Genomic DNA, 55,471 nt, shown 5'->3' with positions numbered 1-55,471 from the left:
GTCCCGGGAGCCGGCTCGGCCAGTCCGATCGCCTCGCTGCGTCCCAGGCTCCCGGCGACGAAGGCGTACCGTTCGCCCAGCAGCGCACCGACGATGTGGCCCGCGCTGGTCCACTCGCAGTGCAGGTCGCCCAGCGTCCAGGAGCTGGGGTTGCGCTGCGCGTGCAGGTTGTGGGTGAAGAGCAGGGTCGGTCCGCGCCGCTCCTCGATCTCGCGGATGTCGAGGAGGTTCTGTGCCATCAGGGCGTCGCGCACACCGCTCAGGGCGCCGACCCGGGCGCCCTGGCTGAGCCCCGGCACCGCCGACTGCGCGTGGTAGCGCAGCAGGCCGATCCCGGCGGCCAGCCGGGTGCGGGCCGCGTACCATTCGGCGAGCGAGGTCGAGGCGATCAATCGCGGTGCCCGCATGTGGAGTTGGAGGAGGAGATCGTCGGCGATGCAGCGCAGCCGCACGGCGTCGGCGGTACCGCCCGGCGACCGGGCCGGGTCCATCACCGACTCCTCCCGGCTCCAGCGCTCGTCCTCGTCCGCCACCGCGGCGAGATTGAGGCCGAGGTCGAGGTCGAGGTCGAGGCCCAGGTAGTCGCGGGCGCCTTGGAGGTAGGAGCGCGGGCTGGGGGCGCTGGTGGTCTCGGTCGGGATGTCGAAGCCGTGGAAGGCCAGCCGCTCACCGGGCGGCCGCTCCCGGTTGAACTCCCGCATCCAGGCGACGAGTCGACGGTTGGGCGCGAGGCCTCCAAAACCGTGGGTGAAGCCCTCCGCCATCACCGACTCGAAGGTGCCGACCCCTTCCCTGACGTAGGCGTCCACCGCGAACGCGGCCACCCGGTCGGTCTCCAGGGCGATCGACCGGAAGCCCCGGTCGACGGCCAGCCTGGCGAACAGCTCGTTGCGGACCCACCCGAAGGCCGGTTCCTGGTGCGTCGGCTCGCCCAGGCCCAGCAGCTCACACTCCGGGGTGACGAAGTCATCCATGTCCTGGTTCATGGACCTCAAGCGTATCCTTGAACGAACGGTTGAGACTTTGCCCCATTCTCACCACCCAGTCTCCGCCGAAAGCCTCAAACACCCCTGGACGAGAGGCGACAGCGGACCGGATCGGGAGACGACCATGCGCCCTGCCGACCTCGCGCGCGAGCACGGCATCTCCACCCAGGCGATCCGCAACTACGAGCGCGACGGCTGCCTCCCGCCCGCCGAACGCACGCCGACCGGTTACCGGATCTACACCGAGTCGCACGCGGCCGCCCTGCGCGCCTACCTCGCCCTCGTCACCGCGTACGGGCACGCGACCGCCGGCTCGGTCATGACCGCCCTCCACGCCGACCGGCTGGACGAAGCCCTCACCGAACTCGACCGGGGCCACGCCCAGTTGCTGCGCGACCGGGAGACCCTCGCCGCCGTCCGCGCAGCCGTCGGCCACCTCGCCGGGGGCGTCACCGGGACCGGCCTGCCCGCCTTGCCCGGCGCCCGGACGGTCGGCGAGGTCGCGCACCGGCTCGGCGTCACCCCCGCGACCCTGCGCACGTGGGAGGCCGCGGGCATCCTCGCTCCCGCCCGGGACCGCACCACCGGACACCGCCGCTACCTGCCGGCCGATGTCCGCGACGCCGAACTCGCCCACCTGCTCCGCCGGGGCGGCTACCTGCTGGACCACATCGCCACCGTGCTGCGGCAGATCCGCACGGCGGGCGGCACCGGCGAACTGGCCGGCACCCTCGACGGGTGGCAGCGGCGCCTCACCGCCCGGGGCCTGGCGATGCTCGCCGCCTCGGCCCGCCTGGACGGCTACCTGGTGCTGCGTCCCGCGAGCCCCGCGGGCCTTGCACACCTCACGGGCCCCATCGACCCAAAGGGCCCGATGGGCCCGATGGGCCCGACAGGCCCCACTGGCCCCGGGAAGCCTGCCGGCAAAGCGACTTGACGGCAGGAACCACCCGCGGCGCCGCCGAGCGGCCACCGGGGTCCGCCGCCGCCTCCCGGCCGCACCTCTGCGCTCACACCGCCCCGGGGTGAGCGCCCCGGGGTGAGCGCCCCGGCTCAGCCGACCCTGGTGAGGCGGGCGGCGGCGCGGGCGGCGGGACCGTCGGTGAGCGTGCCCGGCTGGTCCTGCTCCGGCCGTTCGGGGGCGGCCAGCAGGATGGAGCGCTGGAGCCGCCGCAGCGCGGCCGACGGCTCCATGCCCAACTCCCGTACCAGGGTGTTGCGCAGGCGCTGGTACGCCTCCAGTGCCTCGCCCCGGCGACCGGACCGGTGCAGGGCGATCATGTACTGGCCGTGCAGGCTCTCGTGGGTGCGGTAGCGGTCGACCAGGACGGTGAGTTCGGCGAGCAGCACCCGGTGCCGGCCGAGCCGCAGGTCGGCCTCGATCCGCTGGTCCAGCGCACAGAGCCTGGTCTCCTCCAATCGCCTGGCCTCCAGGGCGAGTTGGCCGCCGACTGGGACGTCCGCGAAGGCCTGGCCGCGCCACAGCGCAAGCGCCTCGCCCAACTGGCGGGCGGCGAGCGGGAAGTCACCGGCGTCCATGGCCCGGTAGCCCTGCCCCGCGAGCCGGTCGAACTCCTGGAGGTCGACCAGTCCACCACCACTGTTCAACATGTAGCCGCCGGCCGAGGTGACCAGGACGTCCTTCGCGCAGGAGGCTCCCGGGCCGCCGCCCCCCTGGGCGAGCGCCCGGTCGATGAGGTCACGCAGTTGCAGCACATAGGTCTGTACGGTGGTACGGGCGCTGCGCGGCGGACGGCCGGACCACAGCTCCTCGGCGAGCACGCCCGCCGGTACGACCTGGTCGGCACGTAAGGCCAGCAGGGCGAGCACCTGTCGCGGTTTCGGCGCCGACGGCACCACTGACACCCCGCACAGTCGGACCCCCAAGGCCCCCAGCATCCGGATCTCCACGAGAACCACCCCACATCCAGACGGATCGACGGCCCCGACGGCCGCCGGCCGGGCGGGTGCTCCGCTGCTCACCGTCCGCGCAGGTCCGCTGGAAGGTCGGTCGAGCACCCGACCCCTATCCAAAAACAGGACAGACGGTTTGTCAATACAAAACCGAACGCGCTGTTTGTTTTTGCGCGGAGCAATCCGGAAGGGAACGGCACGACCGCCCGACTCAGGACGAGGCGACCTCATCCGCGCCGACCCCGCCCACCTCGCTCCCGCCCTCGTCAGCCCGGTCCGCGCGCGCCCTCCGGGCCGCCGCCAGCTCGGCGACCACCCGGCCGCCCCGGTCGACTCCCAGGTCGAGCGTGGCCAGCACCCCCGGCACCGCGATGCTCGGCATCAGGTGCTGATACAGCACGGCCACCCGGCGCTCCAGATCCGCCCGGCCGGACATCTTCTGGGACTGGATCTGCACGCCCGTCCAGGCCCCGGTGACCAGCCACGCCGTCTCGGCGGGCACCACCTGGGGCAGCAGTTCACCGCGGCGGCCGGCCATCTCCAGCACGCTCTCGGACCGCTGGATCCAGCCGGGCGCCGCACCGCCGCTGAAGTCGCCGAACACGTCCTGGCCGAGCGAGAGCCGCGCACCGGCACTCAACACCGGGTCCCGCGGCATGAGATGGGCGACCACCATGCCGAGGTCCACGAACTCCTGCAGCCTGCAGTGCCGTTCGGGGATCTCATCCCTCCCGAACTGCTCCTCCACGATTCCCTGGGCGAGCTCCCGCTTGGACGCGAAGTGGAAGTACACCGCGCCGCGGGTCACCCCGGCCCGGGCCACGACCTCGCCGATCGTCGCCCCCTCGTACCCGTACTCGTCGAAGACCGACGCCGCCGCCTCCAGAATCAGCCGACGCGTTCGGATCGCCCGCTCCTGCCTCGCCACCGCAACCACCCCACCCGAAACGCCCCGGCAAACAAAACCAAACACCCCGTATCTTACCCGCCACCCCCCGCCTCGATCCTGGGTCGGAGGTCACATAGCGTCGTTCTCAAGCGGACTAAAACCGCATGGACGGTATGGAAAGCCCGGGTGGCCACCACCCTTCCTCCGACCCGCGCAACCGGAGCTACCGTTCTCACTTTCGGTCGATACGCCAACGAAGCACCCTTCAATAGCAATGAACCTGCCAAATCAGCCCGTCAGCGTTCCCCCAGCTCAAGAAGGTTTGAGACCTGAACGCGATCCCCGGGTGGCGGCCGGCGCTCACCCGGAACGGCCATCCGGCCGCCTTCAGCCGACGACGAACCTTTGTTCTGGCTCCTTGAAAACCAAACCGGTAGGTACGTATCTTACGAGCCCTGAGCAGCCCATCCCGCCCATCACGGCCCTTTCGGAGCGCTCCCCATGACTCTGCTTGCCTTCCGCACGCCTGCCTCCGCCCCCGCCATCGACGCGGACTCCGGGACACTTGCCGGGGCAGCCCCCGGCCCGGCCCCGATCGCAGCCCCGGCACCCCGCCTGACCAGCACCGTTGCCAAGGAGTACGTCCACCGGGCCTGCCACGCCGAGGTCTTCCTCACCGGCAGCGAGCAGCTGAACGACACCACCTTCGCCGTCACCGCGCAGTGGCCGCGGGCGCACACCTTCTTCAGCACACCCGACGGCACCGGGCACGACCCGCTCCAGGCTGCTGAAACGATCCGCCAAGCCGGGATCTACCTCGCCCACACCCGCTTCGGCATACCGCTCGACCACAAGTTCATGATGTGGAACCTGGACTACACCACCCTCCCCAACCAGCTGCTGATCGGCGCGGCGCCGACCGACCTCACACTGGAGGTCCAGCTCCTCGCCCAGCCGCGCCGCATCCGCACCACGGTCGACTTCACGCTCGAAACCGTCGTCCGCCGGGGCCCGCACCTGGCCGCCACCGGATGCGCCCGCTTCACCACCATCCCGGACTCCACCTACCAGCGGCTGCGCCGGGGACGCCACGATGCCGGGCTCCCGTCGGCGTCCGCCGTGACCTCCGAGCCGCTCCCGCCGGCCCGGGTCGGCCGGCTCCGCCCGTGCGACGTCGTGCTGACCCCGGCGGACGCCCCCGGCAGCTGGCACCTCACCCCCGACTTCTGGCACCCGATCCTCTTCGACCACGCCAACGACCACATCCCCGGCATGGTGCTGCTGGAAGCGGCCCGGCAGGCGGCCAACGCGCTGAGCAGCCCGGTCACCGTCACGCCGACCGCCGCGGCCACCACCTTCCACCAGTACGCCGAGCACGACGCGCCCACCATGATCACCGCCCGGCAGACACCCGGCGAGGACCAGGACGCCCTCACCACCACCGTGACCGGCCACCAGCACGGCCAGCCGATCTTCACCACCGTGCTCACCGGCCACCCGGACCACCGCTGACGCGACAAGGCCACCGCACCGAGCGGGCAGCCGGTGCGGCCCGAGCGGCCCACGCGCCCCGAAGCGCCGGCCCTCGCCCGCCGCCGTGCCCGAACGGCCCGCCCCGACCCTCCCGGTCCGGCGGGCCGTTCCCGTGCGGGCGCGCCGGACCCGTGCGTGCGGTCCGTTCCCGTAAGGGCGGGCCGGTCCCGTGCAGGCGGGAGGTCAGCGTGCGGGCGGGAGGTCCCTGTGCCGACGGCGTACCACCGGGAAGACGCCCGACTCGGACCGGTTCCCACCGAACCCGCCACGGCCGGAACGCACCGACCCCGGGCTGGCACCGAGGCGAACACCTGCGCGAGGATGTCAGCCCTGGACCCGCCGCCCACAGGAGCGCGCCGTGAGCGAAGTCTCTTCGCAGAAGAACGAGTTGATCAGGCTGACCGACCGCCCCGGCACCGACGACACCCACGGCTGCGACGGACGGACAGGCGGCCGCAGCGTCCGGGTGCGGGTGCTCGGACGGCACGCGCCGGGCTCCCCGCTCGGACACGACTGGCTGGACTGCGAGATCACCGTCACCGCCGACTCGGTGCGCGGGCACTTCGTCACGCTGGTGACCGAACGGCATCTCGGCCACTGGGAAAGAGCCTTGGAGCGACTCGAGCGCGGATCCGCGGTCCGGTGGCTGGACGAGGAACACGGACCGGAGCTGCGGATCGAACCCGGTCGGCCGGGCGGCCTCTGGGTGACCGTCTCCGACACGGAGGAGTCGGGCGTCATGCTCCGGGTCGCCCTCTCCCCCGCGCCGGGTTGGCTGGACCAGCAGCGCGCGATGCTCAAGGGGGTCCGGGACGCCTATCCGACCGAGGTGGCCGAACTCTCCCCGGGCCTGCGACCCTGGCGCGGCGAGCCCACCGGGAACTCCCGGGACAGCTGAACGACCGTCATCACCCCTGCTGCGGTGGTGTTCCCAGCCGGCTGAGTGAGCGGTCGGGAAGCGTGAGGAGGAAGAGCAGGGCCGCGCCGCCGAGCATGAACAGCGCGAGGTGGTGCAGACCGCCCGTGGTGGCTCCGTGCGGGAAGAAGGCGGCGGTCGCGGCCGAAGCCGCCATGGCGCCGAGGTACATGAAGGTGCGCAGCAGTCCGGCCGCCGAGGCGATGGCGGCCTGGTCCGCCTGGTGGTAGAGGGCGGTCTGGGTGCCGAGCCCGATCAGTCCCTGCGAGACGCCCGCCAGGACGCCGACGGCGACCAGCAGCACACCCGGGCTGGCCGCGTGCACCAGCAGCAGGGCGGCGCAGGCGGCGACCTGGCAGCCGGACCCGACCAGCAGCTTGCCGCGCACAGCAGGGCGGCGGCCGGTCGCGCCGGCGACCGTGAGGGCGGTCAGCGAGAGCGGCAGGAGGACCAGACCGGTGGCGGTGGCCGACAGGCCGCGCCCCTCTTCCAACCACTGGGTGTAGCCGTAGAGGAAGGCGTAGATGGCGGTGCAGCCGAGGAGTTGACGCAGATAAGTGGCGATCAGCGGTCGGTTTCCGGCGAGCGCCCGAAGGTCGATGAAGGGCGTACGGGCCCGCCGCTCGCGGACCGCGAAGCCCGCCGCCGCCAGCGCGGCGAGCAGCGGCAGGTACCAGCGCGCGGGGTCGGGCTTCATCAGGAAGAGCATCAGGGCGAGCAGGAGCACCGCGAAGAGCGCGATCCCGGCGTGGTCCAGCCGGTCGGAGCGGCCGGTGCCGTCGGGGCTGCCGGTGCCGGCGGGGCTGCCGGTGGGCTCGGACCGTCCGGACCGTCCGGACCGCCCGGGTCGACCAAGTCGGCCGGGTCGGCCGTGGCGTCCCTCGGCGACGGGCAGGCGGACCGTGCCGAGCACCAGGCAGGCCAGCGACAGCGGGACGTTGACGGCGAAGACCGTCCGCCAGCCGCCCATGCCGATCAGCAGGCCACCGAGGGTGGGGCCGACCACCGCGACGGTCTGGTTGGCGACTGCCAGCACCGTCAGCACCCCGGTGGGGCTGGACTGTCCCGTCCGCTCGGCCTCGCTGCGGGTCAGGTGCATCGCGGCGGGGTACGCCGCGGAGGTGCCCAGCCCGAGCAGCACCCGCGCGGCGATCAGCAGCCCGAGCGACGGGGCCAGCGCGCCGAGCAGACCGGCGGTCCCGACCAGGGCCGTCCCGGTGAGGTAGAGCCGACGCGGACCGTAGGTGTCGACCAGCCGCCCGATCACCGGCTGGCCAACGGCGGTGGCCAGGTAGAGCGCGGTGACCAGCCAGGCGGTCTCGGCGGGCGGCGCACCGAAGGCGGCGCCCACCGGGACCAGGGCCACGGCGATCATCGAGGAGTTGATCGGGTTGAGCACCGAACCGAGCACCATCGGTGCGATCAGTCGGCGGTCGAACCCGCCGTCCGGCGCGGGCCGGTGCCGGCCCGTCCGGAACATCGCCAGTCGGACACCCGGACCCGGTCTCACTGGTTCAGCCGGTCCATCAGAGCCAACGCCTCCAGCACGGTGGCACGCTCGGCCTCGGTGTAGCGGTCGGCCATGGCCTGGGTCAGCCACCCCTGACGGGCCTGTCGGCGGTCCGCGACGTAGGCCAGTCCGGCTTCGGTGAGGCTGACCACCTGGCGGCGGCCGTCCTCCGGGTCGGGGCGGCGTCCTACCAGGCCCTGTTGTTCGAGCGCGGCGACGGTGGCGGCCATCGACTGCGGGCGGACCCGCTCGGCGGCTGCCAGCGCACTGGCCGAGGCCGGCCCGTCGTTGATCAGCCGGCTGAGTACGGCGGTCTGGGAGGGGGTCAGGTCACTGGTGCTGCCGCTGGCCTCCCGGAGCGTGCGGCGCAACCGGCTGTAGACGGCGCGCAGTTCACGAGCGGCCAGCGCGGCGGTGTCGGGAACGGCGGGGTGCACGGAATCTGCGGTGGTCGCGGTCGTCACGGCGGTTGCGGCGGTTGCGGCAGCGGTGTCACGCGCGGTGGCACGGGCGGTTCGCTTCTCGGTCACGGCTCCACGGTAATTTCATCAGTCTGAACTGTCCAGTCTGAACTGAAGATCTTCCGAGCCGCGCCCCGGGTCGTGCCCCGGTCCGTACCCCCGGTCCGCGACGGCCCCGGATAATGGCGGCATGATCGACAAGCAGCTCCGCGTCGTCCTCGCCGAGGACTCGGTGATCCTCCGGGACGGCATGGTCGAACTCCTCACCGCCCGTGGGTGCGTGGTGGCCGCCACCGCCGGGACGGCGTCCGAGCTGATCGCCGCCGTCACCGAGCACCGGCCCGACGTGGCCGTGGTGGACATCCGGATGCCGCCCAGCCACACCGACGAGGGCATCCGGGCCGCGATCGAGATCCGAGCCGCCCTGCCCGAGGTCGGCATCCTGGTGTTCTCCCAGCACGTCGAGACCGCCTGGGCGGCCCGGCTGCTGGCCGACGGCGCCGCCGGCATCGGCTATCTGCTCAAGGAACGGGTGGCCCGGACCTCGGAGTTCGTGGACGCCCTGCACCGGGTCGCCGACGGCGGCACGGCCCTCGACCCGGAGATCGTCGACGGCCTGATGCACGGCGGGCGGCGCAGCCGGGTGGGCGCCCTCACCCCGCGCGAGCGGGAGGTGCTGGAGCTGATGGCCCAGGGGCACTCCAATCGTTCGATCGCCTCGCTGCCGGTGGTGTCGGAGCGGGCGGTGGAGAAGCACGTGGCGGCGGTGTTCGCCAAGTTCGAGCTGCCCGCGAGCGACTCCGACAACCGACGGGTCAAGGCCGTGCTCACCCATCTCGCGGAGAGCGGCAGCCGAGCCGGCGGCTGAGCCCACCCCGGCGCTCCCGGTCGTCGGCCTCCCGTCAGAGCCGGCTGGGCAGTTCTGCGCCGACCAGCGTCGGTCCGCCGGGCGGGCTGTCCACCCACAGCAGCCCGTCCACCGCCGCGAGCCGTTCGGCCAGGCCCGCCAGTCCGGTGCCGGCACCGATCGCGGCGCCGCCGTGCCCGTCGTCGCGCACGGTCAGCCGGACCCTGCCGTCGGCCGCGCTCACGCTCAGCTCCGCCGACCGGGCCCCGCCGTGCTTGGCCACATTGGTCAGCAGTTCGGCCACGCAGAAGTAGACGGCCCGCTCGATCTTGTGATCCGGGCGCTCCCGCAGGTCCAGTCGGACCTCGACCGGCACCGGCGAGGTGGCGGTCAGCCCCGGCAGCGCCTCGGCCAGCCCGCCGTCCAGCGCCACCGGGTGGATGCCCCTGGTCAGCCGGCGCAGGCCGGTGATGGTGGCGTCGGTCCGCTCACGGGCCCGGCCGACCAGGGTGCGCAGCCGCCCGAGGTCAAGGCCGCCCGGGCCGGTGGACCGCGCCTCGGCAGGAGCGCCGCCCGCCGGGGCGTCGCCGACCGGGGCGTGGCCGACCGGGGGCCCGGCCGCCAGCACGTCGTCGGCCAGTGACAGGGTGATGGCGAGCGCGACCAGCTGCGCCTGGGTGCCGTCGTGCAGATCGCGTTCCAGGCGCCGCAGCCGGTCGGTGCTCTCGGCCGGCAGGGTGGCCCGGGCGTGCTCCAGCTGGCGCACCCGCTCCTGGGAACGCGCTGGTCCGAGCAGCGCGCGGGCCAGCGTACGGTTCGTCCCGCTGAGTATCCGCAGTGCCGCGGGCACCACGGCCAGTACCGCGAGGCCGGCCGGGACCGAGACCAGGTCCAGCAGGCCGATCGACCTCGGACCCGGCTCCATCATCCGTGCCCAGAGCGGGAAGCCCACCAGCCAGACGCTGCCGAGCGGCAGGGCGACCACCGCCAGGAAGCCGAACACGCCCAGCGGCAGCCGCAGGAGGAGGTAGAGCAGCGTCCGCCAGGCCACCGGGTCGGTCAGCGCCACCCGACCCCGGGCGAACACCCCGGACGGGCGCGGCAGCGGCGGCGGAGCGGGCACCGTCTCCCCGAGCAGTCGCCCGACCAGCCACCGGTGCGGACCGCCGAGCCCGCGCGCCCCGAGCAACGCGGCCACCACGAAGGGCAGGCCCAGCACGGTGAGCGAGAGCAACACCCCCGCGTAGAGGACCGCGACGGCGTAGACCAGACAACCGAGCCGCGTAGCCGCGCAGGTTGGCCTCCGCCAGCCAGCCCGCCCGCGGGGCGACTGCCCGTGCCGGGGCACCGAGCACCGCTGCCAGGGCCCGCGCCGCCACCGGCCCCAGCAGGCCGACCGCGACCAGCAGCACCAGCGAACCCAGCAGCGACGCCTGCCCCGCCTTGTCCAACTCCCCGGCCGGCCGGCTCGCCGCCAGCCGGAGCAGCAGCCCACCGCACGCGAGCACCGCCGCCCCGGCGAGCAGCCGGGGCACGCCCGTCCGCCGTGGCCCGCCCGCGCCCTCGGTCAGCGCGAGCGCCGGGGCCGGCCGGGTGATCCGGTGGGCCGCGACGGCGGTGGCCGCCAGGCCGACCAGCAGCGCCACCAAGAGCGCGACCAGCGCCGGCACCGGCGCGCCGGGTATGTGCAGCCCGGGTGCGGCCATCCCGCGTCGCTGGAGCGCGGCGAGGAAGGCACGGGCGGCGAGCAGGCCCACCAGTGCGCCGGGCGTGGCCACCAGCAGGGTGGTCGCCACCACCTGCGCGCGCACCACCCGCCGCACCTGACGGGGCGTCGCGGCGACCGTGCGCAGCAGCGCCAGGTCGCGGTGCTGCTGGCGCAGGGTGAAGCCGAGCGCGTTGACCACGACGAACAGCGCGACCAGGACGGCGATCTCGCCGAACGCCCCGGCGATCGGCAGCAGGCCCGGCCCGGACACCGCCGCCCGCGCCACCGCCGCCGGCGCCGTGACCTGCGCGGCGACCAGCGACCCGAACAGCGTCACGGCCGCCACGGCCAGGAACAGTGCCGTCCCCAGTCCGGCGAAGGCGGCCGGGCGACGGCGGATCTGCCCCGCCGAGAGGGCCGGCACGGGACCGCTCAGCCCACTCACCCCTCTCATCACGCTCACCCGCCCAACCGGCTGAGCCGCTCGCCGACCTGCGCGGCCGTCGGAGCCGTCAGCTCGTCCACCAGCAGGCCGTCCGCCAGCAGCAGCACCCGGTCCGCGTACCCGGCGGCGGCCGGGTCGTGGGTGACCATCACGCAGGTCTGCCCGTCGGCGTCGACGCCCGCGCGCAGCAGGCCGAGGATCTCCTGCCCGGTGGCCCGGTCCAGCGCGCCGGTCGGCTCGTCGGCGAACAGCACCTCCGGCCGGGAGACCAGCGCACGGGCTATCGCCACCCGCTGCTGCTGGCCGCCCGACAACTGCCCGGGCCGGTGCCGCTCCCGCCCGTCCAGCCCCACCCGGGCCAGCGCCTCCCGCACCCTGGCCCGCTCCGGGGGCCGCCCGGCCAGCCGCCCGGGCAGCTCGACGTTCTGCGCGACCGTCATCGCGGGCATCAGGTTGAAGGCCTGGAACACGAAGCCCACCCGGGTGCGGCGCAGCTCCGCCAGTCGCCGCTCGGGCAGCCCCGACACCTCCGTGTCGCCCCACCGCACGGTGCCCCTGGTCGGACGGTCCATCCCGGCCAGGCAGTGCAGCAGGGTGGTCTTGCCGGAACCCGACGGGCCCATCACCGCCGTGAACGTCCCCGGGGCGAAGCCCACCGAGACCCCGCGCAGCGCCCGTACGGCCGCCGCACCGCGCCCGTACCCCCGGTGCAGCCCGGCCGCGCTCAGGGCCGCGCCCGTCACCCCGTCGTGCGCCGCCGTGGCGGCGGCTGTCGTCATCCCGTTCATGCCCTCCATCGTGGGCGTCCGGGGCCGGGAGATCGATTGTGCTGGCACCCGAATCCGGGGTTCGGAAAACCGAACCCCGCAGGTGGTGCTACGTCTCCTCGGGCCGGCCGTGGAGCCACCGGTCCCGCACCGCTCGCGTCCATGGTCGGGTTCGCACTCCGGTCCACCCGGTGGCCCGAGCACGCGGTCGCGACCGGCCCCGGTCAGCGGGGCACCAAGGTGGCCCGGCACCTCGCCGCGCACCCTCGGTCCGGGTGATCGGCGTGGCGCGGCCCGACGGCCTCCTCCTCAGGGTGTTGCGCGGCCGCCCAGCGCTTCGAGGAGCGCGGCGCGCAGCAGCGGCGTCGTGCCGTCGGGCCGTGGCCGGTCGGGGTCGGCACCCCACCGCACCAGGATCCCGGCGACCTCGTGGTCGAAGCCGGCCACGGCCGTCCACAGCAGGGGCAGCCCCTCCGGGCCGACGGCGTCCGGGTCCGCGCCCGCACCGAGCGCCGCCCACACCTCGTCGGCGTCCCGTGCCCGTACCGCCGCGACCAGTCGCTCGTCCGCCCTCATCCGGTCCCTCCCCCTCGGTGCACAGCGGCACCCTGGCCTCGCCGCCACCGGGAGCATCCACCCCTTTCTCCGCCCCGCCTCCCCGTCCGGCCTCCCGACGCGGAATCATGACCCGGTGACCATCGACCTGCTGCCCGGCCACGGCGTCCGGCTGCCCGCCCCGCTGCCCGAGCTCCGCTTCGGCCTCACCGAGGCGGAGGTACGCGGGCTGCTGGCCCCGCACGGCGAGTCGCTGCCCGACGGGGTGCGGAGCACCTTCGTCTGCGGCTGCTCCTGGGCGCTCTCCTTCCTCCTGCCCGGGCTGAACATCACTCTCTGCGCGGACGAGCACGACCGCCTCCGGGCCGTGACGGTCGGCCGGAATCCGGGCGACGACCGGCCCGCCCGTCCGGTCGGCTACCACGGGATCGACGTGCTGGGCCGGCCCGCGCACGAGCTGGTCGAGGCGCTGCGCGCCGAGGGCCTGACGGTGGCCGACCCGGTGCGCGGCACCCTCCGCCATGGCGGCCTCCACCTCCGCCGCGAGTCCGGCGGCCCGGGCGCCGCCCCTCCGCTTCCACCCCTCAACTCGATCCACCCAAGGGAGTCACCATGACCACCACCCCCCTGACCATCGCCGTGCTCGGCCCGGGCGGCGTCGGCGGACTGATCGGCGGGCTGCTCGCCCGCGACGGCCACCGGGTCGTCTGCCTGGCCGGCGAGGAGACCGCGGCCGCCATCGCGCGGGACGGACTGCACGTCCGCAGCGCCCAGTTCGGCGAGTTCACCGCTCGGGTGGAGGCGGCCGGCGAGCTGCGCGAGCCCGTCGACGCGGCCTTCGTGGCGGTCAAGGAGACGGCACTGACCACCGCCCTCGACCGGATGCCCGCGGCGGCGCTCGGCACCGGGATCGTGGTGCCGCTGCTCAACGGGCTGGACCACATGGCGGTGTTGCGCGAGCACTACCCGGCCGGGCTGGTGACGGCGGGCACGATCCGGGTCGAGGCCACCCGGACGGCGCCCGGACGCATCGAGCACACCAGCCCGTTCGCCGCCGTCGAACTCGGCGCGACCGCCGAACACGCCGCTGCCGTCGGCCGGTTCGCCGATCGGCTGCGGCACACCGGTCTGGACGTCACACTGCGCGAGGACGAGACGGCGATGCTGTGGAGCAAGCTCTCCTTCCTCGCCCCGTTCGCCCTGCTCACCACCCGGCACGCGAGCGAGATCGGCACCGTGCGCACCGAGCACCGGGTCGAACTCCTCGCCGTCCTGGACGAGATCGGCGCCGTCAGCCGGGCGGTCGGCGCGCCGGCGGACACGCGGAGCCTGCTGGCCTCCTTCGACCGCATCCCCGGCACGATGAAGTCCTCGATGCAGCGGGACGTGGAGGCGGGCCGGCCGACCGAGCTGGACGCCATCGGCGGTGCCGTGCTGCGGGCGGCCGATGCCCACGGGGTGGCCGCCCCGACCATCGCCCGCCTGGTGCGCGACCTGGCCGAATCCGCCAACCGGACGTGAGTGGAGGGGTGTTCACCCCGTGGGAGGCCGCCCATGGGGTGAACACCCGCCCGGACAAGCGCCCTGAACCGCCGAACAGGCGTCCCGAACCGCCGGACGGGAGCCGGCGGGAGCCGCGCCGAGCACACCGGCTCCACCCCCCGCCCCCGGCCTGTCGCCACCACACCGGCACCGCCGGACGGTAGGAATGGGCACCGGACCGACCCGCACCCCGGAGGCACCGGTGAACCACCCGATCCTCGACCAGATCCAGGACCTGAGCGCCGAGCTGGCGCCCGGCGACACCGCCCCCGCTCTGGTCACCGCGCTCGCCGACGGCATCGCGCCCCGCTCGGCACTGGCCGAACTCGCCGCCCAGCAGCACCGGATCATCCGCTCCGACCGCCGCAGCCTGCTGGTGCTCGCCAGCCGCCGTGCGGACCGGCCGGTCGGCGCCTGGTTCGCCACCCTGGCCGAGGGCGAGAGCTCCGCCCTGCGCACCCTGCCCGCGCTCGGCGCCGTCGTCGGCCTCGACCGGACCGCACTGGAGACCCGTCCGCCGCTGCCCGGCTGCCAGGCCTACCCCCACTGTCTCGCCTGGTTCGCCCTGAACGGCGGGCCCGAGGCGGTGGCCGCCGCCCTCGTCGCGAACTTCGCTGCCTGGGGCGGTTACTGCGCCACCATCGCGCAGGCCCTGCGCCACCACTACGGCTTCTCCGACGAGGCCTGCGCGTTCTTCGACTTCTTCGCCCAGCCGGCGCCCGAGCTGGAGCAGCAGGCCGCCGACGCGCTGGGCCCGGACCGGCTGGACGAGCCGACGCTGGCCACCGCACGCGAGTACGGACTGCTGCTCCAGGCCTACGAGCACCTCTTCTGGGACACCCTGGGCGTCATCGACGTCTGAGGCCGGGGGCGGCCCCGGTCCCAGGCGCACCCGGCTCGGGCGGCCTCGGACTCAAGCGCCCGCGGCCTCAGACGGCTTCGGACTCAGACGGCTTCGGCCCCGAAGCGCCTCAGGCCTGCCAGTGCGGCTTGCCGCTGACCATCCGGCAGTAGATCACCCGGCCACCGGCCTCGTGGGTGCTCTTGCCCAGGTCCGCGTTGCGGCAGAACTGTCCGGCCTCGTAGCAGTTGCCCGCGTTCGAGCGGATCTCGCAGCCCGCGCCGGCACCGGCCGCCGCCGGGGGTTCCGGGTCGGTCGGCGGCTGGGCGGTGGTCACCTTCGGCTGCGGCGCCTTGGTGACGGGCGGCTGCGGCGGCGTGGTGGGCTGGGCCGGAGGCGCGACCGGAGGCGGCGTGACCACCGGCGCCGCGGGCGTCGGCTGGGCCGGCGGGGTGGTCGCCGGGGCGGGCTCGGGTACGGCGGGCGCCGGCGGCGGGGTGGTCGCCGGGGCAGAGGTGGCGGCGACGGTCGGCGTGGCCGAGGCCGTGGCACCGCCGTCGGCCGCCGACGGGTCGCAACCGGTCAGCGCCAGGCCGACGGTGAGGACGAGTCCGGCGAATCCGGCCAGACCGGCCCGGCGGCGACCGGGTATCCGTGAAGGCATGGGAGGAGAACGCTCCGTTCCGTTTGGATGAGTCGTGCGATTCAAGCAGGAATCGCATACGCACCGTCCACCGAATCCTCACTCGTTGGCAGATCGTGATCTCTTCGCCACCGAGCGTCCCACCCGTCCCGCCGATCCTGCCCCGTCCTGCCCGCCCCACCGGTCCTGCCCGTCCGGCCCGCGCCGCCGCCACGGCGAGAGGACCGTCCGTCAGCGCAGTCCCGCCGTCCGGCGCTCGAACACCTCGACGCGCGCGGTCTCCAGCGCCGTGGAGACCGCACCGAGCAGCACCGCTTCCTCCCCCAGGACGCTCGCCGCGAGCGTCGGCCGCATCGGGGCGAGCCGGTGCAGAGCCCGCTCCAACGGGTCCAGGAGCAGATCCGCGCTGCTGCCGATCCCGCCGCCCAGCACCACCAGGTCCGGGTCCAGCACGGCCGACAGCACGGCCACCGCGTAGGCCAGCCGCTCGGCCTCCCGCTCCACCGCCCGGACCGCCGCGTCCTCTCCGGCCCGGGCCCGCTCGAACACCTGCTTCGCCGTCAGCTGACGCGCCGCGGACCCGCCGTCCAGCCCGAAGTCCCGGGCGGCGCGCACCACCGCGTCCGCGGCGGCCTCCTGCTCGATGGTCGCGGCCGGCTCACCTCCCCGACCGGGCGGCGGGAGCGGGACCAGACCGATCTCGCCCAGCGCGCCGTGGGCGCCGACCAGCAGTTCTCCGTCCTTCACCACGCCCAGCCCGAGCCCGGTGCCGACCAGCAGGTAGGCGAACATCCGGCTGCCCCGTCCGGCACCCCGGGTGTACTCGCCGAGCGCCGCCAGGTTGGCGTCGTTGGCCACCGAGACGGCCGTCCCCAGGCCCTCGCCTATCCGGTCGAACAGCCCCGGCCTGCCCCAGCCGGGCAGGCTGCTGGCGTACCGGACCCCGCGCCGCTGCTCGTCCCACACCCCCGGGGTGCCGATCACGGCGTGCACGATGCTCCCGGCGGCCAGGCCCGCCTCCGCGATCGCCTCGTGCGCGGTGGCGACCACCGCGTCCGCGACGGCGTTCGCCGACCGGCCCCGGTTGGCCACGTCCCGGCGGGCCACGACCGTCCCCGTCAGATCCGCCACCGCCACCCGCAGCCGGGCCCGCCCGATGTCCACGCCGAGCACGTGCCCGGCCGTGGGGTCGACCTCGTACAGCACGGCGGTGCGGCCCCGCTCGGGGGCCAGCCGTCCGGCCTCGCGCACCAGGCCGGCCTGTTCCAGATCGGCCAGCGCGGCCGACACGGTCGGCTTGGACAGGCCGGTGTCCCGGGCCAGCTGGGCGCGCGAGGAACCGCCGCCGGTGCGTAGCAGTTCCAGCAGCAGCCACTCGTTGTTGCTGCGCAGCCGCTGCCGGTTCCACGGCACCCCGGAGGCCCCGGCCGCCGGTCGACTGGTCGGCTGGTGGGGGCTCATCGGGTTTCCTCCGGTGTGGTCCGTGTGGTCCGTGTGGTCTGCGGGCGCCGTTGCGCGGGGCTGCGGGCCGAGTGGGGCGGCCCGCCCGCGGCGTCCGGGGCCGGGCGCCGCCGCCCAAGTATGACCGGTGGTCATCCGGTGTTCACCCGGGTTCCGACCGCCACCGAGGCCGGTGCGGGGTCGGCCGCACGCCCCGTTACAACACCGTCTCCGGCCAGTCAACGTTTCACCCGCTTGTGGGCGTGCCGCGCCCGGGCGCGTGATCATGGGTTCATGCACTTCCGGCACGGCAACCGAGCGGAGGGCCCCCGGCCCGCGGCACCGGACTCCCGGTCCCTGGCGGCGACCGCGGCCGCCCTCGCCGCACGCTTCGGTGCGATCACCGGCGGCGACGGCGGCGACGACGATCCGGAGCGGCTGCGCGAGGTCCTCGCCGCCGCCCCGGTCGGCGTCGCGCTGCTCGACGAGCGGCTGCGCTGGCAGTACCTGAACGCCGCCTTCACCGCCGCCACCGGGCTGCGCCGCGCGGACCTGCTCGGCCGCGCCGTCGGGACCACCGCTTTCGCGGGCGCCGTCGGCACGCTGCGCCGGGTCCTCGCCGACGGGCTCGCCCGCGAGCACGCCACCGGCGGCCCCGACGGCGCGGGTTCCCCCGTGCCGCCCGGCCTGCGGGTGCGCTACCGGGCGGTGCGGCGCGCCGGGCGGACCACCGGGGTGATCGTCGTCGTGCTGGACGACCCCGACCCGGCCCGCGACCAGCTGCGCGAGCTGGAGCAGGCCCGGGCCCGGCTCGCCCTGCTGGACGCCGCCGCCGAACGGATCGGCACCACCCTCGACATCGGCACCACCGGCGCCGAACTCGCCGCATTCGCCGTGCCCCGGCTCGCCGAACTCGCCACCGTGGACCTGCTGCCGCCGGAGGCCGAACCCGCCGGGCCCGGCCACGGCACGCCCCGGCGGCTGCACCGGGCCGGCGCCCGGTCCGTACCGGCGCTCGCCGCGGCCCTCGCCGAGCTGCCCCGCCCTGGCGAATCGATTCGCCACCGGGAGGGCTCGGCCGCGGCCCGAAGCCTGGCCGGCGGCATCGCCGTGCTCACCGAGCCCGGGCCAGAGGACGCCTGCCCCGCCGGGACGGCCTCACTGCTGGTCCTGCCGCTGGCCGCCCGGGGCCGGCTGATCGGGCTGCTCACGCTCGGCCGCACCGCCGCCGCCCCGGCCTTCACCCCCGACGAGGCCGCCCTGTTCGGCGACCTCGCCGCCCGCACCGCCACCGCCCTCGACAACGCCCGCCGCTTCGCCCGTTCCCAGGGCCTCGCCCTGGAACTCCAGCGGGCCCTGCTCAGCGAGCCCGGCAGCCCGCACCCGAACCTCTCCCTCGCCTCCCGCTACCTGCCCTCCGGGAGCAGCTCGGTGGTCGGCGGCGACTGGTTCGAGACGGTCCGGCTGCCGTTCGGCCGCACCCTGCTGGCGATGGGCGACGTCATGGGGCACGGCGTCGAGGCGGCCGTCGACATGAGTCACTACCGCTCCGCGCTGCGCGACCTCGCCGGGATGGACCTGCCCCCGCACCGGATCCTGCGCCAGCTCGACGACGTCATCTCGGCCGACGACTCCGCCCGCCCCGCGACCTGCCTGCTGGCGCTCGCCGACCCGGGCCGCGGCCGCTGGACCCTCTCCAGCGCGGGCCACCTGCCGCCCGCCCTGATCGCCCCCGGCCGCCCGACCACGCTGCTGCGCGTCCCCACCGGCCCGCCGCTCGGCACCGGCCTCGGCGGGTACCAGCAGACCACCCGTCCGCTCCTCCCGGAGCAGACCCTGCTGCTGTACACCGACGGCCTGGTCGAGCGCCGGGGCGAGGACATCGACGTCTCCCTGGAACGGCTCGCCGCCTTGCGCCTGCCCGCCACCGGGGACCTCGACGACCTGCTCGACGCCCTCCTCCACTCCCTCGTCCCGCCGCCGGCCCCGGCCGCGGAGGACGACATCGCACTCCTGGTCGCGCGCCCGCGCCAGCGCTGACGGGTCGCCGCCCGGCCCCGGCGGCCCCTCCTGCGCTCACACCTTCGCCAGCGCCCGCTCCACGTCCGCCCAGATATCCTCCGGGTGCTCGATGCCCACCGACACCCGCACCGTCCCCGGGCCGATGCCCACCGCCGCCAACTCCTCGTCCGACAGCTGCCGGTGGGAGGTGCTGGCCGGGTGCAGCACCAGGGTGTGCACATCGCCCAGCGACGGGGCCAGCGAGGCGAGCCGGACGGACTCGGTGAACGTCGCGGCCGCCGCGCGGCCGCCGGCCAGGTCGAAGGCCAGGACGCCGCCGTGGCCGTCGGGGAGCAGGCGGCGGGCGAGTTCGTGGTCGGGGTGGGTGGGCAGGCCCGGGTAGTGGACGGCGGTGACCGCGGGGTGGGCGGCGAGCCGGCCGGCCAGGTCGAGCGCGCTCTCGCAGTGCCGGCGGACCCGCAGGGCGAGGGTCTGCATTCCGCGCAGGGTCAGCCAGGCGGCGAACGGATCGGCGGCGGCGCCGAGTTCGAGCGAGCGCCGCCAGACCCGGTGGTGGAGCTCCGGGTCGGCGAAGACGGCGATCCCGCCGAGGACGTCCGAGTGCCCGCCCAGGTACTTGGTCACGGAGTGGATCACGACGTCCGCGCCGTGCTCGACCGGGCGGCACAGCAGCGGGGTCGCGAAGGTGTTGTCCACCACGCTCACCACCCCGGCCCGCTTCGCGACGGCGATCAGCCCGGGCAGGTCGGTGACCCGGGTGGTGGGGTTGGAGACGGTCTCCAGGAGCAGCACCCGGGTGTCGGGGCGCAACGCGGCCGCCACTGCGGCGGGGTCGTCGCCGCTCACGTAGTCGACCTCGACGCCCCACCGCTCGGTGAGGTCGGTCAGCGCGCCGACGGTGCCGCCGTACAGACTGCGCTGGGCGATGACGTGGTCGCCGGCACGCAGCAGGGCGAGCAGCGCGGTGCTGATCGCCCCCATGCCGGAGGCGGTGGCGAGGGCGCCGGTGCCGCCCTCCAGATCGGCGACGGCCTGTTCCAGCGTGCGGACGGTGGGATTGCCGAAGCGGTTGTAGAAGAAGGCGCCGTCCGGTCCGCCGTGGGCGCGGGCGAGCGCGTCGCCGGTCTCGAAGGCGAACAGGTGGCCCTGGTGCAGCGGCACGCCGAGCGGACGGCTGCCGGCGGCCTCGGCGAGCGGCGGGTGGACGACCCGGCTCTCGGGCCGCAGCCCGTCGTCCGTACGGGGGGCCGGGTGCGGGGCCCGGCGGGAGTGGAAGTCGCTCATGGCGCTCATCCTCGGCGCGGTCCCGGCAGCCGGGACAGGGCCAATCGCCGTCAAGTGGCCCGGCCCGGGCGGTCGTTCCGGCTCCGCCGCCCGGGAGGCGGCGGCGAACGCCCGGGTCACGGCAGCGGGCGGCTGCTCGCGGTCGAGGACAGCCGGCGGCTACTTGCGGCGGCTGACGATCCGCTTGACGAGGTAGACGACCCCGACGATCAGCAGCACGAAGAACAGGATGATCAGGATCACCACGACCAGCAGGAACTTGCCCAGCTTGGCGAAGAAGCCCTTTTTCTTCTTCTCCTCCTTGGCCGCGAGGCGGGCGGCGTCAGCGGCAGATGCGGCGCGCGCCTCGGTGCGGACCTCCTGCCCGGTGCGCGCGGACGTGGCGTTCACGGACGAGGCGTTCACGGACAAGGTGTTCGCGGACGAGGCGTTGTCGGCGACCGCTGCCGCGGCTGTCCGTGGCGCGGCGACCGCCGCCCCCGAGGCCACGGCGGTGAGGCCGACGGCGGCCAGCAGGGCCACCAGGGCACCGGCTATCGAACGTATGATCCGATCAGTCATCATGCTCCTCGCACTCGTACGGAGCAGCACGGGCCAGCCGCTCTGACCAATTTCTCATGGTCTGACCAGCTGGTTTTCTCTTCCGCGCCTAGTATGCTCCACTGAAGTTCTACAGCGGTGTAAAAGTTTAGCGACGGGCCCTGCCCGGATCGGCTCCGGCCCCGGGCCATGCGAACCCGCCGCTTCGACGGGGGCTCGCGTGGCAACTGTGGAGGATGACGACGTGCCTGGCCGCAAGGGTTCCCCCGAAGCCGAGAATTCGCCGCACCGGGCGGGCGGGCGCCGGGCCGCGGGCCGTGGAAGCGACCGGAGCCAGGACAACACGGATATACCGGGCCCCCGTTCGGCGGGCCGGGCCAGGACCTCGGCCGGCCGGGCCAAGAAGAAGCCCAAACGCAGCACCAAGGAGAAGGTGCTCTGGGCCACCGCCGGCTGCACCGCCCTCGCCGTCCTCGGCGGCGGCGCCCTCTACTACCGGCTGAACAGCAACATCAGCACCTTCGACGGCGACGCCCTCAGCAAGGACCGCCCGGACGCCGCCGCTCCGGACGCCCAGGGCCGCACCCCGGTCAACGTCCTGCTGATCGGTTCGGACAGCCGCGGCAACGGCAACAGCGACCTGGGCGGCGGCGGGGACGGCGGCGCCCGCTCGGACACCGCGATCCTGCTGCACGTCTACGCGGACCACAAGCACGCCGTCGGCATCTCCATCCCCCGCGACTCCCTGGTCACCCTCCCGCCGTGCAAGCTCCCCAACGGCAAGTGGACCAAGGAACAGACCAATGTGATGTTCAACAGTGCCTTCTCGGTCGGCGGCAGCGACCAGGGCAACCCGGCCTGCACCCAGAACGCCGTCGAGAAGCTGACCAACCTTCGCGTCGACCACACCATCGTGGTCGACTTCAACGGCTTCGCCTCGATGACCAAGGCAGTCGGCGGCGTGGAGGTCTGCCTGCCGAACGACATCCACGAGGGGGACCTCAACCCCAACCTCGGCCACAAGGGCAAACTGATATTCCCCAAGGGCAAGCAGAAGGTCGAGGGGCAGTCCGCACTGGACTACGTGCGGGTCCGGCACGGCATCGGCGACGGCTCCGACATCGGCCGCACCAAGCGTCAGCAGGCCTTCCTCTCCTCCCTCATCAAGGAGGTCAAGTCCCACGGCATGGACCCGACCACCCTGCTGCCGCTGGCCGACGCGGCCACCAAGTCGCTGACCGTCGACCCCGGGCTCGGCTCGGCCGCCAAACTGCTCTCCTTCGCCACGTCGCTCAAGGACATCGACCTGCACGACGTCAAGTTCCTGACCGTGCCCTGGCGTTACGAGGGCCCCCGGGTCGCCCTGGTGCACCCGGACGTGGACCAGCTGTGGGCCGCGCTCAAGGCCGACCGCACCATCGACGGCCAGGACGCCAGCGCCCCCGCCGACACCGGCTCCGACGCCCCCACCGGCCCCGCCACCGAAGCGCCCCTGCCCCCGTCCCCCACCCCGACCTCGGACGCCAGGGCCGCCGCGGTGAAGGTCGCCGTGCTCAACAGCACCGGCGAGACCGGGCTCGGCGGCCGGGCCGCGGAGACCGTCAAGGGCGCCGGCTACACCGTCGCCAGCGTCGGCAACGCGACCGGCAAGCCCCGCAGCACCACCGTCGTCGAGTACGGCACGGGCGAGCGCACCGCCGCCGAGGCCGTCGCCAAGCTGTTCCCCGGCGCGACCGTGCAGCCCGGCGGACGGGGCGTCAGCGTCGTCCTCGGCCACGACTTCGCCGGCGCCAACCCTGCGGCCGCCACCGCGCCGGCACCCGGCGGGGCCGCCACCGCGCCCGCCCCGCTGCCCAGCAGCATCAGCGGCGCCGCACGCTCGGCCGACGACGATCCCTGCGCCAACCTCTCCTACGGCTGACCGGGGCCCCACGCGGTCGACGGCGGGGCGCCCCCGGTCCGCTGCTCCGGGCACGCCCCGCCGTCCGGGTCCGAGGGGGAGTCAGCACCCCGACGGCCGCCTGCGCCGAACGGTCAGCGCCTCGTCCCGCAGGACGGGCAGAAGGCGGCGCCGTCCGGCACGTCCTTGTGACAGCCCGTGCACTGGACGGGCTGCGCCAGCCGGAAGCCGCAGCCCGGGCAGAACGCCGTGCCGTGCGTCTCGGTGTGGCACTGCGGGCAGACCAGCTGGCGCGGCGTGCTGACGTCGAACTCGGCGCCGGACTGCTGCCCGGCCTTGAACGCGCGATCGGTGGCCGCGTCGTTGACGCCGCGCTGCCGCGCCGCCGTCGCCTCGGCGGCGGTGTCCGGGGCGCAGTTGTGGCACAGGCCCTGGGCGGGGTCGAAGCAGCGGCCGCAGACGTAGTTGGTGCACCGGGCACAGCGGTTGAAGTGCGACTGGGCGTTGGTGACGGCCCGCTGGAAGGCGGAGTCCCGCGAGGTGCCCCAGGTCTGACCGGCCAGTCCGTCGGCGGCGTTGCTGATGGTGTTGGCGTTCCCGCCGATGAGGTTCCAGGCCGCGCTGACGCCCTTGCCTATCCACCCGGCCATCTGGCCGGTGCGGAACGGCTCGAACGCCGACCGCCAGGTGTCCGAGCAGCGGTAGCAGTAGAACTCGAACTGGAATCCCGCACCAGTGCCGTGCTGCTCGCACAGGTCGCGGTAGTTGTTGCTGAAGTTGATCTCCGAAGTCACGTCGTCCCCGGTCGGTAAGTGGCCTGCCAGCGGTCGCTCCCAGGGACGATAGGGCCCGCCGAACGGTTCCGCCAAGAACTTTCCGCCGGCCCGTTCAGAGCCCGGAGAGCGGCAGCAACAGCACCCGGGCGGGGTCGAACCGCTGCCAGCCGGCGGGCTGTCCGCTGCGGCCGATCCGCAGCCGGCACCAGCGCTGCCCGGCCGCGTCCTGCCACCAGGCGCTGATCCGGCCGAGCGCCCAGGCACCGTCCCCGAGGTCGACCTCGACCGGCTGGTACACCCACTGGACGTCCCGGTCCGGCGGTTCCGCGCCCGCCGGGCCCCCGGCGCGCCCGGGACCGCACTGACTCTCCGTCACGGCTCCGCCTCCCGACCAGGACCCGGCCGCCCGGCCACCCGCTCGGGGCGGCCGGCGGCCGGGCGCAGTTCACCTCGCGAACTCTACAGGCGTGTAGAGCTCAGTGGGAGGTGTTCGACGGGAGGCGTTCGACAGGAGGCGATTCGACGGGAGGCGTTCGACGGAAGGAGTCCCGCGCGCCGGGAACGATCGGCCCGGGCCGGACACGACGCGGAACCGGACCGGCCTCACCCGCCGTTCCGCGCCGAGGCTCCGCCCTTCCGCGCCGAGGCGCCGCGGGCCGACCGCCGCCGCTGCCACAGGGCGAGCGGCACGATCCCGGCCAACGCGGCCGCCTCCGGCGCCGGCGGCGTCCCGAACGGCGCGTCGGCCGCTCCCGCCGCCCCGGCCGGCACCTTGTCGAAGGTGTCCGGCACCGGCAGGGTGGACCAGTCGGACAGCGGCCAGGCGACCACGAAGGCCCGGCCGACCACGTTGTCCACCGGCACGAAGCCGTCACCGGTCGCGTTGTGGTGCCAGCGGGAGTCCCGCGAGTTGTTGCGGTGGTCGCCCATCACCCACAGCTTGCCCTTGGGCACGGTGACGGTGCCGACCGGGTCGTTGTCGCAGGGCGTCGCCCCGGGGAACAGGTACGGCTCGTCCAGCGCGACGCCGTTCACCTTCAGCGGCGCGCCCGCCTCGCAGTCGACGGTGTCCCCGCCGACCGCGATCACCCGCTTGATCAGGTCCTTCTCGTCCGCCGAGGGCATCAGGCCGACGGTGCTGAGCGCCTTCTGGACGGTCCCCATCACGGAGTCGTCGGGGGCGGTCGGCGTGCCCTCCAGCCAGCCGCCCGGATCACGGAACACCACCACCTCGCCGCGCTCCGGCTTGGCGCCGAACCACGGGGTGAACTTGTCCACCAGCACCCGGTCGCCGATCGCGAGGGTCTGCTCCATCGAGCCGGAGGGGATCGAGAAGGCCTGGACGAAGAAGGTCTTGATGCCGAGCGAGAGCAGCAGCGCGATCACCAGGAGGATCGGCAGCTCCTGCCAGAACGGGCGCTTCTTCCGCGGCCGCTCGGCCGCCCCGTCCGTGGTCCCGCCCGTAGCCCTGCCCGTGTTCCCGTTCGCCGCCCGGGGGCCGCCCGCGGCCTCCGCGACCGCGGTGCGCGCGGCCGCCTCCGCCCGGCCGCCCCCGGACTCCTCCCGCTCCCCGGCTCCGCCGCTCTCGTCGGACTCCGCACTCTGCTGCACACTCATCTCCTCGGCCCCTCCCGACGGCCTGGCGGGAGCCGAAACGAAGACCCCCTGTCAGGAACGAACCTACCGAACAGAGGTTCCCGGGCGCGCCCTGACGTGGATGCGCTCGCCCTGCGGACCGAACAGGCTGAGGAACTCCACCGGCTGCGGGCCGGCGTTGCCGAAGGCGTGCGGGGTGCGGGTGTCGAACTCGGCGGCCTCACCGGCCGTCAGCACCAGGTCGTGGGCGCCGAGCACCAGCCGCAGCCGGCCGGACAGCACGTACAGCCACTCGTAGCCCTCGTGGACCTTCAGCTCCAGCTCCGGTCCGGCGTTCCTGCCCGGCGGCACGATGTGCTTGTAGGCGTGCAGCCCGCCCAGGTGGCGGGTCAGCGGAACGATGGTCTGGCCGTTCCTGGTCACCGGGCGGGGGTGGATCCGCGGGTCCCCGGTGGCCGGGGCCCCGACCAACTCGTCCAACGGCACCCGGTACTCCCGGGCCAGCGGCAGCAGCAGCTCCAGGGTCGGCTTGCGCTGCCCGGACTCCAGCCGGGACAGGGTGCTGAGTGAGATCCCGGTGGTGGCGGCCAGTTTGGCGAGCGTGGTGCCGCGCTCCCGGCGCAACGCCCGCAGCCTCGGACCCACCGTGGTGAGGACGTTCTCGAACTCTTCGTCGGCCATGCCTGCCATTTGCCGCTACGGCAAGGCCCCTTGTCAATCCGGCACGCGGGTGACGCCCCGGACGGCGCCGTCCGGCGGCACGCCGAGTACCGGCGACCTGCTCGCCCATTCGCCTGTTGGCCTGTTCGCCTCCTCGCCTGTTGGCCTGTTCGCCTCACCGGCCGGGAGGCTAGGGAGTGCCGAGGAACCAGAAGAACTGCTCCTGCTCGCGCACCGCCCGGACGAGAGGACCGAGCCAGTCCGTGACGACGAACAGCACCAGGCCCACCGCCCCGCCCAACAGCAGCCCGACCGTCACGGCCGCCACCAGCATCCCCGCGATCGCCCGCATCCGGGCCTCCTCCCCCTCTCCGGGAAGGATCCCCCACCACGCCCGCACCGGCACCCGACGTCCTCGGACCGACACCGAGTCGTCACCGTCCGGTGAGCGACGAACGGCCCCCCGGCAACCGCCGGCCCAGCCGGGCGAACGGCGTCCTACCGCCCGGACCTACAGCCAGTCCCGCTTCTTGAAGATCAGGTACAGCCCGGTACAGACCAGGGCCATCAGCCCGATCGCGAACGGGTAGCCGAAGGCCCACCTGAGCTCCGGCATGATCTCGAAGTTCATCCCGTACACCGTGCCGATGAGCGTCGGCGCGAAGAGGATGGCCGCCCAGGAGGAGATCTTCTTGATCTCGTCGTTCTGCGCGTGCCCGGCCTCGGCGAGCTGCTTCATCTCCTCGTTCTGCCGCTGCGAGACCAGGGTGGCGTTGACGGCCAGGATGTTCTGGAGCATCTGCCGGAAGCCGTCCACCCGCTCGGCGGCGTAGGTGGCGTGGTCGGCGACGTCGCGCAGGTAGCGCTGGAGCTCGTCGTCGGTGCCGTACTTGCCGAAGCCCGCCTCCAGGCTCCGCATGATCTCCAGCAGCGGGCGGGTGGCCCGCTGGAACTCGATCACCTCGCGGGACAGTTCGTAGATGCGGCGGGAGACCTGCGGGTCCCCGCTGAACACCTCGGTCTCGATCTCGTCGATGTCGTGCTGGAGGCCGGCGATCACCGGCGCGTAGCCGTCCACCACCGCGTCCAGCACCGCGTACAGCACCGCCTCCGGGCCCAGCGCCAGCAGCTCCGGGTCGTCCTCCAGCCGGCGGCGCACCGCGGAGAGGTCGGGGGCCTGGGAGTGGCGGACGGTGAGCACGAAGTCGGGGCCGATGAAGAGGTGGATCTCGCCGAAGTCGACCTCCTCCGCCTCGTCCAGGTAGCGGGCGGCGCGCAGCACCACGAACAGGGTGTCGCCGTAGCGCTCCAGCTTCGGCCGCTGGTGGGCGACGATGGCGTCCTCGACGGCCAGCTCGTGCAGGTTGAACCGGTCGGCGGCCTCCAGCAGCTGCGCCTCCGCGGGGCGGAACAGGCCGATCCACGCCATCGTGCCGGGCCGGTCGGGCAGCTTGCGGAAGATGTCGGCGAGGTCGGTGGGCGCCTCGATCCGGCGGCCGTCCCGGTAGACCGCGGCGTCCACGACGGAACGTTCCAGCGTCACCGGCTCGACGGGCTGGTCCGGGCGCGGGTCCATCGAGTGCTCGGGCGCCGGCTGGCTGTCCACGGGCCGGACGACAGGACGGGAGAACGGACGCTTGCTCGCGCGCACGGCGCGCACACGCCAGTCGGACATGGCGGGGACCTCCACGGTGGGTGTCCGGCCGCCAGGGGAAGAGGGCGGACCGGAGGCGCCCGGCCGGCCGCCACGCGCACGGCGCGACCGGCGGCACCTCGCCAGGAGGACGAGGTCAGTGCCGCGCGGGAGCCGTACGGGAGGAGGTGTGCCGGGGGCCGCGAGTGGTGCGGGACAACCGGGGGCGGGGCCGACTTCGGCCCGTACTACTGCACTCCACGGCTCTCACCTCCTGGCTTCCGCGCGCTCACGCACCGAAGAGGCGCCAGCACAACCCCGCCGAGTCTAGTACCCGCACGGCGGGGACCCTCATCGGGGCCCCTCGCCCGCCCTGCCGCACGCCGCGCCGCACACGGCACCGGGCGCCGACGCGCGCCGCGGGGCCCGGCCGCCATCCCCGCGAGCCCGCCGCCGAGACCGCGCCGACCGGCGTCAACGACCCTTGCGTGCGGGGGTGTTCGTTCATGGCGAAGCCGTCACGGGAAGTCACTCGCGCCACTACGCTACGTGTCATGACTACTTCGGAGAGGGCCCCGGGGCGGGGCACGGCGGTCGTGATCGGCGGCGGGCTCGCGGGGATGGCGGCCGCGTGGGCGCTGCGCGGGTTCGCCGAGCGGATCGTCGTGGTGGAGCGGGACCGGTACCCCGAAGGGGCCGAGTTCCGGGCCGGGGTGCCGCAGGGCCGACACGCCCACCTGGTGCTGGAGGCCGGGCACCGGCTTCTGGAGGAGATGATGCCCGGCATCAAGCAGGAGCTGACGGCCGCGGGCGCGCAGCAGGTGGCGGCCTCGGACGTCCGGTGGCTCAGCTCTGCGGGCTGGCTGGCCGAGTACCAGGCACAGCTGAAGTTCCTCTGCTCCACCCGGCCGCTGCTGGACAAGCTCGTGCTGGACCGGGTCCGTGCCCATCCCGCGATCGAGATCCTGGAGGGGACGGACGCCGTCGGACTGCTCGGCTCGGCGACCACGGTGACCGGGGTGAAGGTCCGCGAGCGCGGATCCGGACGCGGCTCCGAGCGCGACGCAGAGCGCGACTCCGATCGCGGCTCCGATCGCGGCTCCGAGCGCGGCTCCGAGCGCGGTGAAGTCCGCGAGATCCCCGCCGAGTTGGTGGTGGACGCGGCAGGCCGCTCCAGCTCGGTGCCGAAGTGGCTCACCGAGCTGGGTTGCCGGCCGGTGCCCGAGGAACGGGTGGACGCGGGCGTCGCGTACGCCTCCCGGATCTTCCACCGCCCCGCCGGGTCCGACCTCGGCAACCGGGCGGTCTACCTCCAGACCAAGGCGCCGGACGGGCCGCGGATGGGCGTGCTGCTCCCGGTCGAGGGCGACCGCTGGATCGTCAGCCTCGCCGGGATGCGCGGCGCCGAACCGGCGACCGGCGAGGCGGGGTTCACCAAGCACCTGGGCATGCTGCGCGATCCGATGCTGGAGGAGGTGCTGCGGGGCGCCGAACCGGCCGGCGAGGTGCGGGGCTTCCTGCCCGGCCCGGGCGTGCGGCGGCACTACGAGCGCAGCTGCCCGGACGGCCTGGTGGTGGTCGGCGACGCCGCGAGCACCTTCAACCCGGTGTACGGGCAGGGCGTCACCGTCGCCCTGTTCTGCGCCCGGGAACTGCGCCGGACCGCGAAGCGGCACGGCGGCATCGGGCATGCCACGGCGCGGGCCGCGCGGCGCGCGGTGGCGGCGGCGTCCAAGATGCCCTGGATGATCTCCTGCACCGAGGACGCCCGCTTCCCCGCCACCACCGGCGCACCCTCCGGCACCCTGGTCGGACTCCAGCACCGGTTCTTCGACAAGGTGCTCGCCGGCAGCACCCGGGACCCCGCGGTCACGGCGGCGTTCCACGAGGTGATGTCGCTGGTGGCGCCGCCGTCGCTGCTGCTCCGACCGTCGGTGCTCGGGGTGGTGCTGCGGAGCTGAGCGACGGGGCTGAGTGGCAGGGTCGAGTGGCGGGGTGGTCACCGCCTCCCGTTCGGGGGCGCGCCCTGATCGGAGGGCACCCCCTGCGGGAGCTGCACTCCCGTGCTGGAGCGGCGCCGCACGGCCGGGGCCGCGCTGCCCTTCGGCACCGCGCTACCGCCCGCGCCGTGCTACCCGCCCGCGCCGTGCTACTCGGCGAGGTGCGCGGCGACGTACGGCAGGGCCACCTGCTCCAGGCCGCGCCGGCCGAAGGCGGGGTGGACCTCGGCTTCGAAGACCACCCCGCCGTTCTCGGCGGCGAGGTCCACCCCCGCGAGGTCGAGCCCCAGGGACGCGGCGGCCGCGATGGCCGACTCCGCGAGTCCGTCCGGCAGTTCGCTGTAGTCCAGCAGCCTGGGGACGGCGCCCCGGCTCTCGTCGCAAGGTGCGTCCGGGTCCGTCTGGACGAGCTCGACCACCCGGACCACGCGCCCGTGCAACACCACCACCCGGTACTGGTACCGGCGCCCGTCCGGGAGGAAGTTGCGCGCGTCGCGGGCGATCAGCCAGTCCGTCCCGGCCCGCGCGTAGTGCCGCGCGACGGCGGCGAGCCGGCTGCGGGTGGTGACGCGGAAGACGTCGTCACCGCCCGCCCCCACGCGGGGCCGGACCCAGACGTCGCCGCCGAGTTCCGCGAAGACCTCGGCGGCGGCTTCCGGACTCGGCCGGGAGAGCACGATGCCGTGCAGGTGCGGCACGCCGTCGCGGACGAAGCGGGCGACCGTGAGGTCCTTCTCGGTGGCCGCCCGCCACGCCTCGGCGTCGCTGCCGAGCGAGCGGACACCGTGCCCGCGCAACTGCCGCTGACAGTCGGCGAAGGCACGGCGCCGGTGCGGTGGGATCTCGTAGACGATCACGGTGTCGGCGATCACGGCCCGGTCGCCGGCCACCAGCCGGATCCCGCCCGTGTCGTCGGGCTCGATCCGGCCGCTGCCGCCGGCCATGAAGTGCCGGGCGTCCAGTTGCACGGGCTCCCGGCCGGTCAGCGTCCGCGCGGCGGCGGCGAGCACCTGTCGGCTGCCCTCGGTCGAGCTGTGATCGGTCAGGAGTACGAGATCGCGTCGGGGCATGCGGACATGTAAGCGAACAGGGCATGGCCACGACAAGGCGGCCCGGTGCGCCACCTGCGGGGGCGGGGTGTCCGAAACCACGCCGACACCCTCCCCCTCGCGAGGGCCCGACCTCCCCGCAGGGCCCGGCCGCCTCACCGGGGCCCCGGCAATCCGGATGTGCGCCGCCCGAAATCGGATGCACCCCACCCACTCGCCCGATAGCCTGCCTCGCATGTCTACGCCCCGAATTTCCTAGCTGACGGACCCGCTTCCACGCCACCCGTGTGTCCGCCAGCAATTTCGGAGCGTTATCCCATGATCACCACCCGTGGTGTCGACGTGCGCGTCGGCGCCCGTCTGCTGCTGTCCGACGTCACCCTGCACATCACCCCCGGCGACCGGATCGGCCTGGTCGGCCGCAACGGCGCCGGCAAGACCACCCTGCTGGCCACCCTGGCCGGACAGCAGGCGCCCGCCGCCGGCACGGTCACCCGGACCGGGCCCGTCGGCTACCTCCCCCAGGACTCCCGAGCCGCCGACCCGTCGGCCACCGTCGCCGACCGAATCCTGTCCGCCCGCGGCCTGGACACCGCCGTCCGCGCCCTGCGCGCCGCCGAGACGGCGATGGCCCGCGCCGGGTCGCCCGCCGAGGAGCGCCGGGCGATGGACTCCTATGTGCGCGCCGAAGCCGGGTTCCAGGCCCTGGGCGGCTACGCCACCGAGGCCGAGGCGGCCCGGGTCGCGGCCGGGCTCGGCCTGCCCGCCCGGATGATGGACTCCCCCGTCGGCACGCTCTCCGGCGGCCAGCGCCGCCGGGTCGAACTGGCCCGCATCCTGTTCGCCGACCACGGCACCCTGCTGCTGGACGAGCCGACCAACCACCTGGACGCCGACTCCGTCGCCTGGCTGCGCGGCTTCCTCGCCACCCACCAGGGCGGGCTGGTGCTGATCAGCCACGACCTCGGGCTGCTCGCCGAGACCGTCAACCGGGTCTTCCACCTGGACCCGCAACGCGCCACGATCGACGTCCACAACACCGGCTGGCAGGCCTACCTGACCCAGCGCGCCGCCGACGAGCGCCGCCGCACCCGGGAGCGGGCCAACGCCGAGCGCAAGGCCGCCGCCCTGCACGCGCAGGCCCACCGGATGCGCGCCAACGTCGCCACCGCGACCACCGCCCGCAGCATGGCCCGCCGGGCCGACCGGATGCTGGCCGAACTCGAACCCGTCCGCCAGACCGAGCGCACCGCCCGCATCCGGCTGCCCGAGCCCGCCCCCTGCGGCCGGATGCCGCTCGGCGCTGTCAGCCTCGCCAAGTCCTACGGCGGCCGTCCGGTCCTGACCGGGCTGGACCTGGCCGTGGACCGCGGCAGCCGGCTGGTCGTGCTCGGCCTGAACGGGGCCGGCAAGACCACCCTGTTGCGCATCCTGGCGGGCCGGGAGGCTCCCGACTCCGGCCGCGTCGTACCGGGCACCGGCCTGCGGCTCGGCTACTTCGCCCAGGAACACGACACCCTCGACCCGGCACTCAGCGTGCGCGACAACCTCGCCCAGGCCGCCCCCGGCCTCACCGACGGCGAACTGCGGCACGTGCTCGGTGCGTTCCTCTTCCGCGGCGACGACGCCGACAAGCCGGCCGGCGTGCTGTCCGGGGGCGAGAAGACCCGGCTCGCCCTGGCCGGCCTGGTGCACTCCGGCGCCAACGTCCTGCTGCTGGACGAGCCGACCAACAACCTCGACCCGGTCTCCCGCGCCGAGGTCCTGGCGGCGGTCGGCACGTACCCGGGCGCGATCGTGATGGTCACCCACGACCCGGGCGCCATCGAGGCCCTGCGACCGGGCCGGGTCCTGCTCCTGCCGGACGGTGACGAGGACCTCTGGCACGACGCGCACCTGGAGCTGGTCGCGCAGTCCTGACGGCGGGCGCCGGTCGCGTCCTCCGAGGCTCCGCTCGGCCCGCCGGGATCCGTTCCGGGTTCCCGGCGGGCCGGACGTCCCCGTTGCCGCACCCACCGCCCTCCCCTGGAGACCTGACGCCATGACCCAGTCCGATCTCGGCCGCTTCTACGACGATTTCGCCGCCGGCTACCACCTGCTGTACGCCGACTGGAACGCCTCGCTCGCCCGCCAGGGCGCCGCCCTGGACGCCCCGATCCGCGCCCACCTCGGCAACCGCCCAGCCGAGGTTCTGGACTGCGCCTGCGGCATCGGCACCCAGGCGATCGGCCTGGCCGCGCTCGGCCACCGCGTCACCGGCACCGACCTCAGCCCGGCCGCCGCCGCCCGCGCCACCACCGAGGCGGGCCTGTCCGGCGCCCGCTGGGAGCAGCCCGCCGACACCGGGTTCTTCCAGCCCGTCCTGATCGCCCGGGCGTCCTGACGTCCTGACGTCCTGACGTCCGCCGACCGACGGGGCCGACTGTCACCGGGGATCCGCCCCGCCACATCCGCGCGCGCATGGGCGGGGCACTTCCGCGCCCCCGACTTTGCCGGTCCATGTTAATTTTTACTCATGCGAGTAAATCCTGACTCCGCCCCAGCCGGCGGCGGCTCCGGCCGGAGCCTCACCACCGACGCCCGACGCACCCAGATCGTCACCGCCACGATCGAGACCGTCGCCGAACTCGGATACGCCCGGGCCTCGTTCGCGCAGATCGCGAAGCGAGCGAAGCTCTCCAGCGTGCGGCTGATCTCGTACCACTTCGAGGACAAGGGAGACCTCTTCCAGGCCCTCGTCGGCACCGTCCAGGAGACGGCCCGGGCCTTCATGCAACCGCGCATCGAGGCACGCCCGGAACCCGCCGCACAGCTGTCCGCCTACATCGAGGCCAACCTGGAGTTCCTGGCGGAGCACCCGGTCGAGGTGCGGGCGCTGGTGGACGTCCTCGCCAACGCCCGCCGGGAGGACGGCAGTCCGCTGGTCAGCTCGACGGACTTCGACGCCCCGGTGGCGCTGCTGGTCGAGCACCTGCGGAACGGACAGCTCAGCGGTGACTTCCGGCCGTTCGACGCCGAGGCGATGGCCACCGCGATCCGCGCCTCGATCGACGCGGCCGCCAACCGGCTGTCCGCCGTGGACGACTTCGACGCCCGGGCCTACGGCCGTGAGCTGGTCACCCTGTTCTCTCTCGCGACCAGGAACGTGGAGGCGAAGTGACCCTTCACGCCGCCCCGCGCCGCGCCGCCGCTCTGTTACCCCTGCTGGCCGATCTCTGCCTGCCGCTCGCCGTCTACTACGGGCTGCGCACGGCGGGCACGGACCAGTGGTGGTCACTGCTCTGGTCCGCCGCCGTACCCGCCGTCACCGTGGTGGCACGGCTGGTCCGGACCCGCCGCGTCGACTTCCTGGCCCTGCTGGTCCTCAGCATGATCGTGCTCGGTCTGGTGCTGTCCGCGCTCACCGGGGACGCCCGCACCCTGCTGATCCGCGAAGCCTGGACGGGCATGCTCGGCGGACTCGTCGGAGTCTGGCTACTGGCCTCGGTCGTCTGCGGCCGCCCGGCCCTGATGGTCGTGTTCCGCTCCTTCGTACGGGCCAAGGCCGGCGAGGACGGGCTGTGTGCCTGGGAGGGCCGCTGGGAGCAGGACGCCGTGTTCCGCCGCGGCCTGCGGGTGCTCACCGTCGTCTGGGGCGCCGCCAGCCTGCTCAACGCCCTTGTCCAACTGGCCTTCGCGTACCTCCTTCCTGTCGACGCCGCCCCGGCCGCCATGAACCTGAGCTGGCCGGTGATCGTCACGCCGCTGCTCCTGTTCCACCTGGTGTACACCAGACGCCACGGCCTGCGGGCCTGACCGGAACGGACCGAGCCGTGACCGCCCAGACCGCTGGAACCACCGGGAACGCGTCATCCGCCGCCCGGTCCTCGACCACCTCCTCCGTTCTCCCGATCAGCACACCGTCCTCACCGCCGCCCGGAGCGCCGGCGGGCACCGCGCCCCGATGGCGCCACGGTTCCGCAACGCCGTGGTGCTCGACTGGCTGGAGCGGACCCTGTCATGAGGGCCCTCAGCCGTCCGCTCGCCACCTCCCTGCCTTCTCCTCCCTGCCTCCCCCTACCTGCCCAACGCCGCCACCGCCTCCGCGACCTGCCCCGCGCCGTCCTCCATGGCCACCGCGCGGGCCACCTTCTGCGCCCGCTCCCGTAGCCGCTGCTCCACGACGGCCTGTCGGATGGCCTCCGCCAGCCGGTCGGCGGTGAGGTCGGCGAACCGGAGCGGAGCCGTCGCGGCGCCGAGCCTGGCGAGCCGGTCGGCCCAGAACGGCTGGTCCGCCGTCACCGGGACCGGCACGCTCGGCACTCCCGCGCGCAGCGCCGCAACAGCCGTACCCGCGTGGTGCACGACCGCCGCCATGCGCGGGAGCAGCCGGGCGTGCGGCAGTTCGCCGACCGACAGCACGTCGTCGCCCTCCCCGGCGATCCCGGCCCAACCGGCCTGCACCACGCCCCGAACCTCCGCCCGCCGCAGGGCTTCCACCACCAGGGCGCTCAGCCGCTCGCCCTGCCCCGCCGCCATGCTGCCGAAGCCGATGAACACCGGCGGCGGTCCGGGCCGGGGGAAGTCCTCGACCCCGGTCGGCACCTGGTAGCCGTCCGCCACGTACGGCCACCAGGTGCCGACCACCGAGATGGGCGTCGGCGGCGTAGCTGAGGTCGAAGACGACGTCCCCGAAGACCTCGAACCGTTCCTCCGGGGTCAGCTCGACCCCGGTGCGCCGCACCTCGATGGCCCGCTCGGCGACGTCGACGAGCCTCTGCAGCCGGGCGATCTGCTCGGTGGGTGCCTGCCGCCGCGCCAGCAGGTGGTCGAGCGCGTTGGCCTGTGGGTCCGCCAGGATGTCGGCGATCTCGTCGAGCGGGAAGCCGAGTTCCCGATAGAAGAGGATCTGCTGGAGCCTGGCGAGGTCAGCACCGCTGTAGAGCCGGTACCCGGCCGGGCTGCGCTCACTGGGCGAGAGCAGCCCCGACCGGTCGTAGTGGTGCAGCGTCCGGATCGTGACTCCGGCGAAGCCGGAGACCTGTCCCACCGACCAACTCATGCGTCCCTCCGATCATCCGTGCGTTCGCTGCGCCCACCGTGCGGCCTGACGTGGGGTAAGGGTCAACACACGCAGCTCAGGAGGACCGATCGGAATTGCCGGCAGAGCCGTCCGTGGTCAGGTCTCGCGCTGCGGGTGGTAGGCGGTCTCGGGTATGCCGAAGGTCCAGGCGACCCCGGCCCGGGCGGTGCGGGTGGTCGGGGGGACGCGCAACCAGTAGGTGCGACGGGTGCCGTCCGGCTCTGGCGTGGAGTTGACCACCTCGACCATCACCACCGGCTCGTCGTCGGGCAGGACGATCCGCCAGAGCACGCCGGTCTCGTCCCGGTGGACGGGCTCGGCGCCGGAGTCGGCAAGGTAGCGCTCGTAGCCGTAGTGCTCCAGCAGGACGCGGCGCAGCTCGGCGTTCTCCTCGGCGCGGATCCGCTCGACCGTCACCTCGGTCAGGCCCGCCAGGAACTCCGACGGCACGGGCATGCCGCGCCAGGCGTACAGGGCGAAGCCGTCGGCGTAATCCAGGGCCGGCCCGTCCGCCCGGTCGAGCCGTCCGGCCTCGTCACGGTGCAGGCCGGACGGCCGTTCGCTGAGCAGGGCGACGTCGCGGTACGGCCACCACCAGCCGGCCTCCAGGGCCAGCTCGGCGAGTGGTGCGACGGCGTCGGCACTCGTGCCGGCGGCCTCGAAGGCGGCGAACCACGGCGCGTCGTGCTGGCCGCGCACGGCGTCCAGCAGGGCGAGCCGGACGGTGGTGCGGCGGGCCCGGGCCGCCTCGGCCACGGCGGTGTCGGCCTCCCGGTCGGCCTCGGGGGCGAGCCGGTCGAGCACGGCGTTGCGCAGCCGGTCGGCGAGCGGCGTGGTGACCGGGCCGAGTTCGCCGCCGGTAAGCGCCCAGTGGCCCGCCCACCCGGTGGTGCCGACCTGCTCGACGGCCCTGCGCCGGGCCTCCTCCCAGGGCCGGGTGCGCACGGCCTCGCGCACGCTCTCCGCACCGGCGGCCCGCAGCTCCAGCGCCGCCTCGGTCGCGGCGAGTGGCGAGCCGAACCAGCGGACCGCCTCGGGCTCGGGCAGTCCGGCCGCCCGGTAGGCGGCCCGGACGGCGCGTTCGGCCACCGCCCGGTCGCCCGCCCCGGTGGCCGCCGCGGCCGCCCGCCAGCGGGCCGTGACCCCGGCCGGCCCGGGCAGCTCCCGCGCGTCCGTACGGTCGCCGTGGACCTTCTCGTGGATCACCGTCTCCATCCCTGCTCCGTTCCCGGTCGGGCTCCCCGCCCGCCGTCCGTTCCCGTTCCGTGCCGCGGCTCCGGCCGCGCCCTGCCCTCGTGCCCGGTCGTCGTCCGCCCCCCGTCGGGCGGGCGGACCGGTCGTCAGTCGGCGACCACCCGCACCGCGCCCGGCACGTACTCGCGCTGACGGACCACCCGGTACCAGCCCTTGGGCAGCGGTATCGCCGCGTGCTCCTCGTGCACCACCCGGCCGCCCTCGGGCAGGCGCAGCCAGCCGGCGCCGAACGGCCCGGCCTCGCGGCGCAGCTCGCCGGGGCCGACGACGGCGTGCGCGTGCCCGGTGACCTCACCGAGCGCCAGCACCATCCGGCCCCGCGCGTCCCGGGGCCGCACGGCCAGCTCCGCCGCCCGCGGCGGCACCGCGCTCTCCTCGACCGGCACGATCAGCACATCGCCCTGGCGGTACATCGGTCCTCCCTCGCCGTACGACCGGACCCCGGCGGACGCCGGGACCCACGGCTCCGCCGCGCCCGCCGCGGTCACTCTCCGGAGCCAGGACCCGAACATAGAGCAAGGGTCTGACAACGCGCCCGGGCACCGCCCCGGCCGCCGGATTGTCAGTCCCGGCTGGTAGACAGTTGTTCGGCCCAGACCCCAAAGGAGCAGCGCATGACTGTCAACGACCACATCGAGCGGTTCCACGGTCTTCCCGTCTTCGACTTCGTGGAGGCCTTCGAGGAGGCCGAGGAGGAGGGTCGAGCCGACGCCGTCCGGCTGCCGGAGGCGGACGCGGTCGCCTGGCGGATCAGGCTCGAGTACGAGTCCGAGGCGACGTTCGTCGAGCGCTGGGAGCAGTTCCTCGGCGCCGTCGACACCGCGCGGGTCGGCGCCCTGGTGATCGGTCAGTGGTCGCCGGAGGAGCCCGACAGCTTCCGGGAGCCGATGGAGGCGATCATCGCCGCCGCCGGCCGGCTGCCAGCCCTGCGCGCGCTGTTCGTCGGCGACATCACCTACGAGGAGTGCGAGATCTCCTGGATCCAGCAGTGCGACATCACGCCGCTGCTGGCGGCCTTCCCGCGGCTGGCCGAACTGGTGGTGCGCGGCGCCTCCGAGGACTGGGAGGGCAAGGGCGGTCTGGTCCTGGAGCCGGTGCGGCACGAGGCGCTCAAGGCGCTGCGCTTCGAGGCCGGCGGCCTGCCGGGCGCGATCGTGCGGTCGGTGGCCGGCAGTGACTTCCCGGCCCTGGAGCGTCTGGAGCTCTGGCTGGGCGTGGCCGGCTACGGCGGCGACGCCACGATGGCCGACCTCACGCCGTTCCTGGACGGCACCCGCTTCCCCGCGCTGCGCCACCTCGGGCTCCAGAACAGCGAGTTCCAGGACGACATCGCGGCCGCCGTGGCACACGCCCCGGTGGTCGCCCGGCTGGAGTCGCTCAACCTCTCCATGGGCGTGCTGACCGACCAGGGCGCCACCGCGCTGCTGGAGGGCCAGCCGCTCACCCACCTGCGCTCCCTCGACCTGCACCATCACTTCCTGACCGAGGAGGTGCAGCAGCGCCTGCGCCAGGCCCTGCCCGAGGTGGAGGTCGACCTCTCCGAGCCCGGCAAGCCCGACGACCAGTGGCGCTACGTCGCCGTGGCCGAGTAGCCGTCAACGCACCGCCGCCGAACCACCCGACCGGCTGACCGACTGACCGACTGACCGACTGACCGACTGACCGACTGACCACCAGGATCCGACATGTCCATCTCCCGGCACATCGAACGCTTCCACGACCTGCCGATCCACGAGTTCGTCCCCGCCGACACCCGGCCGCGGCCCGCCGCCGATTCGGTCGCCTGGCGGCTCGCCCTCGCGTACCGGTCCGAGCAGGACTTCGCCCAGCTCTGGCAGTCCTTCCTCCGTGAGGTCGACCCGGCCGGCGTGCGCGCCCTGGTGATCGGCCCCTGGTGGGACTGGAAGGAGGGCTACGGCCCGGTCGGTCCGGTGATCGAGGCGCTCACGGCCGCGGCCGGACGTCTGCCCGCCCTGGAGGCCCTGTTCCTCGCCGAGGTGACGTACGACGAGTGCGAGGTCTCCTGGCTGGTGATGGACGACGTCACCCCGCTGCTGGCCGCCTTCCCCACGCTGAGATCGCTGACCGTGCGCGGCGGCACGGGCCTCGGCCTGGATCCGGTCCGGCACGATGCGCTGACCACCCTGCGCCTGGAGTCCGGCGGCCTGCCGGCCACCGTGGTCCGCGCGGTGGCCGGCTCCGAACTGCCCGCGCTGGAGCACCTGGACCTCTGGCTCGGTGTGGACGAGTACGGCGGTGACGCGACGATCGACGATCTGGCGCCGTTCCTGGACGGCTCGCGGCTGCCGGAGCTGCGCCACCTCGGGTTGGCCAACAGCGAGTTCCAGGACGAGATCGCCGCCGCCCTCGGCGACGCCCCCGTGGTCGCCCGCCTGGAGTCGCTCGACCTCTCCATGGGCGTGCTGACCGACGAGGGAGCCACCGCCCTGCTGGAGGGCCAGCCGCTCACCCACCTGCGCTCCCTCGACCTGCACCACCACCACCTGAGCGAGGAGATACAGCAGCGCCTGCGCCAGGCCCTGCCCGGCGTCTCCCTCGATCTCAGCGAGGCCGAGGGAGACGACCTGGACGACGAGGACGACCGCTACGTCTCGGTCGCCGAGTAGGCGGGTGACGGGACGATGACCGTGCAGCTGACCGTCCTCGGCAATCCGGGGCACCGACGGGTGACGCTGTTCGCCGCCGCGGCCCGGGCCGCCGGGCTGCCCGAGCCCGCCGTCCTGCCCTGGCTGGACGTACTGGCCGGCCGGTACCGGCTACCCGAGGGAGGTCTGCTGCGCATCGAGTCGCCCGGCGAGGAGCCCGAGGTCGACCGGTTGCTGCGCGGCCCCGCGCTCGGCCCCGGCTACGCGCCGACCAGGGTCGAGGGCACGGCCGCCTGGTACGCGGGGGTCATGGCCGCACTGCGCGGGCTGGCCGCCCGGCCCGGTGCCCGGCTGCTCGGCGATCCGGAGGAGATCGCCGTGATGTTCGACAAACGCCGGGCGCACGCGCTGCTCGCCGGAGCCGGGGTGCCGGTGCCCAGGGCTCTCGGCGGTGAGGTCACCGGCTGGGAGCACCTGCGCGAGCGCCTCGCCGTGGCGGGCCTGCGCCGGGTGTTCGTCAAGCCCGCGCACGGTTCCTCCGCCTCCGGGGTGATGGCCCTGGAGTTCGGGCCGCGCGGGCAGCTGCTGGCCACCACCTCGGTGGAGCTCGCCGACGGCCGGTTGCACAACTCGCTGCGGGTGCGCCGCTACCGCGGCGAGCGGGAGGTCGCCGCGATCGTCGACGGCCTGGCCCCGGACGGGCTGCACGTCGAGCAGTGGATCCCGAAGGCCTCGCAGTCCGGCCGCTCGGCGGACCTGAGGATCGTGGTGGTCGCCGGCCGGGCCACCCACGTCGTGGTGCGCACCAGCGGCCAGCCCATGACCAACCTGCACCTCGGCGGCGCCCGGGGCAGCGTCGAGCAGGCCCGGGAGGCCGCCGGTCCGGCCTGGTCGGCCCTGTTGGAGACGGCCGAGCGCGCGGCGGCGTGCTTCCCCGGCTCACCGATGGTCGGCGTCGACGTCCTGCCCACGGCCGGGTGGCGGCGCGCCCTGGTCGGCGAGGTGAACGCCTTCGGCGACCTGCTCCCCAACCTCACCGGCCTGCCCGGCGGCCCCGCCGAGGGCCTCGACACCTACGGCGCCCAGATCGCCGCGCTCACCGCCCCCTCCCCGTCGTCGCCCCCGGCGACGGACCACCAGATCACGGAACCCGCTCGATGAACCACCAGACCACCGCCCCGGACCCCGACATGAACGCGGTCGTCGGCACCCACGACCTGCTCCTCGTCACCCTCGACACGCTCCGTTTCGACGTCGCCGAGGAACTGGCCGCCGCCGGCCGGATCCCGAACCTCGCCGCCGTCCTCCCGGGCGGCCGCTGGGAGCGCCGGCACGCGCCGGGCAGCTTCACCTACGCCTCCCACCAGGCGATCCTGGCGGGCTTCCTGCCGACCCCGGCCTCCCCCGGCGGCCCGCACCCGCGCCTGTTCGCGGCCCGCTTCGCCGGCTCCGAGAGCACCGCCCCGCGCACCTGGGTCTTCGACGCCCCCGACCTGCCGACGGCCCTGGCCGCGACCGGATACCGCACCGTGTGCATCGGCGGCGTCGGGTTCTTCAACAGGCAGGGCCCGCTGGGTTCGGTGCTGCCCGGCCTCTTCCAGGAGAGCCACTGGGCGCCCGAGCTGGGGGTGGCATCGCCGAAGTCCTTCGAGGAGCAGGTCGCCCTGGCCGAGCGGGTCGCCGCCGAACAGTCCGCCGAACAGCCGCTGTTCCTGTTCCTGAACGTCTCGGCGCTGCACCAGCCGAACTGGTTCCACCTGCCCGGCGCCACCCGTGAGCACGGGGACTCCCGGGCCAGCCACGCCGCCGCCCTGGAGTACGTGGACGCGCACATCGGCCGGCTGTTCGCCGCGATGAGCGCCCGCCGCCCCTGCTTCGCGATCGTCTGCTCCGACCACGGCACCGCGTACGGCGAGGACGGCTACACCGGGCACCGGATCGGCCACGAGGTCGTCTGGACCGTCCCCTACACGCACTTCACCCTCTCCGCCCACCCGACGGAGGCCACCGCGACCGCCGAGGAGCGCGCATGACCACCGCACCCCCGCGCCCCGACTCGCCGTACCAGTCGTACGTCTACGCCTACCCCCACAAGACGGCCTACCGCCCGCTGCCCGAACGCCCGCTGCTGCGGGAGCTGTGGGAGGGCGAGGCCCAGCGCGCGCTCTCGCTCTACCTGCACATCCCGTTCTGCGAGGTGCGCTGCGGCTTCTGCAACCTGTTCACCCGGATCGGCAGCCCCGAAGGCCTGACCACGGCCTACCTGGACGCCCTGGAGCGCCAGGCCACGGCGGTGCGCGCGGCGCTGGACGAGGACGCCCGGTTCGCGCTGGCCGCGTTCGGCGGAGGCACTCCCACCTATCTGACGGCCGGTGAGCTGGAACGGCTGTGCGACATCGCCGAGCGGCGGATGGGTGCCGACCTGCGGGCGATACCGCTCTCGGTGGAGGCCTCGCCAGCCACCGCGACGGCCGACCGGCTGGAGGTGCTGGCCGCCCGGGGCGCCACCCGGCTGAGCCTGGGCGTGCAGTCCTTCGACGACGCCGAGGCGCGCTCCGCCGTCCGCCCGCAGAAACGGGCCGAGGTGGAGGCCGCCCTCGGCCGGATCCGCGCGGCCGGGTTCCCGGTGCTCAACATCGACCTCATCTACGGCATCGACGGCCAGACCGGGGCGAGCTGGATCCGCTCGCTGGACACCGCGCTCGCCTGGCAGCCCGAGGAGCTGTACCTCTACCCGCTGTACGTCCGTCCGCTGACCGGCCTGGCCCGGCGCGGCGAGCAGGAGGGCCCCGCCGCCTGGGACGCGCGCCGGCTCGCGCTCTACCGGGCCGGCCGCGACCACCTGCTCGCCCACGGCTACGAGCAGGTGTCGATGCGGATGTTCCGCCGCGCCGCCTCCCCGCAGGCCGGGGCGAGCGAGTACGCCTGCCAGACCGACGGCATGGTCGGCCTGGGCTGCGGCGCCCGGTCCTACACCTCGCGGTTGCACTACTCGTTCGACTACGCGGTGAACGCCACCAAGGTGCGCGGCATCATCGACGACTACGTCGCCACCACGGACTTCCGCCATGCCGAGGCGGGCCACTGGATGGGCGGCGCGGAACCGCGCCGGCGCCATCTGGTGCAGTCACTGCTCCAGGCCGAGGGCCTGTCGTCGGCGGAGTACCGGGCCAGGTTCGGCAGTTCACCGGCCGAGGACTTCCCGGCCGAGCTGGCCGAGTTCACCGAGCGCGGCTGGCTCACCGAGGGCGATCCGGGGGTCCTGCGGCTCAGCCCGGAGGGGCTGGCGCACTCGGACGCCGTCGGGCCGATGCTGTTCTCACCCGAGGTCGGGGCGCTGATGGCGGAGTACGAGACGAAATGACCTTCCTCGGCATGCCCTCTCCCGCACCCGGCCCCGCGCCCGCGCCCTCACCGGAGGGGGGCGCGCGGGACCTCACCCTGCTCTACCGCGGTCCGCTCGCCTCCTGCGACTACGACTGTCCGTACTGCCCGTTCGCCAAGCGGCGCGACAGCCCCGAGCAACTGCGGGCCGATCAGGCCGCGTTGGCGCGCTTCACCGGCTGGGCAGCCGAGCGAGCGGGCACCGGTGACACCCTGTCGCTGCTGTTCACCCCCTGGGGCGAGGGGCTGGTGCGCTCCTGGTACCGCCGGGCTCTGGTCGAGCTGAGCCACCTGCCGCACGTCCGTCGTGTGGCGATCCAGACCAACCTCAGCTGCCGCACCGGCTGGCTCGCCGAGGCGGACCTCGACACCCTCGCCCTCTGGGTGACGTTCCACCCCGGCCAGGTCACCCGCGACCGCTTCCTCGCCAAGTGCCGCGAGCTGGACGCGATCGGCGTGCGCTACAGCGTCGGGGTGGTCGGCCGGCCCGAGCACCTCGCCGAGGCCCGTCGGCTGCGCGCCGAGCTCGCCGAGGGCGTCTACCTCTGGGTCAACGCCGCCGAGGGCCTCGGCTACACCGACACCGAGGCCGCCCGGTGGACCGCCGTCGACCCCCACTTCGGCTACAGCCGGCATGCCCACCCCAGCGCCGGGCTGCCGTGCCGCACCGGGGAGTCCGCGCTGTCGGTGGACGGCGACGGCACCGTACGCCGCTGCCACTTCGTCCGGGACGTCCTCGGCAACCTCTACGACGGCAGCTACCGGTCCCAACTGCGGTCACGAACCTGCCCGTTGCCGGTGTGCGACTGCCACATCGGCTACGTCCACCTGGAGACACTGCCGCTGTACGAGTTGTTCGGCGCGGGAGTGCTGGAGCGCGTGCCGCACCTCTGGCCACCGGGCCGCTGATAAATCGGTTGCCAACCGAGCACGCTGTGTGAAAGCGTACGAACAACCGCGCAGTACCAGCAGGTTGGGAAAGGAGGCCCTCAGATGACCAGTGGCATACGGCTCGCCGTCGTGCCGGGCCTCGTGCTCGGTGACACCCCGGCTCGCGCTTCGACGCGTGAGCCGCACCCGGCCTGACGTCCGCGCCCGCCGTCCCGGCGACGCCACCGCCCGACGCGCCCGCTGCTCACCTCCTCGTCGAAGTGCTCTTCGTGCCCATTTGCACGCTCGACCACGAGGAGCCCCGGTGTCCGACACCCCTCGGTCCACCATCGTCCTGCCCACCCTCTCCACCCTGCCCGCACCCTGGCACAGCGAGAACGGCACGCCCGCACCGCGTCGCCTGATCGCCGCCGACGACATCCTTCGCGCCGAGGCCGCCTACCGACTGGCCTGCGAGGGCACCGCCCTGCTCTGGCATGGCGACTACCCCGGCGCGCTCCGACTCCTGAACGCCATGCGCCGCCGCGCCGAGCGGCGCCGGCCCCGACCCGCGCCCACCGTCGCGGCCGAGGCATTCCACCAGCACCGACGGGAACGTGCCCGCCTGGCCCGCGTCCTCGGCCTGCTGCTGGTACCGCTCGACGCGGGTCACCGTGTCCCGCTCCACCGGGCACCCGATGTCCGCGAGGCCTGCACGGCGGCCTACGGACCGCTCCTTGACAACAGAATCGTGTCCCTGCGCGAACTCCTCGGTGTGATCGGCGCACACCAGTGGCGCATCAGGGGCGTCGAGGTTCCGGCCCTCGGCGCCCGTATCCACCCGCACTACGGGGTCTTCTCACCGGTCCGCGGCGAGTACGTCGACCTCCTCGCCCGGGCGCCGCTGCCGCCGGCCGCCCACACCCACCCCATCGCCTACGACCTCGGCACCGGCACCGGGGTGCTCGCCGCGCTCCTCGCCCGGCGTGGCCTGCGCAGGATCCTGGTCACCGACACCAATCCGCGTGCTCTCGCCTGCGCCCTCGACAACGCCCACCGGCTCGGTCTCACCGACCGCGTCGAGACCGCCGGCGGCGGCCTCTACCCTCCCGGTCACGACCAGGCCGCCCTGGTCGTCTGCAATCCCCCGTGGCTGCCCGGACGGCCGAGCTCCACCCTCGACGAGGGCGTCTACGACCGGGACAGCCGAATGCTCCACGGGTTTCTCGACGGCCTGGCCGACCGTCTGCTACCCGGCGGCGAGGGCTGGCTCATCCTCTCCGACCTCGCCGAACACCTCGGGCAGCGGTCCCGCGCCGACCTGCTCGGCGCCGTTTCCCGAGCCGGGCTGCGCGTCACCGGGCGCCTCGACACAGTCCCCCGCCATCCCCGAGCCACCACCCCCGACCGGGCAGACCCCGTCCTCCGGGCCGCCCGCTGGGCCGAGGTCACCTCGCTCTGGAGGCTCGCCGCCACATGACACCTGGCGGCGTGACGGACCCGACGGGCCGGCGGACGGGTCCCCTGAGCCGTCCGCCAGTCCGGGCGGTCAGAGAGCTTCGGCGTCGGCTGGACCGGTGGAGAGGATGACCGCTTGTCGCGTTGTCGCGCGCGTTGAGCCGCGCCCCCGCCCGACGAGCCGTTCGCCCGGCCCGCCCCATGCGGAGCGGACCGGGCAACGACAGGCAGGCGCAGCAGGCGTCAGCCCCCTACGAAGAGACCGATCCGTCAGTCATCCGTCTCGTCGTGGCGCCCGTGGCCGAGGCGGGACAGGTCGAAGGACCAGATGCCGCGCCCGAAGGTGGCGGCGTAGAGCTTGCCGTCCGGGCCGATCTTCAGCTGCTGCACAGCCGTGGTGGGCAGGTTGCGGCCGAGGACCCGCCAGTCGGTGGTGCCGGGCGCGCGGTAGAAGGCGGCGAGATCGGTGCCCAGGGCCAGTCCGCCGTTCGGCAGGACCTTGACCGACGTGGCGGGGACGTCCGGCAGGTTGGCCGAGACGTCGGTCCAGGTGGCGCCGCCGTCACGGGTCTCGAAGAGGTGGCCGACACCCGCGCCGGGCCCCTCGGTCCACGTGCGCGAGAATCCGTTGAAGGCGACGAGGACGTGCTGGGCGTCGTTCTCGTCCACCGCGAAGGAGGAGATGTAGCGGTTCGGCAGTGTGCCCTCGACCGGCAGGTCGAGCTGGTGCCAGCCGGTGCCGTCGGTCTTGCCCACCGCGATGCCACGGCTGAAGCCGACGTTGTTGCACGGGCCGCACCAGCCCGCGTACACCGTGCCGTTGACCGTCGCCACTGCCGTGGCGACGTGGCCCGCACCCAGGTCGTAGGCGCTGGTCCACTCGCTGCCGGTGCGGATCGCGTAGCCCTTGTGCTGCACCCAGACATGCTGGCCGCCGGCGATCCAGGTGTTGCCGTCCTTCGGGTCGGCGGTGATCGGCGCGATGAAGCGCGCGGCGTTGGTTTCCTTGTCCGGCGGGGCGACCTCGTAGGAGGTGGCCTTGCTCGGGTCCTTCGTCCAGCTGCCGTCGCTGGTGGCGCAGTTCTGGGTGACCCAGATGTCGAGGTAGACGTACTCCTCGGCGATGCTGCAGCCGTTGGCGGGGTCCACGATCGTGTCGGCGCCGTCGCCGCCGAAGTTCGAGCCCATCACCTTGTCGTGGGCCCGCAGGATCGACTCGCCGTTGTCCTGGAGACCGCCGCTCACGATCACGCCCCGCCTGGAACGGTCCGCCGGATCCTTGCCGACGCCGACCGAGTAGTACTGGAGGGTGTCGATGGTGCCGTCGTTGAGCGACGTCCAGTCCTTGGCGTGCCCGTACGCGTCCACCTGCCCCTTGCCGGGACGGCGGTAGATGCCGCCGTCGTTGCCGACGTAGACGTTGGCCTTGCCCTGGTAGCTGCCGAAGGCGACGGCGTGCTGGTCGGAGTGGGTGGTCTGCGAGCAGTCGCCGGTCTGCCTGGTCGGGTCGATGCTCCAGCACGGGAAGACGTTGTTCCAGTAGGGCCCGACGGTGTCCCACTTGGCCCCGCCGTCATTGGTCTCGAAGACCTCTTCGAGACCCGCGTAGACGTGGTCCGGGTTGGCCGGGTCGACCTGGAGGAACTGGTTGTACCAGGCTTGGATGCCGGGCTGGTAGCCCTCGTCCTGGAGCGCGGAGCCGGAGTTCTTCAGCTTCTCCTTGTCCGCGATCAGCGTCCACGGCCCGAACGGGGAGCCGGACTTGGAGACGTAGATGCCCTTCAGCCCGGTGTCCGGGTCGGTGGCCATGACCTCCGGAGACTGGTCGATCGCGTAGAAGCGCGAGCCGTCCGCCGAGCGGGCGAAGGTCACGTTGCCGACGTTCGCCGCGTCCGTCGGCAGGTCGCCGAGCGAGGCGACGCGCTGCCAACTGCCGTCCGCCGCCTTGCTGTAGAAGCCGTTGTAGCTGTCGCCGCTGCGCCAGCCGACCGCCAGGACGACCTTGCCCGGGTCCTTGGGGTCGATCGCGATGTCGTTGGCGATGTTCTTGTACGGCGCGGCCGGGTCACCGGCCTTCGAGCCGCCCGGCAGGTACTCCGGATTCGGCGCGAACTCCAGTTTCCACGAGCCCGAGAGGTCCGTCGTGGGGTGGCTCCACACGCCGCGGCTGGTGGCCGCCCAGACCCGGCCGCCGCCGAAGCGCAGCGCATGGATGATGGTGGACTCCAGCTCGGCGCCGCCGACCCGGTTGGCGGGCTGGAACTCTCCGTGCTCGGGGTCCGTGAGCACGTACACGCCGGTGCCGACGTAGGAGGTCGCACCGGTGTTTGATTCGCCGGTGGCGTACCAGAGCCGACCGCCCTCGTCGAGGTTCAGGGTGCCGGTGGACAGCGTGGGCAGCTTGTCGGCGATCGGCTCCCAGTGCCCGCCGCCGGTCCGGGAGCGGAACACCCCGCCGTTGGCGCCGCCCGCGTACACATGACCGTTGCTGTCGGCCGCGAGGCCGGTGATCCGGCCCGTCACCAGACCGGAGCCGCCGCTGGAGTTGGAGTTGACGTCCCGGTAGCGCGGGTCGTCGGAGTTGTACGGCTTGTCGGTCACGTGGTCCCAGTTGCCACCGGTGCGCGGCATGGACTGCAGCTGCGCCCAGGCCGCGCCGTAGGCGCCCGGCGCGACCACTCCGGGGGCAGTGCGGGCCTCGGTGTACTGTGCGGTGCCCTCGGCGGAGTTCTCCGCCTCGTCCCCGCCGTCTCCGGCCTCCGCCGCGGCCTTCGGGCCGAGGCTCGGGGCAGCGGTCGCGCCGGCCGCACCACGGACCTTCTTCGCGTGCTCCTTCCCGATGTCCGCCTGGTGCCGGACCTGCCACGGCTGCCGCTCCTGCGGCAGCGACGGCGCGGCGAACGCCTGGGTGGTGGTCAGCCCGATCACGGTGAGCGTGACGGCGCTCATCAACAGCCGTCGTGGTTGCCTGGTGGGCACGGTTGTGGTCCTCCCCTGGGGCCGGTCGCGCGGTCGCACGCACTCGGCGGAAACAGGGGGAAGCCTGCTGGGCCCGCCCGGCCGGAGGGAAGGGACGTACGGTAAGAAGGCGGTAAGAGCCCGGCAACGTCCCTACGGCTTCGCATGGTTGGCAGTCGCGGAATGCCCGGCCCCGTTGCCCACGCGACGGGCCAACCGGGAAACCGGGTGGCCGGACAGTCCGGCGCGGCCGGACGGGAGTCCGGCGCCGCACGCCCTCACGAACCGCCGCTCAGCGCCCGCGGACCCGCCGCCGGAGCGTGCGCGCCGAGGCGACCGGGTCGAGCGAACCCGGGCGGTCCCGGGTCAGCGGATAGCAGGCGAATCCGATCAGCGCCGCACTGAAGTGGCCGATGCTGGTGTAGTCCCGGCTCTGCTGCACGCCCAGCCCGTAGACCACCAGAACCCCTGCCGCGTAGAGGTAGCGCCAGGGCCGGACGATCAGGTAGGTCAGCACCGCCACCACCCCGGCCAGCGCGTAGCTGACCCCGTAGTCCAGGGTGTAGACCGCCCTCGGCGAGGCCAGTCCCCGGTGGATGGCCCAGCCGAGCACACCCTCGCTGAGGTAGGTGGCGCCGACGTGCGCGAGCGCCACCACCGAGATCCAGCGCCGCGTGCCGAGCCACCGTTCGACCGGCACGTGGAAGAGGTTGTAGAGCAGCAGGTAGAACAGCCATCCTCCACCCGAGATCCACAGCGCGCTGGCCACCAGGACGCGGATCGGCGAGACCTGGAGGTGGTGGAGATTGGTCGAGCGCCGCTCCAGGATGCGGTCGGCGGTCGCCGGATCGACGTGCCGGATCACCTGCGTGGTGATGAGCAGGATCGCCAGCCAGGCATAGGTACCCGGCGCGCGCCGCACGTAGGCCCACACCGCGTGGGCGGCACGCGCCCACCGGGGCCGTCGGCGCGCCTCGGAGCCCCTGGCGATACGGCCGGCCATCGGCGCCTCCTCGACACTCCTCCCATCACCCTCGCCCTGGCCCGCCCCTGTCGCCACCCGCCGCTGTCGCCACCCGCCCCGGTCCGCCGCCAGGTCCGACCCCGCCGACCGCGCGCCCGCCCGTCCCCCGACACGGACGACCATCCGGCCGTTCGCGTACGCTGGCGCTTCGACCGTCCCGATTGCGCCCTCCCCCGCCCACGCGCCGGCGAGCCCGTACCGGGACCCGCCGAGCAAGGGCACCAGGCACGATGAGCGATCGCCTCGCGACGAGGACACCGACCGGCCCCGCCGCTCCTCGACACCCGGCACTGAGAGCTGCCGCCCGCCTGCGGCTCACCACGGGGTACGTCCTGCTGCTGACCGTGACGGCCTCCTGGTTGGCGAGTCAGGGCCATTCCGAGCGGGCCCGGTTCGTCCGGCACAACAGCAGCAACGTCCATCACATGGAAGTGGGCAAGTGGTGGACGCTGTTCACCAGCGGCCTGGTGGTCGACGGGGTGCCCGCCTGGCTGGGCATCGCGGCGGTCGCCGTCGTCCTGGGCCTGGCCGAGTGGCGCTGGGGTCCGGCCCGGGCCGGCGCGGTCTTCGTCTTCGGTCACCTGGGCGCCACACTGCTCACCGAGGGCTCCATGTGGGTGATGGTCACCGCCCGCATCCCGGGCGCGCTCTCCAGGGCCCGGGACGTGGGCATCAGCTACGGGCTGGTCGCCACCGGCGCCTGCCTCCTCGCGCTCGGCCCGCGCCCGCTGCGCCGCTACGGCCTTGCGGTGCTCGCCCTGGCCCTGGCCGCCGTCTGGGCACTGGACCAGCAGCTGGCCGACGCCGGCCACCTGGTCGCACTCGGGCTGGGCGTGCTCGCCTCCCACACGGCGTGGCTGCGTACCCGGGCGCTCGCACCGCACTGACCCTTGCCACCACCGCCGACCACCGGGCGATCACCCCAACCACCGGTACGACCAATCGAGTTGGACCGGGCCACCGACCGGCGAGACCCCACCTCCGGGCGCCCTCCACCACCCCAGCGACCGCATGCCCTTGCATTCCACTGCAAATCTATGCCAGAGTTCGGGCATCGGATCGATTACGCCGAATCCCGTCACACGTCGCTAGATCAGGGGCCCGCTCGCGCGGGTCATAGGGTGCATCCATGTCGAAGGTCTTGAGCAAGCTGCCGGTCGGTGAACGGATCGGCATCGCATTCTCCGGTGGGTTGGACACCTCCGTCGCCGTCGCGTGGATGCGCGAGCACGGTGCCCTCCCCTACGCCTACACGGCCGACATCGGCCAGTACGACGAGCCGAACCTCGCCGACGTCCCGGCCCGGGGCCGTGCGTACGGCGCCGAGCAGGCCCGGCTGGTCGACTGCCGGGCCGCGCTGGTCGAGGAGGGCCTGGCCGCCCTCGCCTGCGGTGCCTTCCACATCCGCTCCGCCGGCCAGACGTACTTCAACACCACCCCGCTCGGCCGCGCCGTGACCGGCACCCTGCTGGTCCGTGCCATGCAGGAGGACGGTGTCTCCATCTGGGGTGACGGCTCCACCTACAAGGGCAACGACATCGAGCGGTTCTACCGCTACGGCCTGCTCGCCAACCCCAACCTGCGGATCTACAAGCCGTGGCTGGACCAGGCGTTCGTCGACCAGCTCGGTGGCCGCAAGGAGATGTCCGAGTGGCTCGCCGAGCGGGACCTCCCGTACCGGGACTCCGCCGAGAAGGCCTACTCCACCGACGCCAACATCTGGGGCGCCACCCACGAGGCCAAGCGGCTGGAGTACCTGGACGCCTCCCTGGAGATCGTCAGCCCGATCATGGGCGTGGCCTTCTGGGACCCCGAGGTCGAGATCCCGACCGAGGACGTCACCGTCGAGTTCGAGTTCGGCCGCCCGGTCCGGATCAACGGCCGGGAGTTCGCCAGCGCCGTGGACCTGGTCCACGAGGCCAACACCATCGGTGGTCGGCACGGTCTGGGCATGTCCGACCAGATCGAGAACCGCATCATCGAGGCCAAGAGCCGCGGCATCTACGAGGCCCCGGGCATGGCGCTGCTGCACATCGCCTACGAGCGGCTGCTCAACGCCATCCACAACGAGGACACCATCGCCACGTACCACACCCAGGGTCGGCGGCTCGGCCGGCTGCTCTACGAGGGCCGCTGGTTCGACCCGCAGTCGCTGATGCTCCGGGACAGCATCCAGCGCTGGATCGGCCACCCGGTCACCGGCAGCGTCACCCTGCGGCTGCGGCGCGGCCAGGACTACTCGGTCATCGACACCCAGGGCCCCAACTTCAGCTACCACCCCGAGAAGCTGTCGATGGAGCGCAGCGTCGACGCCGCGTTCGTCCCGGACGACCGCATCGGCCAGCTGACCATGCGCAACCTCGACATCGCCGACTCGCGCAGCAAGCTGGAGCAGTACGCGGTGCACGGCCAGCTGGCGCCGTGGAGCGGCCTGATCGGCGAGCTCGCCCCGGGCGGTGCCGCCCCCATCGCGGCCGGCACCGGTGACGAGGAGGACCCCACCGCGCTCGACCACGCGGCGATCGAGTCCGGTACGGACTGACGTCTCCTGCCCGCGGAGGGCCGTCGCACCCCGGATGGTGCGGCGGCCCTCCGCCGCTCTCCCCCGCCCCTCCCAACCCAGCCCACCCCCGCACCCCTCCCCCGCCCTCACCCGGATGGCGGAACAGGCCGTGCGCAGCCCGTCCACCGGTAGCTGAATGGCGGACGGCGCCCGGCAACGGGGAAGGCAGGTCCGGGGATGGGTGAGACGATCGGCCCGATGTTGGCCTCGGCGACGGCGGTCGCACTCAGTCCGCTGCCGCTGATCGCCGTGCTCCTGATCCTCGCCTCACCGCGCGGCCGGGTCAACGGGGTTGCCTTCACGGTCGGCTGGGTGCTCGGCCTGGCCGCGGTGGCGGGCACCGTCGTGGCGGTCGGCAGCGCGCTGAACCCCGTCCGCACCGCGCCGACCTGGCCGTCCTGGCTGAAGCTCACTCTTGGCCTCCTGCTCCTCCTGCTGGCCGCCCGGCAGTGGCGGGAGCGACCGCGACCCGGCCGGGTCACCGCGCCGCCGGCCTGGCTGCTCTCGATCGACCGGCTGACCGCCGTCCGGTCCGCCGCGCTCGCCGCGGTCCTGGTGGTGGCCCGCCCGAAGACCCTCGTCCCGGCCGTCGGCGGGGCCGTCTCCATCGCAGCCGTCCCGACCGGTACCGGCGCCAGGGTGACGGCCACCGCCGCGCTGGTACTGCTCGGTTCGCTGGGCACCCTGCTGCCACTCGTGGTCCACCTACGGGGCGGCGACCACGCGCGGCGCGCCCTCGGCGAATGGCGGGCCTGGACGGCCGCGCACCATGCGGCGATCATGGTCGCCGTCCCCCTGATGCTCGGCGCCGAGTACCTGGGCGCCGCCGTCTCCGGCCTCACCTGAGCACCCCCGCGCACACCGCCACCGGGCCGCACCACATCCCGCCCCGGTCCGCGGTCCGCGGTCCCGCCACGCCGCCCACGCCACCGCCCGGCACCGCCGCTCAGCGCCCCCACGCCGCGCCGCCCCGTCACCGGATCCGCACCACCCCCCGCCCCCGCACCGCCCGGACCCCGAGCCTCCCCGGCACGGCCCTCGGCCGCGCCGCCACCGATTCCCTCACCGTCAGCAGGATCTCGCCGTCGTAGCACTCCGCCAGCACCCGGGCCAGCTCCGCGGCGCCGCCCGGCCGGACCTCCGGTGCCAGCTCCGGCAGTCGTTCCGGGGCGCTGAGGTCCTGGGCCTGGGCGGCCCAGCGGGCCGCGTCACGCCGCTCGCCCTCGGCGGTGTAGTGCACCGCCAGGCAGTGCACGGCCAGCTGGTCCCCGTACTGGGCCGCTATCCGCCACCAGAAGACGCCGTCCGCCGTCCGCCCGATCCCGTACAGCAGGCAGCCGAGGGTGCGGAAGGCCTTCTTCTCGGCGAGCTCCAGGTCCAGGGCCAGCTCCCCCGGCTCCGCCGCACCGGCCACCCCGGCGCACAGGTGCCGCAGGTCCCGCCGCAGCTCCGCCCGCCCCCCGGCCCGCCGGGACTGCCCCGGGGCCGTTCCCGGACCGGGCCCCGCCCCCGGGCCGGAACCCCCTCCCGGGCCGGAACCGGTACCCACCACCCCTGGCCCGGAGCCCGCCACCGCTCCCGGCCCCGGGCTCGCCCCCGAGGCCGGCGCGTGCGGCGGCCGGGCCCCGGCGGGCGGTCGGGCCGGACGTTCGCGCACGGCCGGGCCGGCCCGCCGGGCGACGGCGAGCCGCTCGGCCAGTCGGCGCGTGAAGTCCACCGGATCGTGGTCGTCGAACTCGCGCTCCAGCTCGACGGCGTGCGCACGCAGCAGGTCCACGACCCTCATGTCCCCGCCCCACCGTCGTCCGGGTGCTCCAGCAGGTACTCCAGGTGGCGTCGGCCGAGGCTGTAGTAGGTGCGGGCGGTGGTGTGCGCGATGCCCAGGGAGCGTCCGATGTCCTGGTACGACAGCCCCGCCTGGCGCAGCCGGACCACGTCGGCCTGGATCGGCGCGGCCCGGGCCAGTTCCTCCGTCGCCCAGTCCAGGGCGTCCAGTTCGGCGAGCTCGTTCAGCTCGTCCTGGCTGGTGTCGGGTCGGCGCTGGGCGATCACCCGCAGGCGCTTGCGTTCGGCACGGCGGCGCTCCCGCAGCACGTCCACCACGGCATCCTTGACGATCTTGAACGCGAAGGCCTTCGGATCGGGACTGGCCAGGGCCCGGCGCCAGTTCTTGTAGAGCGTGGCGCCCGCGTTCTGGACGGCGTCCTGGGCGTCCTCGCGGTGCCCCAGCCGCTGCTGGGCGTAGCGGAGGTAGCCGGAGTTCTCGTGGGTGAAGAAGGCCTCGAAGTCGTTCGGCAGGCCGCCGAGCGGATCGACTCTCAGGCTCCGCTCCTCGCCCGGCCCGGGAGTTCTCACGCGGGCCCCCTTTCGTGGGTCGACTGGCCGGCCCACCGGGTGGCACGCCGACGGCCCCTTGGGGGCTCGTGGTGTAACCGTCCGGGAGAGGCAGGATGTCGACCGGATCGGGCGGACAATTGGCGAACGATTACGTTCACTTTCGGACAGCGCCGCTGACCTGCCGGTTCGCCTTCACAGAGCGAACCGCGCCAGTCGAAACGTGATCCAGATCACACCGCTGGACAGTGCGGCTTGACAGACCCCTCCGACACACACCCGGACACCCAAACGCACACGCACGCACAGGGGTGCGCGCACACCCACGGGGCACCCACGAGCCCGACCCCGATCACCGCCCCTACGGCGCCGGCTCCACCTCCGCGGCGTCCAGCGCGGCGGTCACCCGGTCCAGCAGGCCGCGCAGCGCGGCCAGGTCCTCGACCGGCAGTCCGGCCGCGGTGAGGAGCCGGCGCGGAACCTGCCCGGCCCGCTCGCGCAGGGCAGCCCCTTCGGTGGTCAGGCGGACGGTGACCGACCGCTCGTCCTCCGGGCTCCGCTCCCGGCGCACCAGCCCGGCGGCCTCCAGTCGCTTGAGCAGCGGGGAGAGCGTTCCGGAGTCCAGCCGCAGCCGCTCGCCGATCCGCTTGACGGGCAGCTCGCCCTCCTCCCACAGCACCAGCATGACCAGGTACTGCGGGTAGGTCAGTCCGAGGTCCCGCAGCAGCACCCGGTACACGCCGCCGAAAGCGCGGGAGGCCGCGTTGAGCGAGAAGCAGATCTGCTGGTCGAGACGGAGGAGTTCCTCGTCCGCCATGCCGGGTTGGGTGCTCATGGCCCCATGGTACCGATCACCATCGCATAATTTAGTTGTGCACAACTGAATTGCATGCTCTACTTATCGCAGCGCGGCACACCCAGCGCAGCGCAGAGCGACAGAAGGGAAGCGATCATGGACGCGCTCTACACCGCAGCCGCCACCGCGAACGGCCGGGAGGGCCGTGCCGTCAGCTCCGACGGCCGGCTGGACCTCGCGCTGGCCATGCCGCCCGCGCTCGGCGGCAACGGACAGGGCACCAACCCGGAGCAGCTCTTCGCCGCCGGGTACGCCGCCTGCTTCGCCAGCGCCCTCGGCCTGGTCGGCCGCCAGGCCGGGGTGGACACCAGCGAGGTCTCGGTGACCGCCGAGGTGTCCATCGGCAAGGACGGGGCCGGCTTCTCCCTCGCCGCCGTGCTGCGCGTCGAGCTGCCCGATGCCCTCGCGGGCGAGACCGGCGAGCTGCTGGTCAAGCAGGCGCACGAGGTCTGCCCCTACTCCCGCGCCACCCGGGGCAACATCCCGGTCGAGCTGGTCGTCGAGTGACCGCCCTCGCCGGATAGCCGTCCCGGCCTCCACCGACGGGCCGGGCCCCCCCCCACCCAACCCGGCGGGCCCCCCCCGCCCCCCGCGGGCAATACCCCCCCCCACGGGTGGCCGAACCCAGGGTGTACACCCCGGTCC

52 protein-coding genes and 3 pseudogenes (1 of these 55 cut by a window edge) are annotated in these 55,471 nt (G+C 73.9%); 26 read left to right on the top strand and 29 right to left on the bottom strand.

Translation table 11 applies throughout. The features are described 5' to 3' along the window. Window positions 1-986, bottom strand: partial view of an erythromycin esterase family protein gene (locus ACFRAR_RS09910; protein ID WP_380696739.1) — the 5' portion only. Its footprint begins 190 nt before the window's first position; only the first 986 of its 1,176 coding nucleotides appear in the window; its start codon is at window positions 984-986; the stop codon falls past the left edge of the window. 124 nt (window positions 987-1,110) lie between these two features. Here ACFRAR_RS09910 and ACFRAR_RS09905 point away from each other — a divergent pair, with 124 nt between their 5' ends. Further along, window positions 1,111-1,923 (top strand): MerR family transcriptional regulator, encoded by an 813-nt coding sequence (locus ACFRAR_RS09905; RefSeq protein ID WP_380696737.1) that lies wholly within the window; start codon window positions 1,111-1,113, stop codon window positions 1,921-1,923. A gap of 116 nt (window positions 1,924-2,039) precedes the next feature. On the opposite strand, the gene ACFRAR_RS09900 is transcribed toward ACFRAR_RS09905, so the two are convergent. Beyond that, window positions 2,040-2,897, bottom strand: a complete 858-nt coding sequence (locus tag ACFRAR_RS09900) for a BTAD domain-containing putative transcriptional regulator (protein WP_380696735.1) — start codon at window positions 2,895-2,897, stop codon at window positions 2,040-2,042. A 214-nt stretch (window positions 2,898-3,111) separates the two neighbouring features. After that, window positions 3,112-3,828: a ScbR family autoregulator-binding transcription factor gene (locus tag ACFRAR_RS09895; protein ID WP_380696733.1), complete on the bottom strand. Its 717-nt coding sequence runs from the start codon at window positions 3,826-3,828 to the stop codon at window positions 3,112-3,114. Window positions 3,829-4,290: 462 nt separating this feature from the next. Between ACFRAR_RS09895 and ACFRAR_RS09890 the strand changes: the two genes are divergently transcribed. Further along, window positions 4,291-5,301, top strand: a complete 1,011-nt coding sequence (locus ACFRAR_RS09890) for a ScbA/BarX family gamma-butyrolactone biosynthesis protein (RefSeq protein ID WP_380696731.1) — start codon at window positions 4,291-4,293, stop codon at window positions 5,299-5,301. A 379-nt stretch (window positions 5,302-5,680) separates the two neighbouring features. Continuing rightward, on the top strand, window positions 5,681-6,220 hold the full coding sequence (locus ACFRAR_RS09885) for a DUF5959 family protein (protein WP_380696729.1): 540 nt from the start codon (window positions 5,681-5,683) through the stop codon (window positions 6,218-6,220). A 10-nt stretch (window positions 6,221-6,230) separates the two neighbouring features. On the opposite strand, the gene ACFRAR_RS09880 is transcribed toward ACFRAR_RS09885, so the two are convergent. Then, window positions 6,231-7,718, bottom strand: a complete 1,488-nt coding sequence (locus ACFRAR_RS09880) for an MFS transporter (RefSeq protein ID WP_380696727.1) — start codon at window positions 7,716-7,718, stop codon at window positions 6,231-6,233. Between the two features lie 26 nt (window positions 7,719-7,744). Continuing rightward, complete coding sequence (locus ACFRAR_RS09875) at window positions 7,745-8,278, bottom strand: MarR family winged helix-turn-helix transcriptional regulator (protein WP_380696725.1); 534 nt, start codon at window positions 8,276-8,278, stop codon at window positions 7,745-7,747. 121 nt (window positions 8,279-8,399) lie between these two features. Here ACFRAR_RS09875 and ACFRAR_RS09870 point away from each other — a divergent pair, with 121 nt between their 5' ends. Next, on the top strand, window positions 8,400-9,077 hold the full coding sequence (locus ACFRAR_RS09870) for a response regulator (RefSeq protein WP_380696723.1): 678 nt from the start codon (window positions 8,400-8,402) through the stop codon (window positions 9,075-9,077). 34 nt (window positions 9,078-9,111) lie between these two features. Here the strand turns inward: ACFRAR_RS09870 and ACFRAR_RS09865 are convergent, their stop codons facing one another. Then, window positions 9,112-10,290 (bottom strand): sensor histidine kinase, encoded by a 1,179-nt coding sequence (locus tag ACFRAR_RS09865; protein WP_380696721.1) that lies wholly within the window; start codon window positions 10,288-10,290, stop codon window positions 9,112-9,114. Window positions 10,291-10,705: 415 nt separating this feature from the next. Next, window positions 10,706-10,963, bottom strand: a pseudogene (locus tag ACFRAR_RS09860) (FtsX-like permease family protein); the annotation flags it as partial. Between ACFRAR_RS09860 and ACFRAR_RS09855 the strand changes: the two are divergent. Next, complete coding sequence (locus ACFRAR_RS09855; protein ID WP_380696719.1) at window positions 10,956-11,243, top strand: hypothetical protein; 288 nt, start codon at window positions 10,956-10,958, stop codon at window positions 11,241-11,243. The pseudogene ACFRAR_RS09860 and the gene ACFRAR_RS09855 sit on opposite strands and share 8 nt — an antisense overlap. Here ACFRAR_RS09855 and ACFRAR_RS09850 read toward each other — a convergent pair. Then, window positions 11,224-11,988, bottom strand: a complete 765-nt coding sequence (locus ACFRAR_RS09850) for an ABC transporter ATP-binding protein (protein WP_380696805.1) — start codon at window positions 11,986-11,988, stop codon at window positions 11,224-11,226. The two genes, ACFRAR_RS09855 and ACFRAR_RS09850, sit on opposite strands and share 20 nt — an antisense overlap. Window positions 11,989-12,285: 297 nt before the next feature. Beyond that, window positions 12,286-12,552, bottom strand: a complete 267-nt coding sequence (locus ACFRAR_RS09845; RefSeq protein WP_380696717.1) for a hypothetical protein — start codon at window positions 12,550-12,552, stop codon at window positions 12,286-12,288. A gap of 115 nt (window positions 12,553-12,667) precedes the next feature. Between ACFRAR_RS09845 and ACFRAR_RS09840 the strand changes: the two genes are divergently transcribed. From ACFRAR_RS09840 to ACFRAR_RS09830, 3 genes are all read left to right on the top strand, one after another. Continuing rightward, window positions 12,668-13,147, top strand: coding sequence for a hypothetical protein (locus tag ACFRAR_RS09840; RefSeq protein WP_380696715.1), 480 nt, complete (start codon window positions 12,668-12,670; stop codon window positions 13,145-13,147). Next, window positions 13,144-14,052, top strand: coding sequence for a ketopantoate reductase family protein (locus ACFRAR_RS09835; RefSeq protein WP_380696713.1), 909 nt, complete (start codon window positions 13,144-13,146; stop codon window positions 14,050-14,052). Before ACFRAR_RS09840 ends, ACFRAR_RS09835 begins: the two co-directional genes overlap by 4 nt. Window positions 14,053-14,239: 187 nt before the next feature. Further along, a complete protein-coding gene (locus ACFRAR_RS09830) occupies window positions 14,240-14,935 on the top strand; it encodes a transcriptional regulator (protein WP_380696711.1) in 696 nt (231 codons plus the stop codon). 109 nt (window positions 14,936-15,044) lie between these two features. Here ACFRAR_RS09830 and ACFRAR_RS09825 read toward each other — a convergent pair whose 3' ends face one another. After that, on the bottom strand, window positions 15,045-15,578 hold the full coding sequence (locus ACFRAR_RS09825; RefSeq protein WP_380696709.1) for a hypothetical protein: 534 nt from the start codon (window positions 15,576-15,578) through the stop codon (window positions 15,045-15,047). A gap of 210 nt (window positions 15,579-15,788) precedes the next feature. Beyond that, window positions 15,789-17,018 carry an ROK family protein gene (locus ACFRAR_RS09820; protein WP_380696707.1) on the bottom strand — a complete coding sequence of 410 codons (1,230 nt, stop codon included), beginning with the start codon at window positions 17,016-17,018 and terminating at the stop codon, window positions 15,789-15,791. A 273-nt stretch (window positions 17,019-17,291) separates the two neighbouring features. Between ACFRAR_RS09820 and ACFRAR_RS09815 the strand changes: the two genes are divergently transcribed. Beyond that, entirely contained in the window at window positions 17,292-19,037 is a 1,746-nt protein-coding gene (locus ACFRAR_RS09815; RefSeq protein ID WP_380696705.1) for a SpoIIE family protein phosphatase, read from the top strand. A 36-nt stretch (window positions 19,038-19,073) separates the two neighbouring features. On the opposite strand, the gene ACFRAR_RS09810 is transcribed toward ACFRAR_RS09815, so the two are convergent. Then, complete coding sequence (locus ACFRAR_RS09810; protein WP_380696703.1) at window positions 19,074-20,303, bottom strand: trans-sulfuration enzyme family protein; 1,230 nt, start codon at window positions 20,301-20,303, stop codon at window positions 19,074-19,076. A 159-nt stretch (window positions 20,304-20,462) separates the two neighbouring features. After that, complete coding sequence (locus ACFRAR_RS09805; RefSeq protein WP_380696701.1) at window positions 20,463-20,864, bottom strand: hypothetical protein; 402 nt, start codon at window positions 20,862-20,864, stop codon at window positions 20,463-20,465. Between the two features lie 223 nt (window positions 20,865-21,087). On the opposite strand from ACFRAR_RS09805, the gene ACFRAR_RS09800 reads away from it, so the two are divergent. Continuing rightward, a complete protein-coding gene (locus ACFRAR_RS09800; protein WP_380696699.1) occupies window positions 21,088-22,764 on the top strand; it encodes an LCP family protein in 1,677 nt (558 codons plus the stop codon). Between the two features lie 113 nt (window positions 22,765-22,877). Here ACFRAR_RS09800 and ACFRAR_RS09795 read toward each other — a convergent pair whose 3' ends face one another. From ACFRAR_RS09795 to ACFRAR_RS09770, 6 genes are all read right to left on the bottom strand, one after another. Beyond that, entirely contained in the window at window positions 22,878-23,537 is a 660-nt protein-coding gene (locus tag ACFRAR_RS09795; protein ID WP_380696697.1) for a zinc ribbon domain-containing protein, read from the bottom strand. A gap of 94 nt (window positions 23,538-23,631) precedes the next feature. Next, complete coding sequence (locus tag ACFRAR_RS09790) at window positions 23,632-23,895, bottom strand: hypothetical protein (RefSeq protein WP_380696695.1); 264 nt, start codon at window positions 23,893-23,895, stop codon at window positions 23,632-23,634. Between the two features lie 227 nt (window positions 23,896-24,122). Then, the gene (gene lepB / locus ACFRAR_RS09785) at window positions 24,123-25,136 is read right to left on the bottom strand and encodes a signal peptidase I (RefSeq protein WP_380696693.1); all 1,014 of its coding nucleotides are present in this window, start codon (window positions 25,134-25,136) and stop codon (window positions 24,123-24,125) included. A gap of 63 nt (window positions 25,137-25,199) precedes the next feature. Then, window positions 25,200-25,796, bottom strand: a complete 597-nt coding sequence (locus tag ACFRAR_RS09780) for a helix-turn-helix domain-containing protein (protein WP_380696691.1) — start codon at window positions 25,794-25,796, stop codon at window positions 25,200-25,202. Between the two features lie 169 nt (window positions 25,797-25,965). Continuing rightward, a complete protein-coding gene (locus ACFRAR_RS09775; protein ID WP_380696689.1) occupies window positions 25,966-26,127 on the bottom strand; it encodes a hypothetical protein in 162 nt (53 codons plus the stop codon). A gap of 159 nt (window positions 26,128-26,286) precedes the next feature. Further along, the gene (locus ACFRAR_RS09770; protein WP_380696687.1) at window positions 26,287-27,450 is read right to left on the bottom strand and encodes a magnesium and cobalt transport protein CorA; all 1,164 of its coding nucleotides are present in this window, start codon (window positions 27,448-27,450) and stop codon (window positions 26,287-26,289) included. A 512-nt stretch (window positions 27,451-27,962) separates the two neighbouring features. On the opposite strand from ACFRAR_RS09770, the gene ACFRAR_RS09765 reads away from it, so the two are divergent. Continuing rightward, window positions 27,963-29,369 carry an FAD-dependent oxidoreductase gene (locus ACFRAR_RS09765; protein ID WP_380696685.1) on the top strand — a complete coding sequence of 469 codons (1,407 nt, stop codon included), beginning with the start codon at window positions 27,963-27,965 and terminating at the stop codon, window positions 29,367-29,369. 188 nt (window positions 29,370-29,557) lie between these two features. Here ACFRAR_RS09765 and ACFRAR_RS09760 read toward each other — a convergent pair whose 3' ends face one another. Beyond that, window positions 29,558-30,478: a RimK family alpha-L-glutamate ligase gene (locus tag ACFRAR_RS09760; RefSeq protein ID WP_380696683.1), complete on the bottom strand. Its 921-nt coding sequence runs from the start codon at window positions 30,476-30,478 to the stop codon at window positions 29,558-29,560. A gap of 297 nt (window positions 30,479-30,775) precedes the next feature. Here ACFRAR_RS09760 and ACFRAR_RS09755 point away from each other — a divergent pair, with 297 nt between their 5' ends. The 4 genes and pseudogenes from ACFRAR_RS09755 (at window position 30,776) to ACFRAR_RS09740 (ending at window position 34,252) form a co-directional block, all read left to right on the top strand. Beyond that, on the top strand, window positions 30,776-32,377 hold the full coding sequence (locus tag ACFRAR_RS09755) for an ABC-F family ATP-binding cassette domain-containing protein (RefSeq protein ID WP_380696681.1): 1,602 nt from the start codon (window positions 30,776-30,778) through the stop codon (window positions 32,375-32,377). 121 nt (window positions 32,378-32,498) lie between these two features. Further along, a pseudogene (locus tag ACFRAR_RS09750) lies at window positions 32,499-32,774 on the top strand (methyltransferase domain-containing protein); the annotation flags it as partial. 198 nt (window positions 32,775-32,972) lie between these two features. Continuing rightward, entirely contained in the window at window positions 32,973-33,617 is a 645-nt protein-coding gene (locus ACFRAR_RS09745) for a TetR/AcrR family transcriptional regulator (protein WP_380696679.1), read from the top strand. Continuing rightward, window positions 33,614-34,252: a VC0807 family protein gene (locus ACFRAR_RS09740; protein WP_380696677.1), complete on the top strand. Its 639-nt coding sequence runs from the start codon at window positions 33,614-33,616 to the stop codon at window positions 34,250-34,252. Before ACFRAR_RS09745 ends, ACFRAR_RS09740 begins: the two co-directional genes overlap by 4 nt. Before the next feature lie 261 nt (window positions 34,253-34,513). Here the strand turns inward: ACFRAR_RS09740 and ACFRAR_RS09735 are convergent, their stop codons facing one another. From ACFRAR_RS09735 to ACFRAR_RS09720, 4 genes and pseudogenes are all read right to left on the bottom strand, one after another. Continuing rightward, the gene (locus ACFRAR_RS09735) at window positions 34,514-35,083 is read right to left on the bottom strand and encodes a glycosyltransferase (RefSeq protein WP_380696675.1); all 570 of its coding nucleotides are present in this window, start codon (window positions 35,081-35,083) and stop codon (window positions 34,514-34,516) included. A 1-nt stretch (window position 35,084) separates the two neighbouring features. Next, window positions 35,085-35,498: pseudogene (locus ACFRAR_RS09730) on the bottom strand (MerR family transcriptional regulator); the annotation flags it as partial. 117 nt (window positions 35,499-35,615) lie between these two features. Then, window positions 35,616-36,734: a DUF6745 domain-containing protein gene (locus ACFRAR_RS09725; protein WP_380696673.1), complete on the bottom strand. Its 1,119-nt coding sequence runs from the start codon at window positions 36,732-36,734 to the stop codon at window positions 35,616-35,618. Window positions 36,735-36,859: 125 nt separating this feature from the next. Continuing rightward, window positions 36,860-37,186, bottom strand: coding sequence for a hypothetical protein (locus ACFRAR_RS09720; RefSeq protein WP_380696671.1), 327 nt, complete (start codon window positions 37,184-37,186; stop codon window positions 36,860-36,862). Between the two features lie 201 nt (window positions 37,187-37,387). Between ACFRAR_RS09720 and ACFRAR_RS09715 the strand changes: the two genes are divergently transcribed. From ACFRAR_RS09715 to ACFRAR_RS09685, 7 genes are all read left to right on the top strand, one after another. After that, a complete protein-coding gene (locus tag ACFRAR_RS09715; protein ID WP_380696669.1) occupies window positions 37,388-38,365 on the top strand; it encodes an STM4015 family protein in 978 nt (325 codons plus the stop codon). A 93-nt stretch (window positions 38,366-38,458) separates the two neighbouring features. Then, entirely contained in the window at window positions 38,459-39,400 is a 942-nt protein-coding gene (locus tag ACFRAR_RS09710) for an STM4015 family protein (protein ID WP_380696667.1), read from the top strand. Between the two features lie 15 nt (window positions 39,401-39,415). Continuing rightward, the gene (locus ACFRAR_RS09705; protein WP_380696665.1) at window positions 39,416-40,540 is read left to right on the top strand and encodes an STM4014 family protein; all 1,125 of its coding nucleotides are present in this window, start codon (window positions 39,416-39,418) and stop codon (window positions 40,538-40,540) included. Between the two features lie 29 nt (window positions 40,541-40,569). Next, window positions 40,570-41,412, top strand: coding sequence for an STM4013/SEN3800 family hydrolase (locus ACFRAR_RS09700; RefSeq protein ID WP_380696803.1), 843 nt, complete (start codon window positions 40,570-40,572; stop codon window positions 41,410-41,412). Continuing rightward, entirely contained in the window at window positions 41,409-42,743 is a 1,335-nt protein-coding gene (locus tag ACFRAR_RS09695) for an STM4012 family radical SAM protein (protein ID WP_380696663.1), read from the top strand. Before ACFRAR_RS09700 ends, ACFRAR_RS09695 begins: the two co-directional genes overlap by 4 nt. Window positions 42,744-42,754: 11 nt before the next feature. After that, window positions 42,755-43,672 carry an STM4011 family radical SAM protein gene (locus ACFRAR_RS09690; RefSeq protein WP_380696661.1) on the top strand — a complete coding sequence of 306 codons (918 nt, stop codon included), beginning with the start codon at window positions 42,755-42,757 and terminating at the stop codon, window positions 43,670-43,672. 286 nt (window positions 43,673-43,958) lie between these two features. After that, window positions 43,959-45,113: a methyltransferase gene (locus ACFRAR_RS09685; RefSeq protein ID WP_380696659.1), complete on the top strand. Its 1,155-nt coding sequence runs from the start codon at window positions 43,959-43,961 to the stop codon at window positions 45,111-45,113. Between the two features lie 248 nt (window positions 45,114-45,361). Here the strand turns inward: ACFRAR_RS09685 and ACFRAR_RS09680 are convergent, their stop codons facing one another. Together ACFRAR_RS09680 and ACFRAR_RS09675 are read right to left on the bottom strand one after the other, a co-directional pair. Beyond that, window positions 45,362-48,070: a glycosyl hydrolase gene (locus ACFRAR_RS09680; protein WP_380696657.1), complete on the bottom strand. Its 2,709-nt coding sequence runs from the start codon at window positions 48,068-48,070 to the stop codon at window positions 45,362-45,364. A gap of 271 nt (window positions 48,071-48,341) precedes the next feature. Beyond that, window positions 48,342-49,052, bottom strand: coding sequence for a rhomboid-like protein (locus ACFRAR_RS09675; RefSeq protein ID WP_380696655.1), 711 nt, complete (start codon window positions 49,050-49,052; stop codon window positions 48,342-48,344). A 251-nt stretch (window positions 49,053-49,303) separates the two neighbouring features. Here ACFRAR_RS09675 and ACFRAR_RS09670 point away from each other — a divergent pair, with 251 nt between their 5' ends. From ACFRAR_RS09670 to ACFRAR_RS09660, 3 genes are all read left to right on the top strand, one after another. Next, on the top strand, window positions 49,304-49,960 hold the full coding sequence (locus tag ACFRAR_RS09670) for a rhomboid-like protein (RefSeq protein ID WP_380696653.1): 657 nt from the start codon (window positions 49,304-49,306) through the stop codon (window positions 49,958-49,960). A gap of 242 nt (window positions 49,961-50,202) precedes the next feature. After that, window positions 50,203-51,615, top strand: coding sequence for an argininosuccinate synthase (argG, locus tag ACFRAR_RS09665; RefSeq protein ID WP_380696651.1), 1,413 nt, complete (start codon window positions 50,203-50,205; stop codon window positions 51,613-51,615). 198 nt (window positions 51,616-51,813) lie between these two features. Further along, on the top strand, window positions 51,814-52,482 hold the full coding sequence (locus ACFRAR_RS09660; RefSeq protein WP_380696649.1) for a GAP family protein: 669 nt from the start codon (window positions 51,814-51,816) through the stop codon (window positions 52,480-52,482). Window positions 52,483-52,609: 127 nt separating this feature from the next. Here the strand turns inward: ACFRAR_RS09660 and ACFRAR_RS09655 are convergent, their stop codons facing one another. The 3 genes from ACFRAR_RS09655 to ACFRAR_RS09645 form a co-directional block, all read right to left on the bottom strand. Then, window positions 52,610-53,422, bottom strand: coding sequence for a hypothetical protein (locus tag ACFRAR_RS09655; protein ID WP_380696647.1), 813 nt, complete (start codon window positions 53,420-53,422; stop codon window positions 52,610-52,612). Further along, window positions 53,419-53,991: an RNA polymerase sigma factor gene (locus ACFRAR_RS09650; protein WP_380696645.1), complete on the bottom strand. Its 573-nt coding sequence runs from the start codon at window positions 53,989-53,991 to the stop codon at window positions 53,419-53,421. Before ACFRAR_RS09650 ends, ACFRAR_RS09655 begins: the two co-directional genes overlap by 4 nt. Before the next feature lie 340 nt (window positions 53,992-54,331). Then, entirely contained in the window at window positions 54,332-54,805 is a 474-nt protein-coding gene (locus ACFRAR_RS09645) for a MarR family winged helix-turn-helix transcriptional regulator (protein WP_380696643.1), read from the bottom strand. A 117-nt stretch (window positions 54,806-54,922) separates the two neighbouring features. Between ACFRAR_RS09645 and ACFRAR_RS09640 the strand changes: the two genes are divergently transcribed. Next, entirely contained in the window at window positions 54,923-55,333 is a 411-nt protein-coding gene (locus ACFRAR_RS09640; protein ID WP_380696641.1) for an organic hydroperoxide resistance protein, read from the top strand. Window positions 55,334-55,471 lie beyond the last annotated feature (138 nt).

The sequence above is a fragment of the Kitasatospora sp. NPDC056651 genome (assembly GCF_042792155.1).
Classification (GTDB): domain Bacteria; phylum Actinomycetota; class Actinomycetes; order Streptomycetales; family Streptomycetaceae; genus Kitasatospora.
The sequence above is the reverse complement of the archived record's forward strand: the minus strand, read 5'-3'. Positions and strand labels throughout refer to the sequence as shown.

Excerpts from the sequence above, each read along its gene's own strand:
- ACFRAR_RS09905 (WP_380696737.1), top strand. The coding sequence starts at position 1,111 with ATGCGCCCTGCCGACCTCGCGCGCGAGCACGGCATCTCCACCCAGGCG.
- ACFRAR_RS09890 (WP_380696731.1), top strand. The coding sequence starts at position 4,291 with ATGACTCTGCTTGCCTTCCGCACGCCTGCCTCCGCCCCCGCCATCGAC.
- ACFRAR_RS09880 (WP_380696727.1), bottom strand. The coding sequence starts at position 7,718 with ATGTTCCGGACGGGCCGGCACCGGCCCGCGCCGGACGGCGGGTTCGAC.
- ACFRAR_RS09870 (WP_380696723.1), top strand. The coding sequence starts at position 8,400 with ATGATCGACAAGCAGCTCCGCGTCGTCCTCGCCGAGGACTCGGTGATC.
- ACFRAR_RS09850 (WP_380696805.1), bottom strand. The coding sequence starts at position 11,988 with ATGACGACAGCCGCCGCCACGGCGGCGCACGACGGGGTGACGGGCGCG.
- ACFRAR_RS09845 (WP_380696717.1), bottom strand. The coding sequence starts at position 12,552 with ATGAGGGCGGACGAGCGACTGGTCGCGGCGGTACGGGCACGGGACGCC.
- ACFRAR_RS09835 (WP_380696713.1), top strand. The coding sequence starts at position 13,144 with ATGACCACCACCCCCCTGACCATCGCCGTGCTCGGCCCGGGCGGCGTC.
- ACFRAR_RS09830 (WP_380696711.1), top strand. The coding sequence starts at position 14,240 with ATGGGCACCGGACCGACCCGCACCCCGGAGGCACCGGTGAACCACCCG.
- ACFRAR_RS09825 (WP_380696709.1), bottom strand. The coding sequence starts at position 15,578 with ATGCCTTCACGGATACCCGGTCGCCGCCGGGCCGGTCTGGCCGGATTC.
- ACFRAR_RS09820 (WP_380696707.1), bottom strand. The coding sequence starts at position 17,018 with ATGAGCCCCCACCAGCCGACCAGTCGACCGGCGGCCGGGGCCTCCGGG.
- ACFRAR_RS09815 (WP_380696705.1), top strand. The coding sequence starts at position 17,292 with ATGCACTTCCGGCACGGCAACCGAGCGGAGGGCCCCCGGCCCGCGGCA.
- ACFRAR_RS09810 (WP_380696703.1), bottom strand. The coding sequence starts at position 20,303 with ATGAGCGACTTCCACTCCCGCCGGGCCCCGCACCCGGCCCCCCGTACG.
- ACFRAR_RS09805 (WP_380696701.1), bottom strand. The coding sequence starts at position 20,864 with ATGACTGATCGGATCATACGTTCGATAGCCGGTGCCCTGGTGGCCCTG.
- lepB (WP_380696693.1), bottom strand. The coding sequence starts at position 25,136 with ATGAGTGTGCAGCAGAGTGCGGAGTCCGACGAGAGCGGCGGAGCCGGG.
- ACFRAR_RS09780 (WP_380696691.1), bottom strand. The coding sequence starts at position 25,796 with ATGGCCGACGAAGAGTTCGAGAACGTCCTCACCACGGTGGGTCCGAGG.
- ACFRAR_RS09775 (WP_380696689.1), bottom strand. The coding sequence starts at position 26,127 with ATGCGGGCGATCGCGGGGATGCTGGTGGCGGCCGTGACGGTCGGGCTG.
- ACFRAR_RS09770 (WP_380696687.1), bottom strand. The coding sequence starts at position 27,450 with ATGTCCGACTGGCGTGTGCGCGCCGTGCGCGCGAGCAAGCGTCCGTTC.
- ACFRAR_RS09765 (WP_380696685.1), top strand. The coding sequence starts at position 27,963 with ATGACTACTTCGGAGAGGGCCCCGGGGCGGGGCACGGCGGTCGTGATC.
- ACFRAR_RS09760 (WP_380696683.1), bottom strand. The coding sequence starts at position 30,478 with ATGCCCCGACGCGATCTCGTACTCCTGACCGATCACAGCTCGACCGAG.
- ACFRAR_RS09755 (WP_380696681.1), top strand. The coding sequence starts at position 30,776 with ATGATCACCACCCGTGGTGTCGACGTGCGCGTCGGCGCCCGTCTGCTG.
- ACFRAR_RS09745 (WP_380696679.1), top strand. The coding sequence starts at position 32,973 with ATGCGAGTAAATCCTGACTCCGCCCCAGCCGGCGGCGGCTCCGGCCGG.
- ACFRAR_RS09725 (WP_380696673.1), bottom strand. The coding sequence starts at position 36,734 with ATGGAGACGGTGATCCACGAGAAGGTCCACGGCGACCGTACGGACGCG.
- ACFRAR_RS09720 (WP_380696671.1), bottom strand. The coding sequence starts at position 37,186 with ATGTACCGCCAGGGCGATGTGCTGATCGTGCCGGTCGAGGAGAGCGCG.
- ACFRAR_RS09715 (WP_380696669.1), top strand. The coding sequence starts at position 37,388 with ATGACTGTCAACGACCACATCGAGCGGTTCCACGGTCTTCCCGTCTTC.
- ACFRAR_RS09710 (WP_380696667.1), top strand. The coding sequence starts at position 38,459 with ATGTCCATCTCCCGGCACATCGAACGCTTCCACGACCTGCCGATCCAC.
- ACFRAR_RS09705 (WP_380696665.1), top strand. The coding sequence starts at position 39,416 with ATGACCGTGCAGCTGACCGTCCTCGGCAATCCGGGGCACCGACGGGTG.
- ACFRAR_RS09700 (WP_380696803.1), top strand. The coding sequence starts at position 40,570 with ATGAACGCGGTCGTCGGCACCCACGACCTGCTCCTCGTCACCCTCGAC.
- ACFRAR_RS09695 (WP_380696663.1), top strand. The coding sequence starts at position 41,409 with ATGACCACCGCACCCCCGCGCCCCGACTCGCCGTACCAGTCGTACGTC.
- ACFRAR_RS09690 (WP_380696661.1), top strand. The coding sequence starts at position 42,755 with ATGCCCTCTCCCGCACCCGGCCCCGCGCCCGCGCCCTCACCGGAGGGG.
- ACFRAR_RS09675 (WP_380696655.1), bottom strand. The coding sequence starts at position 49,052 with ATGGCCGGCCGTATCGCCAGGGGCTCCGAGGCGCGCCGACGGCCCCGG.
- ACFRAR_RS09670 (WP_380696653.1), top strand. The coding sequence starts at position 49,304 with ATGAGCGATCGCCTCGCGACGAGGACACCGACCGGCCCCGCCGCTCCT.
- argG (WP_380696651.1), top strand. The coding sequence starts at position 50,203 with ATGTCGAAGGTCTTGAGCAAGCTGCCGGTCGGTGAACGGATCGGCATC.
- ACFRAR_RS09660 (WP_380696649.1), top strand. The coding sequence starts at position 51,814 with ATGGGTGAGACGATCGGCCCGATGTTGGCCTCGGCGACGGCGGTCGCA.
- ACFRAR_RS09655 (WP_380696647.1), bottom strand. The coding sequence starts at position 53,422 with ATGAGGGTCGTGGACCTGCTGCGTGCGCACGCCGTCGAGCTGGAGCGC.
- ACFRAR_RS09645 (WP_380696643.1), bottom strand. The coding sequence starts at position 54,805 with ATGAGCACCCAACCCGGCATGGCGGACGAGGAACTCCTCCGTCTCGAC.
- ACFRAR_RS09640 (WP_380696641.1), top strand. The coding sequence starts at position 54,923 with ATGGACGCGCTCTACACCGCAGCCGCCACCGCGAACGGCCGGGAGGGC.